Source organism: Flavobacterium sp. TAB 87, assembly GCF_001529295.1.
Classification (GTDB): domain Bacteria; phylum Bacteroidota; class Bacteroidia; order Flavobacteriales; family Flavobacteriaceae; genus Flavobacterium.
Window position 1 is genome coordinate 173014 of sequence record NZ_LLWK01000035.1, and the last position, 57671, is coordinate 230684.

Genomic DNA, 57671 nt, shown 5'->3' on the forward strand with positions numbered 1-57671 from the left:
AGTCACATTTGGAGAAATATTACTCCGCCTTTCGACAGAAAGACATTTGCGATTTTCTCAGGCAGACTCCTTCAAGGCAACTTATGGTGGTGGCGAATTTAACGTGGCAGTTTCTTTGGCAAATTATGGAATGAACACCGAATATGTGACGCGAATTCCGGATAATGAAATTGGAAATTGTGCGATAAAAGAAATGCGAAAATTAAATGTGAGCCATAACAATGTATTATTAGAAGGGGATCGAATGGGAATTTATTTTCTCGAAACAGGAACGAGTACGCGTGCAAGTAATATCGTTTACGACCGTGCCAATAGTTCCATGGCCACGTTGCAAAAAGGAATGTTCGATTGGAAAACAATCTTAAAAGACGCCTATTGGTTTCATTGGAGCGGCATCACTCCCGCCCTATCTGAATCTACAGCAGAAGCCTGTTTGGAAGCAATTGAGATAGCACATGAGATGGGAATTACCATTTCAACCGACTTAAATTACCGCTCTAAATTATGGAAATACGGTAAAAATCCCAATGAAATAATGCCGAAAATGCTACAATATAGTACTGTAATTCTCGGTGATCTTACTACCGCTAATTTTATGTTAGGTTTGCCCGATGTAAATCCAGATTATACAAATTTAGACTCTTTACCTCAATTATATCAAGCTCTTTTTGTGCATTGTCCTAACTTAAAATACGCAGCGACTACATTGCGTTATTCCTTGAGCGCTTCGCACCAGCGCATTGGTGGTATTTTATACGATGGAAAAAAACTATACAATGCCGAGGCCCAAGAGGTAACTCCGGTAGTTGATCGCGTAGGCAGCGGCGATGCTTTTATGGGTGGATTAATTTATGGATTGAATGAAAAACCACTAAACGAGCAACGCGCACTAAATTTTGCGGTGGCAGCTTGTTGCTTGAAACATACTATTTCGGGAGATTATAATTTAGTGACCAAGGAGGAAATTGAAAAATTAATTGGAGGTGATTTTTCAGGAAAAGTATCACGTTAAAAAATAAAAAATGGCACAATTTACACGAATAGAAGTAGCGCAAACAATGAAAGATAGCGGAATGATTCCGTTGTTTTACAGCAATGATATTGAATTAAGTAAAAACATTTTAAAAGCGTGTTACGATGGTGGCTCACGTTTAATGGAATTTACCTCGCGCGGTGATTTTGCGCACGAAATATTTGGCGAATTAACGAAATATGCTATCAAAGAATTACCCGGAATGATTATGGGAGTTGGTTCTGTAACCGATGCTGCTGCGGCTTCTTTATATATGCAATTAGGTGCTAACTTTATCGTGACACCTGTTTTAAGAGAAGACATTGCTATTGTATGCAATCGAAGAAAAGTATTGTGGTCGCCAGGATGCGGAACCTTAACTGAAATTGCAAAAGCTGAGGAACTGGGTTGTGAAATTGTTAAACTTTTTCCGGGCGATTTATATGGTCCAGATTTTGTAAAAGGCATTAAAGGTCCACAACCATGGACATCAATTATGCCGACAGGCGGCGTAAATCCGACTGAAGAAAATTTGAAAGAGTGGTTCACTGCTGGTGTTACTTGCGTAGGTATGGGTTCGCAATTGATTACTAAAGAAATTATCGCTCAAAAAAATTACAGTGCATTGACTCAAAAAGTGAAAGAAGTTTATGATATTATTGCCAAGTTTAAATAATTTATTAGTGAATTTGTAGTTAAAAATCCTCTTTATGAGGATTTTTTTTTGTCTAAAAGCAGTGCAGTTAATACGCTGGAATAGAAAATCAATTAAAACAAATAACCACAGATTAAAATGATTCTCACAGCTTATATTTTTTAAAAAATCTATTTATTCTTTTTAAATCAGCGGCGAAAGGTTTCTTTGCGCAACGATTTAGTAAACTATAACAACAATCTACAAAGAAATTTACGCATCATTTTGTCATTCTAAATAAATTGCTGACATTTGCGTCTGACATTAACGTCAGACGTTTATGAAAACAAATACAAAATCGATTGAAGAGCAAATAAGTACAGCCGCGTTTTCTGTTTTTATAGAAAAAGGATACGAGCGCGCTAAAATGCAAGAGATTGCAGATGCCGCAGGAATTAGCAGAACGGTTTTGAATTATTATTTTCGAAGCAAACATATACTGTATCAAAAAATAGCCAAATCTATTATCAAACAAGCATTGCCAAATATGCTTAGTATTTTAAATAGCGATTTGAGCTTTAATGAAAAGATAAAAAGTTTCGTTGCTACTTACATCGATCTTGGTATAGAAAATCCTTTTATTCCGCAGTTCGCTATTTCTGAAATGAACAATTTGGGTCCTGCTTTTTTTACCGAATTATTAGAAGGAAATGTGCCCAATATCGATCCATTTTTAAATCACGTTAGAGCAGAGATAAAGGCTGGAAATATTGTAGACATTGACCCGATGCAGATCTACATACACACAATTTCTCTTTGTGCCTTTCCTTTTTTGGCCAAGCCTTTACTAATCTTTATTTCGCATGTCGAAGAACAAGAATTCCTAAGACTAATTGAAGAACGAAAAACAGAGGTTGTACGACTTTTATTAAACGGTTTAAAAAGATAATATTTATTATTGAAGCACTTTCAATTATGAGAAAAATAATAACAATTGTATTCCTTTTCAACCTTGCTTTTAACGCTACTGCACAGCAACTTGATTTACAAACCTGTCTGGCAAACGTCAATAAAAATTATCCTTTATTGAAACAAAAAGACATTGAAAAAGAAATTAATTCGATTGCCATAACCCGCAACAATGCACAATGGTTGCCGCAAATTTCGGTAAAAGGGCAGGCTTCTTACCAATCTGATGTAACTTCTTTTAATTCGGGCGTAGCTGGTTGCGGAATGAATCCCATTAGCAAAGACCAATACAAAGCATATCTTGACATAAATCAGACGTTGTACGATGGCGGAATGACCAATATTAAAAACGACTTGCAAGAGTTGTCAATGCAGGTAAATACAAATGCAGTTGAAATTGAAATCAGGAAGATTCGACTTCAAACCCAAAAATTTTTCTTTACTGCATTGTTAGCACAAGAGAATGCAACTGTTTTAGAAACCAGTAAAGTAGAAATTAGCGAACGCATTAAAGTACAAGAAGCGGGACTGAAATTTGGCACAGTAAGGCAAAGTCAAATCGATATTTTGAAAGTGGAACTGCTAAAACTAGATCAAAATTTAATTCAGAATCACTACAATAAAAAAGCGGCTTTAGCAGTAATTTCATTATTTTCTGGACTTGAAATTAATGACAGTACCAACTTAGAAACGCCTGCTGCAATAAATGCAATCGAAAACGATTTTTCAAAAAGATTAGAATTTAAAAATTATGAAATTCAGAAAAACAGTTTAAATAAAAAAGAACAGTTATCCGCAAATGGTACTTTACCAAAGCTCAGTTTATTTGGTCAAGGCGGTTACGGAAGACCAGGACTCAATATGCTCAATGACGACTTTGACACTTTTTATATTGTGGGAGCGCGCGTCAATTGGGATATTTCTAGTTTTTATACCTTAAATAAAGATAAAAAAACAACTGAGTATGCGACAGAAAGCATTGAAGTGCAAAAAAAAGTATTGACGACAAACCTGCAAGCGCAAAAACTAAGTTTGGATGCGACTGTATCTCAATTAACTGAAATGATTGAAAAAGACAAGCAAATTGTTCTTTTAAGAAACAGCATTTCAAAAGTAGCTGCGGTAGAATTAGACAACGGAATTGCAACTGCTACAACTTATCTGATTGAGAAAAACGCAGAAACACAAGCCAAGCAAGCGCTTAAAATACATGAAGTTCAGCTGATTGCTAATCAATATGAAATTCAAAATTTAACTGGAAACTAAATCCAAATGCAATGAAAAAGTTATTTTCTCTTATTATACTTTTTGTTCTTGTAACGAGTTGCAAAAACAACGCGCCAGAATTTGACGCTTCGGGAACATTTGAGGCCGAAGAAACTATAATATCAGCGCAAGCGACTGGCGTTATCAAAGAATTACAGTTGGAAGAAGGACAAGAATTAAAAGTAAACCAATATATTGGGTTTATTGACAGCACACAATTGTACCTGAAAAAAGTACAACTTCAAAAGCAGATTTCCGCCTTATTAGAAAAAAAACCAAATATTAATGCGCAATTGGCAGCTTATAACGAGCAGCTGAGAACTGCGGTATACGAAAAAAACAGGGTTGCCAATTTGTATGAAGCTGGCGCAGCAACTGCCAAGCAAGTAGATGACAGCAAGGCAATAATTTCAGTTATTAACAAGCAAATTGAAGCCCAAAAATCGACTTTGAACATAACAAGAAGCGGTATGGATCAAGATGCAAACCCGCTGCGCATACAGATTGATCAACTGAATGACCAACTGGAAAAGTGCCAAATTATTAATGAAGTAAATGGTACCGTTTTGAGCAAATATACCGAGGTAAATGAAATGGCCACTCCTGGAAAACCGTTGTACAAAATAGCCGATCTATCCACCATTATCTTGCGCGTTTACATAACTGGCAACCAACTTCCTATCGTAAAATTGAATCAAGTAGTAACGGTAAGCACGGACGATGGAAATGGTGGGTTTCATCAAACCGAAGGCAAAATTATTTGGATAAATGACAAGGCAGAGTTTACGCCAAAAACCATTCAGACCAAAAATGAAAGGGCGAATTTAGTTTATGCCATTAAGGTCAAAGTAAAAAATGACGGGCGCTATAAAATTGGTATGTACGGCGAAATTAAATTTTAATCCCATGGATGATGTAATTGTAAATGGCATTACAAAAACGTACAACAAGCAAACGGTTCTAGCGGTTGATTCGGTTTCTTTTTCTGTAAAAAAGGGAGAGCTTTTTGGACTCATTGGTCCAGATGGTGCTGGCAAAACAAGCATTTTTAGAATCTTAACAACTTTATTACTTCCAGATCAAGGATCAGCAACGATCAATGGATTAGATACTACTGCAGATTACAAAGAAGTTAGAAAAAGAGTCGGTTACATGCCAGGGAAATTCTCCTTGTATCAAGATCTCACCGTCGAGGAGAATTTAAAATTTTTTGCTACTATTTTCAATACTTCAATTGAAGAAAATTATGATCTAATTGAAGAAATATACGGTCAAATAGCACCTTTCAAACACCGACGGGCCGGCAATTTATCAGGCGGAATGAAGCAAAAATTAGCCTTGTGTTGCGCTTTAATTCATAAGCCAACTGTTTTATTTCTGGATGAACCAACCACCGGTGTTGATGCAGTTTCAAGGAAGGAATTCTGGGAAATGTTGCAACGTTTGAAGCAGCAAGGAATTACCATATTGGTGTCGACGCCTTACATGGACGAAGCGACATTATGCGACCGAATTGCATTGCTACAATCTGGAAAAATAATGTCGATTGACACGCCCAATACTATTATTAAACAATTTTATGAAAAAATATTTGCCGTAAAAGGTTCTCAAATGAGTGCTTTGTTAAAAGAGTTAAAGGCACACGAAATAGTTCTAAGTTGCTATTCGTTTGGTGAATTTCATCATGTTATTTTTAAGAATGAAGCGCTAAATAATGTTGAAATATTAAGGCAGCATTTAGAAAGAAGTGATTACAATTCAATTGAAATAAAACAAATTGAACCAACTATCGAAGATTGTTTCATCAAACTAATGCAAGCGTAAAATGACAAACGAAGTAGTATTACATACTGAAAAACTGACCAAGCGTTTTGGTGATTTTATTGCTACAAATGAAATTAGTTTTGATGTTTACAAAGGCGAAATATTTGGGTTCTTGGGCGCAAATGGTGCGGGAAAAACAACGGCGATTAGAATGCTTTGTGGCCTATCTAAACCTTCGTCTGGTCAAGCTACTATTGCAGGATTTGATATTTATAAAGAAACCGAATCAATTAAAAAAAACATTGGCTACATGAGTCAGAAATTTTCGCTTTATGAAGATTTGACCGTGATAGAAAATATTCGATTTTTTGGTGGAATATATGGTCTGTCGTTCAAACAAATCAGAGAAAAAAGTAAAGAATTAATTGCAAAATTAGGTCTAACCGCTGAATCTAGAAAGCTCGTACGCGAATTACCGTTGGGTTGGAAACAGAAATTGGCTTTTTCGGTAGCGATATTGCACGAGCCTCAAATTGTGTTTTTAGACGAACCCACTGGTGGCGTAGATCCAGTAACTAGACGGCAGTTTTGGGATTTAATTTATGAAGCGGCAGATCGTGGGATAACCGTTTTTGTAACCACGCACTATATGGATGAAGCTGAATATTGCAACCGGATTTCGATGATGGTAGATGGAGTAATTGTTGCGCTCGAAACGCCAGAAAATTTAAAAAAACAATATCATGCGGCGTCAATGGACGATGTTTTTTTTGAACTTGCCAGAGGCGCACAACGAAAAGCCGATTAAATAATAGCGATATGAAAGAGTTTATTATTTTTATAAAAAAAGAATTTTACCACGTTTTTCGGGACAGCAAAACATTGATCATGCTTTTTGGATTGCCAATCACCATGATTACACTGTTTGGATTTGCCTTAACCAACGAAATTAAAAATTCTAAAATTGTAGTTTGCGATTATGCAAATGATGTGGCTTCGCGTGCCATTACTAACAAACTCGCCGCCAATTCGAGCTTTATTGTGGAACAATCAATAATGTCGCACCGGGAGGTTGAAGGCGCTTTTAAAACCGGTGAGATTAAATTAGCCATTATTTTTCCAGCCAACTTCAACAGGGATTTATCGCATCTCAATAAAGCACAAATTCAGATCATTGCTGACGCTTCTGACCCAAATACAGCAACCGCTTTAACCAATTACGCTTCGCAAATAATTATCAATTATCAGCAAGAGATTAATTCGAATCAGAAAATACCGTTTCAAATCATTCCAGAAATGCGCATGTTATACAATCCGGAATTAAAAGGCGCTCCTAATTTTGTTCCTGGCGTAATGGCATTAGTATTGTTGTTGGTTTGCGTATTGATGACTTCTGTTTCTATAGTTCGCGAAAAAGAAATGGGTACTATGGAAGTTTTACTCGTTTCTCCCCTCAATCCATTTTTGATTATAATTTCAAAAGCGGTGCCTTACTTTCTGTTATCCGTTTTAAACTTGATCATCATTTTAATAATGAGCGTTTACTTGCTAGAAATGCCCATCAACGGCAGCATTATTTTATTGATCTTTGAAAGTAGCTTATTTATACTGTGCGCCTTGTCACTCGGATTGCTAATTTCGACTTTGACCAATTCGCAACAATCGGCGATGCTTATTTCGCTGATGGGCATGTTAATTCCGACGATGCTATTGACTGGTTTTATGTTTCCTATCGAGAATATGCCACTGCCTTTGCAGTTTATGACCAATATAATTCCGTCCAAATGGTATTACATCATCGTAAAATCGATTATGATTAAGGGATTGGGAATTACGGCGATATGGAAAGAAACATTGATCTTGATCGGCATGACGGTGTTTTTATTATTTGTGAGTTTTAAAAAATTTAAAATCAGATTAGAATGAGAGTATTGTTTTTTTTATTGCAAAAAGAATTCAAACAAATTTTTCGGGATAAAGCTTTATTACCGATGATTTTTTTGGCGCCTATCATTCAGCTTTTGGTCATGCCTTTGGCGGCAGATTACGAAATTAAGAACATCAATATTGCTATTGTTGATCACGAGCATTCGACTTATTCTCAAAAACTAATAAATAAAATAACGGCTTCAGGCTATTTTGTATTGTCTGATTACGACAATTCATTCAACGGTGCCTTTGAGCAAATTGAAAGTGACAAAGCCGATTTAATTTTAGAAATACCAAAAAATTTCGAAAAAGACTTGAGTCGAGAAGGCAGTCAAAAATTATTCATTGCGGTCAATGCGATAAACGGCACCAAAGCCAATTTGGGCGGTGCCTATTTGGCCCGAATTATTGCAGACTTTAATGCTGAAATTCGTTTGGACTGGAGACAACAATCGATAGCTTCAAACACGCAAATTATAGAAATTGTGCCGTCCAATTGGTACAATCCATTATTGAACTACAGTTATTTTATGGTTCCGGGAATCCTCGCGACCTTGGTAACGATGATTGCGGTTTATATGTGTGCGCTAAACATTGTAAAAGAAAAAGAGATTGGCACCATTGAGCAAATAAACGTTACACCAATCAAGAAAATCTACTTTATTCTAGGAAAATTAATTCCGTTTTGGATCATTGGAAACGTGGTTTTTACCGTTGGCTTATTTATTGTCGCACATCTCATTTACGGCATTGTTCCGCTGGGCAGCGTGTTGTTACTATACGGATATTTGGCGGTATTTTTAGTCGTTATTTTAGGAATTGGTCTTTTAATCTCAACCTATTCTGAAACGCAGCAACAAGCCATGTCGCTCGCTTTTTTTTGTATGATGGTATTTATGTTAATGGGTGGCTTGTTTACGCCTATCGAAAGTATGCCTGAATGGGCTAAGATAATTGCCAATTTAAATCCAGTAACTTACTTTATCGAAGTAATGCGAATGGTTGTTCTTAAAGGAAGTCAATTTGCTGACTTAAAGAAGCACTTTTTAATTATGTTTGGTTTTGCACTCTTTTTTAATACTTGGGCCGTTTTAAATTACAAAAAGACCAATTAAAAAAAACGCATGTAATTACCAAACATATTAGTATAAGATGGTTTCACGCGTAAACGGTCTTAAAATAAAATAATTGCCAGAAAATTCACTTATACAAAATACTGACTTTCAAATCGATATAAAAAAAGCGTAACTTTTTTGATAATAATTCAAATTTATTCTTTGAAATCACATAATTATCCCTATATTTGCACCCGCATTAAGGCCTTGTGGCGCAACTGAATAGCGCACTTGATTACGGCTCAAGAGGTTACTGGTTTGAATCCAGTCAAGGTCACTACTCGGGACAAAAGAAAAATATCTTCTTTTGTCCCGTTTTTTTTTGCCCGTAATCTATTGTTTACCAGATAGATACAGTTGATAATTTCATTGACTCGGACGGTTTGGAATTTACTTTCTAGAAATGTGAAATTTTCAGGAAAAATTAAACCAATCATTTCCCTAGAATCGGCTAAAGCGCCATTTTCAAAGGCTTCACCGAGCTTTAAGAGGTTTTCCAGTCCTGAGTTCGTTAAGCACTCAATGTTCGATCTGTCGTCATCTGTATTTACAATTTGTTTTTCTATTTGATTGATAATAGCATTGTATTCGACTTTCATAAGATTATAATCTTCAGCATCTATTTTCTCAGTAACTAATAAATTTCTTGCAACCGATAATTTCTTTTCATACACTACAATTTGTTCTAGTGACTTCTTTTTTTCACTAGCGACTACACCAGTATGCTCTCTGTGGCCTTCAAGCAGAACTGCCATGTATAGTTTTTTAACAGCCTCTAAAGGTTTAAATTTATTTAGATGTTCTTTAAATATTTTATTAGCTATCTCTGCGTTTACTCTCCATTTGCAATCTTTATTACAATGATAATAGTAATAATATTTACTCCGTCCTTTGCACTTGCTTCCTGTTAACTTCTGACCGCACTGCGGACATAGAAAAAAACCTCTTAAAGGAAAATTTTCAATAGTTTTAATTTTTGGCCTGTATGTTCTTGCTTTACTATCAAGAACGTCTTGTACTCGATAAAATAAGCCTTCACTGATAATTGCTTCGTGTTGTCCATTAACCCATTTTGCTTCTTCATCTCTATACTGAGGAACCACTATTTTTCCGCAGTATAATGGGTTTCTAAGAATTATCCACAGATTACTTTTAGAAATAAGAAGTCCTTTAACTTTTGCCATTTGATAAATCGATTCCGTACTAAAAACATTTCTAGCAATCTGTTCAAATATCCAGATTAGTTTTGTAGCCTTATCGGGTACAATGGCAATATATTTTTTTCCATCCTCAGTTATTTTATTGGCATACCCGTAAGGAGCCATTCCCATGTGTCTGCCTTCTTTCTTGCCACGTCTCAGCCCTTGAAAGGTATTTAATGCTCTACGATCGTTTTCAACTTCGGGTGCAGCCAGATAAAAAGCAAGCATCATCTTATTTTCCGGCACGCTAAGATCAAGAGGTTGTTCTATAGCCTGCGGTTCAACACCCAGTTTTCTTAACAGATTGATCATTTGATAAGCATCCCCTGCATTACGGCTGAACCTGTCCCATTTCATAAAAAGAACTAGGTTAATTTTATTTTTGTATTTCTTTACGTCAACTAGAAATTTTTTCCATTGAGGCCTGTTAAAAGTCTTTGCAGAATGATCTTCATAAATTACATTACGTATTTGTATTTGGTTTATACTGCAATATTTTCGTAGCATTTCTTCCTGATTTCGTTGCGAAAACCCTTTCTCTGCCTGCTCATCGGTACTCACTCTTATATATAAATCTGCTATCTTATTCATTTTCTTTTATTTAAGCGTTTCAACACAGCGATATTAGCAATTATTCTCAAGAAATACAAAATTTCCTCTGCTTGTTCCAATGTCACCTCTAAACCCTCAGAATTAAGCATTTGTAATGCTTTTTCCGTGGTTAACTTTGAATTGCTATAGTCAATATCATTTTCCATAATTTTCATGTTTAAAAATTTAGTAAGGAAAATTATTATTAAAAGGGAAGTAAAAAACTTATTGAGGATATTTGGCATTCATTGGAAGCTTATTACCAACTTGACTTGATATTCGTGTAAACCTTCGTTAAAAATGGTTGTTTAACCTAAAATGAATTATTTATAAAATAATGCTATTTAACCTTTTTAGCCAAGATTATTCAAGCTGCAAATCTTGACAAAAACAAATAGAAAAATACTTGTATTTACAGCCTAAACTTGTATTTTTGCAAGCTAACTTTAACACTAAAAAACGATGAAGGATCTAGTAGCAAAAATAAATGCAGAAATTGAAGTATTCAAAACTGAATCGGATTCACTTATTGAAAAAGGTGTTAAAGCTGCTGGAGCAAGAGCTCGTAAATCGACTTTGGAACTTGAAAAATTTTTAAAAGAGTTTAGAAAAGTATCTATTGAAGAAGCAAAAAAATAATTCAATTTCCTTTACTTTATTTAAGCCTTCCAGAATTCTGGAAGGCTTTTTTATATTTTATTTTTCCTCATCAAAGTTATCTAAATAGGTGAAATCTTTTATTATCATACCATTTTCGATTGTCAAAATTGTGCAAATTGGCAACTCAAATTTTGAATTATCAGGAGCTGTTTCAGTCGATCTACATTCTACAACAATATGATTTTCACCCGATAAATAGGTTTGAATAACTTGGTCATGCAAATCTGGAAATATTTTGTTTAGTTCAGAATATTTTTTAAATATTTCTTTTCTGGTTTGTTTTACTATTTCTTTTGCCAAACTTGGGTCTTTAAATTCTGAATTTTCAAGGTCTTCTGTTTTATCCATTGAACGGAAATATCAAAAGGTGCTGTGTCATTTTCAGAAACAGTATTGTGTCCTAATTTAGGAAACAAAGTATATTCGAAAGGTTTGCCTTGCACTTTCAATGTATTTAATTGCTCTATACACAACTTTACGGGAATTTGTATATCCTTCTCTCCAAAGAGCCAAAGTCCAGGAATTGAAAGAGTATTCAGAGAAATTTTTGGGTCAGTTGCAACAAACTGATACTTATCTGGGTCATTTTTAGTATGTTCACGAGCATCTGCTTCTGTATGGTTTTCCCAAAAACTATTATTTCCATTTGTATAAAACTGAAATCGGAGTTGTTCTAAAGTTGTAATTGTAGGGCAACTAAATAAAACCATAAATTCTATTTGTGGATTTTTGCTTGCAGCAATTGGAATTATCCATCCTGCTTGACTGAAGCCAATTAACCCAATTGGTGTTTTTTTATCTTTTAAATAGGTTCGAAATGTTTTTACTGCTTCATTTGCATCGTGAGATAATAAATTAAGATTAGTAGTGTCTATATTATTGGTACCAACAGATGGCCCCACATAAACACCACCAGATTTTCCAACTCCACGTTTATCATAGGTTAATACAGCAATACCTTCTTTTGCAAGACGTTTTGCGAACTCCATTTCTCTTTTTACGGGGTCAGATCCGTGTACAATTACTACTGCTGCAACTATTTTTTTCGGAGTTAAAATTGAGCCTGCAAGAGTGATGCCCTCACTTTTAAACTTTACATCTTGGATAGTAAAGTCGATCGATTGTGAAAATATTATCTCTGGTAAAGAGATTAACAATAACCAAAGAAATAAGTTAGGAAAAAAGTTAATGTTCATTTTTTTGAATAAAAAATCGGGTTATTTTTCTGATTCTGAGGTAGCATTGCCTACAACTTTTATATATATGCTATACTGTGGCCTTATCCATCTACATATGATTAGACTGGCGAAATTTAATGACATATTATATTTTTGTGAAAATACTAAAAATAGTTTTACATCACCCTGTGTTTATACGAAAGCTAATTAATATTTACAAATAACTTTTTCTGATATCATTACTACTTAATAAACTCGTAGAGAGAACTTTTAGATTAATTATTCAGATTAGCAAATTGATATACATAAAATGTTTATTTTACGGAAAACCGTAATTTATTAACAAGAATTTGGATAACTTCGACATTAATTTAAAGAATTGCATTTAGGTGCACGCTTTCATAAAAAAAAACATGAGAATAGCAATATTAATAATGTGGATTTCATTTGTATCCTTTTCTAAGGCGGAGACAAATGTTTACATCTGCGGAAATAAAGGGGCTAAAAAGTACCATTATAAGGAAAACTGTCGTGGCCTTTCAGCTTGTACACAGGGAGTTAAAAAAACTGGCTTGACTCAAGCAAAAGGATTTGGACTAACAATTTGCGGCTGGGAGAATTAATTTATGCAGCTACCTTTCTCTCTTAACCTCTCCACTCCCCAACTCGCTGCAGCTTTTGGAAGTACTTCAGCGACCTATAAATTCTATTGGCTAATTGCTGTCTTAGAATCAGTAGAGAATGGAAATAATAGTATTAAAAAAAGAGCACTTTTCTCAAGAATGATCGCCAATGCTTGGTATACTGTGAATTATTTCAAAGTGTCCTTTGGAAAGCAAGATCTAATTCAAAATGCAGTACAGCAGCTACTACACTTAGAAAATCTCACAATAGACATCGGCAAAGACAAGCTGTTGGCTATTTTAGAAAATTCCAACAATCTTAAAACAGCACTGATATTAAATCATTTCAATAAGAATGTGCCACATTGGTTCTTGTCTCCTTGGTTTCCAAAAACAAAAAATGAAAATGACAGTGAGTACAAAAAAAGAATCTATGGATCCTCACAAAATTTTGACAACAACTGTTTGTATGCATTGCATGATGATCTAATTACAATCAACTCCGACTGGATTCCGTATTTGCAATCCAATGCAAGAATTTTAAAAGATTTCTGCTATTGGAATTTGGCATTGTTTCTACAATCTCGAAATCCAAACGTTCCAGACATTCCAAATAAGCTGATAAAACCAGCGATCAGAGGAACACTTTCAAATCAAAGGAAAAAGTATTGGGATATTGTATTCAAAGAATTGGGAACAGTAAACTGTATATTTACAGATACTAAATTGACAATAGAAAACTTTGCAATTGATCATTTTGTACCCCATGCTTTTGTATCTCATGATTTGATTTGGAATTTAATTCCTATCGACAAAAAATTCAACTCCTCTAAAAGTGATAAGTTACCTTCTATTGAAATGCACTTCGATGCGTTTTTTGAAGTACAAAAATCTGCTTATGAAATAGTTAGTTACCATAATCCCAAAAGTAAATTATTGGAGGATTTCTTAACTATTTATCCTGTTATAAAAGATGCTAATGATTTTGAATATACGAGATACAAAGACTGTATGCAACCATTAATCACTATTGCACACAATAACGGCTTTGGGTATCTTTAGGCAGCTTAGCATTTCATATTCATTGATTTTTTTTATTTATTTTCACATTATTATCGCTAAAAAACGTGATAATTTAAAGCAACTTAAATATCTTGCAGCAAATTGAATTATCGAAAAGAATTAAAATAGATTTTTTATCTTTCCCCCTATTTTAGGGCAAGAAAATTTGACGTGTTTTAAAAGCTATGAAGTAATACTGTTGAAAGAGATGCCAAAAAAGTAAGAGTATTATTTATGATGAGTATAAAAGCACCAAATGGTTTTCCTAAAATTGCATTATGCCGTATAGTTCATGCAAAAAGTGGTTTGTTTTTTAATGGTTATGATAAATATTATAATTCTTCAAAAGGAAAAAACACTCTATCCGTAACAAATTATGAAAGTATTTTTTGTGCAAATAAAGAAGAAAAAGAAATCTTAGTAGAAGTTTTTGAAGGAAATATTGTTGTTAAAAATGATAAAGAATATATTAGGAATGTAATTGTATATGCAGGTAGCGAAATACACAAAATACTTGCTGAATATTATACAGAATATGAGTATTTACCAATAGAAGATTTTAAGATTAAACGTGTAATAAATATGTAATTTATGGATATAGTTAAATTTAAAGTCAGTTCTAAAACCATTAAAATTGAAGTGCGTAATACCAATAATTATGTGTTTGATTTTAATAAAGCTGTAGAAATGGAGAAAGATGATCGAGAAGTGTATTGAAATTATAAACTGCTTTAGATTTACTATTTAGAAAAGAAAATGTGATTGGAATAAAAAATCAAATTTCGCCAAATCAAACCAATATACTCGACCAAATAAATGAGGTACGAGAGTTAGAATAAATTGTGGAATATTTTTCCAATAAAACATTATATACTATGTAAAGTATCCAAAAATAGACGAATTTTTACATATCATTTTACCTAATATTTATTACTAAAATTTAGTCATTAATTAAAAAGACATGAGAAGAAAATAATTTAAACCCTAAGCTACTATTAATATAAAAATTCCTAAGTTGTGAATCTTTGTAAATCAAAAAGTTCTTTACATTTTGCAAGCTTAATTTCTCAAGATTTTCTGTACTTTTTGCAGTAACCTTTTTATATATTTACATTTTAACAACATTTATTTAAATTTAAAAATCAATTATTTCAGGTTATGTTAAATACTTCAAAATTATGATGAAGAAAATTCCATAAATATTAAAAAACATGCAAAAAAGATCAAACTTAATTTATGCCAATTTAGAAGATTTAGAATTAGATATTAATAATCCTCGCTTTGGTGAATTGTACAATGGTAGTAAAAATGAAGAGGATTTAATTGAATATCTACTTTTTGAAGAAGCTGCAGAAGAAATTGCTAAATCAATTGCTCATAGAAATGAATTTTATGAAGATAAAGCTCTATGGGTCATAAAAAATTCTGCGGGGAAATTTACAGTTCGGGACGGAAACAGAAGATGTGCAGCTGTCAAAGCACTTCAAATGCCTGGAAGATTCAAACTTTCAGAATCAAAAACACCTTTTGCACAATTACCAGTTTATGAATATACAGATGAAGACGAACTAAAATCAAGAATTGGTGAGGAACATGCTGCATCACTTTTTCGTAGTTGGGAACGTATTGCAAAAGCTCTACAAATACTTGATTTAGCAAATACTGGAAAACAGGATGAAATGAATACTTTAGACTCTCGACCTGGAGATTTTATAAAACTAGGCTCTTTTTATAAAGAAGCCGTTAAATATGGGGGAGATGAATTTCGAAAACAAATAAGACGAGGTCGTGGAAAAACGGGAGGTAAAACTATTATTTATGAGCGTTTATTTCGGGATGCTAAAGTGTGTGGATATAAATTTAAAAACTCGCCAACTTTTAAGATAGAAATTACCGATACTACAAAATTTAAGTCTTACATTAGAGCCTTAGTGAAATATATAGAAACTTTTCCTGAAACAAAAACCTCAGATATTGATGGTGATAAAAGCTTTATAAAAAGACTTAAAGATTACGGGTTTGATATTAATCAAAAGAATGCTCCTGACCCTACACGTTCAGCGACAATACCTTCAGCGACAATTACAACTCAAGGAATTAGAGCACCAACAGGAGCAACTATCTCAAGCGCAGCTATCTCACCGGTATCAAATAGCACAAAAGGCAGTGGTGGTACCCCCGCATCGAGCATTACCTCTCCAATCTCTGCTTCCGTAACAGCTACGACACCTATTGCTTCAAAGCGAGGTACAGTAAAACAATATCCTGATATTAAAAGAAAGCAATTTCCTCTGGGTCTTAAATCAAGAATAGACGAATATTTTGAAATAGATAGTTCTGAGATGCCTAATGCAAAAGTAGCAATGGCTCGGGTAACGTATGAGTGTGTTCTAAAGTATGTCGTGGAGAAGACAAAATCTGGAGCAATAATCTTTAGTAATAGCGGACATTTTGGCTCGGCATACTCACGAAGACCGCATACAAATTTCGATGAAATGAATAAAAAATTCATAGAATTGATAATAAACACTGGTATAGCCCAAGCATTTAGAAATTTTGAATTTGATAAAATGCACCAGACAATTCATAACTATCACGTTTCTTCTAAATCGATTGATGCTGATCAAATTAAAATGAACTTAATTATATTATTAGAATTTATGTTGCAAGATGTGGATGATTTATTAATTTCGCTTGATATTTCAAAAATTCGATAATATGTTTTACTCACCATTAAGATATCCTGGAGGTAAAAATAGACTCTCCGCTTTTCTTGCGAAGATTTGTATGGATAATAACATTCATTCGCATTATGTTGAACCATATGCAGGTGGAGCTTCTGTTGCATTATTCTTACTAATAGAAGGATACGTGAGTCGGATTACGATAAATGATAAAGATCGATCAATATTTGCTTTTTGGTATTCAGTAAAAAACAATACCGATGAACTTTGCAGTCTCATTGATGAAACTGACGTAACAATTGAAAATTGGCTTATTCAGAAAGATGTACAAAAAGAAAAAGAAACGTCTGATTTATTAAGACTTGGCTTCTCTACTTTATTCTTAAACCGTACCAACCGATCAGGAATTATTAAAGGCGGGGTAATTGGGGGACTTAAGCAAGAAGGTAATTATAAAATTGACTGTAGATTTAATAAAGAAGAGATTAAAAAACGTATAAAACTTATAGCGAAATTTGCGGAAAGCATTCAACTTTTTAATGATGATGCAATTGATTTAATAGATAAGATTCAACTACAAGCTGAAGTTTATGGTACGATTTTTTATTTCGATCCACCATATTATTTGAAAGCTGATAAATTATATATGAATCACTATATGGATGAACATCATAAGAACGTTAGTGATAAAATTAAGGCTATTAAAAATATCCATTGGATAGTATCTTATGATGACAATATAAATATTGAAAAATTGTATTTAGAATTGTCCACAAAAAAATATTCGTTTAATCATTCAGCTGGAATTTCAAAATCTGGTAAAGAAATAATGTTTTTTAGTGATGGGCTAATACAGCCAGAGGTAGAGAATTATAATCCAATAAAATTTAAGGTAATCACAAAAAAAAATAAAAAAGAAATAATCTACAAATAAAACTGTAATCACAAAATAGAATTGAGTTTATCAGCCAAATTTCATTATTTAGAATAATATTTATGACTACATTACAAACAGAATAGCCGTTTAAAATATCTTTATCGATTTTTAAATCACAAAACATCTATAGCTTTTTAATCTTTCTTATAATTTGCAACTACTTTTTCATATTCTTGAATAAATATGTCAACTTCAGTTTTATTTTCAGAAATCCACGGATTAATTACCTTTGAACATAGCTTTCCCCAATAGATTTTTTGCTCATTAAACCAAGCTTTTGCTTTTACTCTATCATTAGTGATTTCAGTAATAGTAAATTCTTTAAATACGAATTGCTTATTATAATCTTCGCGTATCTCATCCCAAAGTGAAGAACCTTCAGCAAGATCAAAAAGAAATTTTGCTATTAGTCTTTCAGGAGAAGCAGTACCTGGCAAAATAATAAAGCTTTTTTTCACGCTTTCTAATTTTCGCATCTTTGCACTATCAATTTTAACATCACCATCTAAAACCACAAATGATTCTGAATAACCAAATCCAGGAATTTTTTTCCTTACGAGTTCTATAAGACTATCACAACCCAATGTACAGTCATAAAAGTGAAGCTCCGAGCTTTTCCGTTTTAAAATGGCTCTAAAAAAAATTTCACATTCTTTATCTTCTGTAAAAACAGCTACCTTGGAAGCAACCGGCTTTATAGCCATCGATATATTTAATTTATCCCTAATTCTTTCAAAGGTAATACCAGTTATAAGTTTGACATTATCATCTATTTTTTGTAAATATAAAACCTTAATTTGATTCGGAATCTTTATATCTGCTTGCCATTCACAAGTCCTTTCCAATATGTTTAGTGAATGCGTTGTAAATATGATCTGTATTTTAAGCTGAGATGAAAACTTTCTTAATGCTTCAATAAGTTTAATTTGTGAAGCTGGATATAACGTAGTGTCAAGTTCATCAATCGCCAAAATACCACCTTTATAATCGGATCCATATTTTGTTTTAAGTCTTTGAAAAGACATTATCGATAATAATATTTTGCCTATATTGTCTTGGCCTGCCGAATTCATTTTCCAATCATAATTGGCGGTATTTACTCCTAAAGTATTTTTTTGTTTACTAGACAAGTATTCAATACTAGTCAAAGCACTAGCTGGAGTAAGTAAAATTTTGTTATGCCATTCCTTAAAAAAATTTAATTCATCTATTGATAAGACAATATCATTATTAGATCTTATATCATTATCTTCGCCAATGGGAAATAGCCGAGAAAGACTTAAATAAATTACTGGCATTTGAATGTAACCCGAACCTTTTGCTCTTGTACCTTTTTGCCAAAATCTAATATTTGCGTCAGTTTTAGATCTAACAATACTTTCAACAGTAAAGTTTGGATCAGCCATTCCATTTACATTTAATGTCCATTCATGGCTGCGCGCAGTGTCAAAAACTTCAGAAAGTTTAAATTTTTCAGCAAAAGACGATCGGTAGTTTCCCCCACTAAGAGGTTTTTCTCCATACATTGGGTGTGTTTTGTCACTTATTGAAAAAGGTTGACTTAGCATCCCTAATAATGTAGTTTTTTGAGTTCCATTTTGACCAGCAATTACGGTCAACGCTGTTCCAAGTTGGAAAGAAATATTTTCAAACCCGCGAAATTTTTTTACATCTACATTATTAATAATCATATGCTAATAAATTGGTTAAGATAAGTAAAAAGTTATCAATCATTAATTATAGTTTTGGTTTAGAAAACAGGAATTTAATAAAAACTTTACATTTTAATGAAAACATTAAAATTCCAATAATGTGATATATAAAAGTAAAATAATTTGTAATTTAACTTCAAAAAAGTAATAAATTTTTATTTTTTCATAATGATTTCTCTGGCCAGAAATCTTTAGGAGAACATTTTAAAATTTTGGATATTTCATTCAAATGCTTGATATTATATTTTGCCTTTTTTGAAGGAGACTCTATGTCACCAATAAAACCAACACCTTTATCTAATTTTAAAGATAATTGTTCTTGGGTAAGTCCTTTTTCTTTTCGGATCTCTTTAACCCTTTGAATAATGTAGATCTCTATTTCTGTCAAACAATTTTCCATATTTTACAAATAGGCAATTTTTTTAAAACTTTTTCAATGGACTATAGTCCATATTTTAATTATTTTATTATATTTGTGTATTATTACAATATGTAATGTATTTTTGCGATTCTTCATATAAAATATTTGAAGCATTCGCTTAGAATCTCGTTTTCAAAAACTGGTAATTTTAAACACACGAGGTAATAAGTAAGATGCTCACGCTTTCTAGGCGTGGGCTCACTTATTCGTGTGTTGGGTATACCAGTACCTTGAAAACGTTTAAGCTGAGTTCCATGCCTTTTTTTATGCACAAAACTCTCTTATCATTCTTAGTGTATCCTTCCATATTTTTAAAGTTTCGCATTCAAAAAAAAAAGAACCTTTTAAAATGTTGCCTATGCTTTAAATAAAATCTTCCTTATGTCTATTAAGCCGTTTACTTAATGCATAAAAAATGGCCCTCTACCCTGTCGCTAAACTGTTATAGAGGGCCGTAGCTAAAAAACTAACGTTTAACTTAACCAATCCCAATATTATGAATAATTTTTCATTTTACAAGGGTAGTAAAGCGCTTTATTGCCTAATTTTTCTAGGAATTTTGTTGTCTTTCTCCTCCTTATCGTCCAAAAATATAGCGTCACCTACACCTCTATTTTTGCAACAACATCAAATTCAAGGCACTATCACCGATGGTACCAACCCACTGCCTGGGGTTACGATCACTATTAAAAACAAAACTAATAGTACTGCCATAACCGATTTTACTGGTCAATACACCTTTTTTGCCTCCCCTACTGATACGTTACTGGTTTCTTTTATCGGTTTTAAAACAGCACTTGTTCCAATTAAAGGAAGGAGTGTCGTAAATGTGAAATTGCTTTATGATACTACTACTTTACAGGAAGTTCGTGTGAATGCAGGGTATTATTCCGTAAAGGAAAGCGAACGTACTGGAAGTATTGCCCGGGTTACTGCTAAAGACATTGAAAACCAACCCGTAACCAACGTGTTGGCGACTATCCAAGGTCGTATGGCAGGAGTTAGTATTACACAAACCACTGGAGTTCCGGGCGGAGGATTTGATATTAAAATACGTGGACAGAACAGTTTCAGGTCAGGTGCTAACAATCCCTTGTATATTATAGATGGGCTTCCCTATACTGCAGATGCTATTGGCTCAGGCACAGGTTCCGCAGTGCTACCCAGCCAGCCTAGTCCATTAAACAGCATCAATCCCGACCAGATAGAAAGCATTGAAGTACTTAAAGATGCAGATGCAACGGCCATCTATGGCTCACGAGGTGCAAACGGGGTCGTTTTGGTAACCACAAAAAAAGGAAGACAAGGCAAAACAACTTTCAACGCCAAAATTAGCACCGGTGGAGCAACAGTGACACGATTCATGAACCTTCTGAATACGCAGCAATATATTCAGATGCGGAAACAGGCATACACCAATGACGGAATAATTGTAATTCCTGCCACTGCTTATGATGTTAACGGCACCTGGGACCATAGCAGGTATACCAATTGGCAGAAAGAACTTTTGGGAGGAACTGCAGAAATATCTATTCTGCAGGCTTCCGTCACTGGCGGTTCGGAGCATACTCAGTTTTTACTTAGCGGGAATTTCAGTAGTCAAGGGAGCGTTTATATTGGTGATTTTCGCTATAAAAAAGGCAGCTTTCGCTTAAATGTCAATCATCAATCGGAGGATAACAAATTCAAAGCCAATACTAATGTAGGCTATACATTGCAAGACAATACCCAGCCTCAGGTAGACCTTATGAGAGAAACCTACAGCATTGCGCCCAATGCCCCTGCATTGTATGGTCCAGACGGTTCGCTGAACTGGGAAAACAACACTTTTAACAATCCACTTCGGAATCTGACAGGAAAATACAAAGCGCTTACAAACGATTTAATTGCCAGCAGTCTTTTATCATATGCCGTGACTAAGAGCTTAAAGGTGCAAGCAAATATTGGATATACCAGTTTAATCAATAATGAGAATACTACCAATCCGTCGACAAGATTTAATCCTGCATTTGGATATGGCCCAGAAAACTCTACCCTTACAACTGCTGGCATGGAACGAAACTCTTGGATAATAGAACCTCAGCTGAACTGGATAAAATCTTTTGGCTTAAACAAAATAAATACTATTGTAGGAGCTACTTTCCAGTCCCAGAAAGCCGTTCAGATAGTTCAATATGGTTCTGGTTTTGCCAACAACGGTCTGATTTCAAATATTGCTTCCGCTTCTACTGTAAACACACTGCTAAGCAGTGAGACATTATATAAATATCAGGCCTTCTTTGCACGGATTAATTATAATTATAATGAGAAATATATTATCAACCTAACTGGAAGAAGGGATGGCTCCAGCCGTTTTGGACCTGGCAGGCAGTTTTCCAATTTTGGAGCTGCGGGGGCCGCATGGTTGTTCTCTAAAGAAAATATTTTTAAAAACAACACACTGATGAGTTTCGGTAAACTAAGAGCAAGCTATGGAACAACAGGTAGTGACCAGATCGGTGATTACCAGTTCCTAAACACGTATACTGTTGCGGGAACTAGATACTCAAATGTACCCGGTCTTCAGCCGAGCCGTCTATTTAATCCAGATTTCGCATGGGAAACGAATAAAAAATTTGAAACTGCTCTTGAAATAGGCCTCTTTGCGGACCGTCTGTTTTTAACCGGAGCTTATTATAATAATAGATCAGCCAACCAGCTTGCAGGAATACCGCTTGCCGGTACAACAGGTTTTACATCGGTTCAAGCAAATCTGAATGCTTTAGTTCAGAATAATGGATTTGAATTTACCATTAGAACTGTCAATCTACAGCATAAAAACTGGAACTGGACTAGTAACTTCAATTTGACATTCAGCCGTACCCGTCTGCTTGAGTTTCCAAATCTGCAAGGTTCAACCTATGCAAACACACTGGTTATCGGAGAGCCCTTAAACATAAAAAAGGTATATCATTATACTGGAATAGACCGTCAGTCCGGTATTTATACATTCGAGGATGTAAACGGTGATGGTCTGCTTACTGCCGTTGAAGATAAAAAGACAATATCAGACCTTAGCCCTGAATATTTTGGAGGTCTTCAGAATAGTCTAAAATATAAGAATTGGCAGCTGGATTTTCTTTTCCAGTTTGCAAAACAGAAAAATTATAACGGATCATCTTACTTCGGCCTTCCTGGAGCTGAAGGTAATCAGCCTACATCTGCTTTAAATAGCTGGCTCCAGTCAGGAGATAATGCGAACTTTCAGGTGTATACTACAGGAATAAACAGTACCGCATCTGCAGCATACTACAGGTATTTTGAAAGTGATGGTGCAATAAGTGACGCCTCCTACTTACGATTGAAAAATATTTCTCTTTCCTACGATATCCCTTTAAAAGATTTCAAATGTAGGATATTCTTTGAAGGGCAGAACCTTCTGACATTCACGCATTATGATGGTGCCGATCCTGAATTTACTTCATTAGGATACCTGCCTCCTTTAAAAGTTTTTTCGGCTGGACTTCAATTTAATTTTTAAAAAAAATAATTATGAAAAATTATAATTCTTATTCGAATTTTTATAGTGTTTTTTTTGATGTATGGAAAAAACTACAGTTATCATTTACATTACTATTCTCTGTACTTACAATCTTGTCATGTGACAATTTTGTTGAAGTAGATCTTCCTAATTCCCAATTAACTGCATCGACAGTATTTGAAGAAAAAACAACTGCAAATGCAGCTATGACCCATGTTTATGCCAAAATGAGAGATGCAGGGCTTTTTACGGGTTACAGTACCGGTATTTCTAATTTACTTGGAAATTACACAGACGAACTTATGTTTTACGGAAGCGGACAGGAAGGCACGATTAATTTTTATAATAATATAATTCTGCCTTCAAATGCAAATATTAAGTCCTTATGGAACAACAGCTATAATCAAATTTACGGGGCTAATGCAGTTTTAGAAGGTGTTTCAGCCTCTACTGGTCTTTTAGAAACTGACAGAAGTCAATTAAAAGGGGAAGCCCTTTTTACAAGGGCGTTTATTCATTTCTGTCTGACCGGTCTTTATGGAAGCATACCTTATGTTAAAAGCACGAATTATCAGCTGAATAAATCTATTGCTAAAGAAAGTTCCGAATCAGTTTATCTTCATTGCATTGAAGATTTAAATCTTGCTGCTGACTATCTGCCTGCTTCTTATTTAACATCTGATCGTACAAGGCCAAATAAATTCGCCGCAAAAGCTCTACTTGCAAGGATATATCTTTACACTAAACAGTGGAATGAAGCTTCATTTGAAGCTACTGCAATATTGAACAATAAGACACTGTATCCATTTGAGAGCAATTTGTCTAAAATCTTTCTAAAAGGAAGCACTTCAACGATCTGGCAATTTGCATCTAATACAGCTATAGGAAATACATTAGAAGCGCAGACTTTTATTTTTACTTCAGGTCCTCCGCCCCTAACAGCATTAAGCGCAACGTTAATAAATTCATTCCAGCCTGAGGATCAGAGAAAGACCGCGTGGACCACTGCTGTCTCCAATGGGACCTCAACCTGGTATTATCCATCTAAATACAAGAACAAGGGAAATGGAACTTCTACAGAATTATCCATTCTTCTGCGATTAAGTGAAATTTATCTGATACGTTCTGAGGCACGTGCGCACAACGGTGATCTAACTGGCAGCAAAGAAGATCTAAATAAGATAAGAAATACAGCCGGATTAGGCAACACCGCAGCTGTAAGTCAACAGCAAATTCTGCACGCAATTTTAAAAGAACGTCAATTGGAATTCTTCACTGAATTTGGACATCGCTTTTTCGATCTTAAACGTTCTGATGCAATTGACAGCATGCTCTCTGGCATCAAACCACAATGGGCCACATACAAGTCAATACTGCCAATTCCTGAATCTGAATTAATTTTAAATACAAACTTAAAACCCCAAAATACTAGCTATTAATGAAAATTTTGCTAAACATCAGAAGATCATTTTGGATTAGTACTAATTTGCTTTTGATAATCTGCCCTTTAATGGGGCAGATTAAAAAAGCAGGTTTCGTGCCCCAAGAAGATTATAAAAAATGGAGTAATCTCAGAATTACTGATTTATCCAATAATGCCAAATGGGCAGCATACTCACTATCCTATGAAACCGGAGAAGATACAACCTTCCTAAAAACTACTGCAGGCCAAACGACTACTGTTATACCTGACGCTAAAAACGGAATCTTTTTAAAAAATAATTCATTTGCCTGCCTTGTTCCCAACAATCAATTTTTAATTTATGATGTAGAAGATAATAACCGAAGGTATTTTGACAGTATCACTTCTTTCCAAACTGCCAGCAGACATATCCTTTTAAGAAAAAAAAATGCTGACAGCAGCATCTCTATCTTGATCAACGATCTAAAAGGAAATTTATTAAAAGAGATCACAAATGTTGATCTATACAGTCTCAGTCCCGATGGAAATAAATTGGCATTTTGTCAAAATAAGGAGCGTTCTTATCTCAAAATTTTGGATCTCGGCAAGAAAATTACATCAACAAAATTATCTGTCAGTCCGCAGATTCATTACAAAATAATTAAGTGGCACCATAGTGGTAAAAGCTTTGTAATGGCAGGATATCCTGAGAAATTAAAAAATAATAATTTTACTGAACTTCTATTATACAAAACTGCGCAAAATGAAATATATCACTACAATATAACATTGGATAAAAACTTTGCATCTGGAGTTTTCATTGAGGGACGCTACCTTAACTCTTTAGCTGTATCAGAGGATCAATCAAATGTTTTTTTTATTGCAAAGGATATGAGAGTTTCCCCTGCTGACAATAATACTGATGTTGTCGAGATTTGGAACAGTGATGATAAGGATTTATTTCCCCGCAGAAAAGAATACGGTTATAATAATGAAGATTTTTATTTGATACAATGGACACCTGAAACCGGCAGAACAAAACGAATAGGGAATACGGAAAATCCAAGAGTTATTTTAAATGGAAACCAAAGGTTTGCATTGGCATATGATCCCGAAAAAAACAAACCTTCTTTTAAACAAAAACCTGATTTGGACTTTTCTATAATAGACTTACATTCAGGTGAAGTTTCTCCATTTTTAAGTGGACAGCCAAGCATCGGTCTTACTAAGACGATGTCATTTTCACCAAATGGCAAGTTCCTAGTTTATTTTAAGGATGAAAAGTGGCAGCTCTATTCATTCGATAATAAAAATACCGTCAGCTTAAATGAAAGTATTAAAAGTTCGTTTGCAAATACAACAACACAATATGGTGTTTCTACATTCCCATTTGGCTTTGCGGGCTGGACAAAAAATGATAAGTCTTTAATAGTCTACGATGAGTTTGATCTCTGGGAATTCAATACTGAAAGTTTTTCTGCCACGAGACTTACCCGAGGCATAGAAGAAAATAAAATTTACCGTTTAGCCTTTTATAAATCGGAAGACTTTGGAATCTTAGACTTCAAAGCCCACACATTAGTTCCAGGCGAGAATATTGTTTTAAATGTTAAAGCCGTCGATCATTCAAGGTCAGGTATTTCATTTATAAATAAAAACAGAAAAGTAGAATCCGTTGTTTACAATTCTACATATGTTTCTGTCGTAAAAAAAAGTGGCAGTGGAAATAATTTCATCTATCTACAGGAAAAATTTAATGTTCCTCCTGAATTGATTTCAAAAAATGAAAATGAAAATCCAAATACAGTATTTGCCAGCAATCCACATCATAAAAATTATGCCTGGGGTCGTTCCTTGCTAATTCGCTATAAAAATTCAAAAGGGATACTCCTCAATGGGTCACTTTTCTTTCCTGCTGGATTCGATAATACCAAGACTTATCCAATGATTGTGAATATTTACGAAAAACAAACGTATAGACTGCACAAATATATGAATCCGACACTTCTAAATGGATCATCATTCAACACAACAAATTATACAAACAATGGCTATTTTGTCTTGCTGCCAGATATCTCATACGAATTAGGAAACCCTGGATATTCTGCGCTTGACTGCGTTACTTCAGCTGTAAAGAAGGTACTCGAAGAATACCCTGTAAATCAAAAAGCAATAGGATTGATCGGACATTCCTTTGGCGGCTATGAAACTAATTTTATAATTACACAAAGCAGTTTATTCAGTGCGGCAATTTCAGGGGCTGGGCTAAGTGATCTTAGCAGTGGATATTTGGCCTTTAATCAAAATGATTACCTTCCTGAAATGTGGCGTTATGAAAGTTTTCAGATGAGAATGGGCACCACATTATTTGAAAATTATGCTGGCTTTCAAAAAAACAGTCCAATAACTCATGCAGCAGATGTATTAACACCTTTATTATCATATACTGGTGACACCGACACATCAGTAGATCCTTTGCAAAGCAGAGAGTTTCATATGGCTTTAAGAAGACTAAAAAAGAAGCATATACTATTAATTTACCCCAAGGAAGATCATGTTTTTACCAACAAAAAAAATCAGATGGATCTAACACTTAAAAGTTTAGAATGGTTTGAATATTATCTTAAAGACGGACCTAAATCAAAATGGATGGAAGCACAATAAAAGAACAATGCTGTTCTCTTTCGAGAACAGCATTGTCATACAAACTAGAACGATATTCTAATTTGGAACTTTATACATTGGAAGAGTACAGTTATTGTTTGGACTTTCTTCATTAACTTTTCCAAACAACTGTGCCGATCCATAGGAACAGATTTCATCAGCTAGTTCAGTCTGACATCTTACCTCTTCTTGATGACAAGGATCTTGTTGCGAAATGTATCGATAGACCGGACGCTCCTCAACAGCTTTAACACTACCCATTGAAGCAGTAAAGAATGCTCCTGCTCCTCCTAAGATTACAACTGCTAATGGAGCTGAAAATCTTTTTAAATTATTTGATTTCATAATATTAAAATTTATATGGTTATGATCTACTCTTTTACAGGTTTTCGATCTAATCCCTGATATCGGCCGATATATCTTTACTGGTTTTATTTATCTTTGGATGGTTCTGTGTCACATGAGATCTTAGTTTGTAACACACTAATTTCTGATCAATAAGAGCATATAGATGATTCCCATAAACATACATACTTCTCATTTTTTTTCTGTTTATGTTATAAATAGGAAAACTTGAACGATAACTTTTATCTGTAAAATCATAAACATCTACAATAGCTGCTATTTTCCATAAATCTTCCGATTCGTATTGACCGGGTAAAGAAGAATTAACAAAGAGTAGATTTCCATAAGAAGCACTAAGTCTATTGACCCTTAAAGGCGGTTTAGAAAAAGTAGTCCTACCGCTTTTTTTGTTTTGGACTAATTCAATCTGAGCCCTGCTTATTGTATCAATAGTATTCCCTTTTACATCTAAATTTAATTGATTATTAATAAGCAGATACTCATTTCTGTAGTAATAAACATAGATAATCTTATTTATTGATCGATTATATAATAAAGAACCATCAGTATCGATAATCCCATCAAATTGTTTTTCAAGAAGACTTCTATTAATTTTGCTTTTTAAAGTATCTTTCAAATCCACAGTTCCAATAACACTTTCGTTCGATTCAGCTATCGAATATCGAACTGCTAAACTTGTCGAATCAATAGGAACCGCATTGGAAAAATAAGGACCACTGTTAAGTTTTAAATCAGCATGCCAATTAGCAGTGCTTCCGCTAAAGATATAAGGAACAGTCCCTTCAAAAACAAAAAAACAACCACTTCCCACTCTTATTACTGGAATCGAGAAAGGCATTTTTATTCTTTCTAGAGTAATGTTATATTGTGCTATTTCTTTTGTCAAAGTATCCAATACGGAAACCTTAAGTGACGAAGTAGAATTTCCAAGATATAAATTGCCATTATCACTCCCTGCAAAATAATAAGAATTGTATTTTAAATCTATCTGATAAATCTGCTGCGCTGTATGCTGAGCAAAACGACGTATAAATTTGTTTTTATAATGAATTACGTTGTCAGAAAAATGAAACATTAAAATAAGTGCTAAGCCTCCCAACAATAAAGATGAAGCTAAAAGAGTAATTTTAAATTTGAAAACTTGCCAGAATCCATTATTTATTATATTTCTATAAGGAATTAATAAAAGAGCAACTGCCGCCAATACTGTAAAAATAATATTAAAGACCAAATGCTGTTTCCATGTCATTTTTTCCAAAATGCCCCCACATGAACAAGGGATGTATGAACTATAGTATAGCATAATATAGATATAAAAAGAAAAAAGAAACATCAGCACAAATGAGAATAGCAAACCCCAGAATTTTAAGGCACGAAACATTAAAAGGAGTGAAATCCCAAATTCTAAAAAAGGAATAAAAATCGCCATCCATTCCGCAAAAGGACTCAATATTGGAGACTGTCCCAATTGTACCTGAAAATTTTCAAAATCCAAAAGTTTACTTACAGCAGCGTAAACAAAAAGCAGTATATACAGAAGACAGACAGTCTCAACAATTAAAATTTTAAATCCTATTTTAGGTATAAGTTTCATAACCAGTCTATTTGAATTCTACAACGTAAAATTCTGAATTACAAAGCAATAACTCTTACAATATTGGGAGCAAAAATTAATTAATAAGGATTAAAGTCATCCAGAGATAAAAGATTCCTAATTTTACCTCTACCGAGTTCTTTTGGCGAAAACCCAAACTGCTTTTTAAATGATTTAGAAAAATTAGGATAGCTGTTAAAACCGCTCATAAAAGAAATATTCTTTAGTGGAATATCGGTCTGCTCTATGATAAGGTAAGCCCTTTTAAGGCGCTCTTCTGTATAAAATTTGTAGATGCTTGTATGAAAAAAATACCTGAAACCGTCTTTGAGTTTAAAATCATTTGTACCGAACTTTCTTGCCAATTCCTTTACCGAAGGCAGTGGCTCTTCCAAATTAGCTAAAACATAATCATAAACCCTCTGCACTAGTCGCGCATCAGATTTGCGGAAATTTTGATGTCTTTTTAATTTTATCTCGAATGATTCTGGAGCAGTTTCATTAACTTGGAGAAAAGGGACTACGAAACTAAGGACGGTAAACATACCATCCGACAATCTTGATATGGAACACTCGGCCGTTACAATGAGCTTTTTAAATGTTATAAAACTTAGGGTAATAATTTCACCTGATAAAAGTTTATCTTCAAGTTCCTTTCTCTCAATATCCGATAAGTCTCTGAAGTCATCCTTTAAGAAATTCTGAATCGGCCTGCCCAGAATTTCTACAGAATTATAACCTAAAATTTCCAAAGCCCCATGATTCACATTTTTTATGCAATGATTTTCATCTAAGATAAAAGTAGCAGGCGTGATCATTCTATGCGTAAGATAAGGATTGACAAACCCCGAATGAAAAACCGATTCCTTAAGCTCTTCCGCTACCATATTAACTAGAACAACTAAATTTTCTATCTCATCGTCATAGCTACTCAGTGGAATATGACCATTGAAATTACCACGTGCCATTTCATATAACATCTTATGCATATATATAAGTCGCTGGCGATTATGAGGTCTCTTCATTACTCCTGATTTTATTTACATATCACAACCTAGTTCGATTTTTATCTAAAGAAATCCTTTGAGATAATGAATTGCCTCCTGCTCCACCGCAAAAACTTGGGTAGGAACAGATGGTTTATTGATTTCAAGATAAAAAGTACTTATAGTCTTTGAAATGTTTTCATTACCAAGCAATGCCACTGCTACTGCAAGTAAAGAACCCGCTTTAGCCAGATAATCCCTCCCTGCCTTATCTGTGGAAACTACCCCCCTTATATCACAAAAAACCGGAAGCAGTCTTTCATTCTGTAATGAAATTCTATCTGCTACGACTCGCATAGCTACTTCTAAATCAATTACCGTTTTGGATTTATATTCAAAAAAGAGAATTCCTTCATGAATCCAATACCTAGCATTTTGATTCTCATAAGATTTATATGTTGCAATCATTTCTTATCAATTTAAAATAAAGTATTGAAATTTAACAAAATTATAAAGATTAATAAACATTATTATTGTCAATTATGGATTATTTCTTGAAAAACACAGCAACATCTTGGTAAATCGGTAACATTTCTTGTCTTATTGGGAGTAAAACAACTAGAAATAAAAGCAGTTTCATTTTTTATAAGGAATTTTAAACAACTATTTTTCAGATAGTTAAAAAAACACAATTATAAAACCTTAAAATTTTATCCAAAATGGCAAAAATTAAACACAACAATTTTATCGATACTGTCGATGCTGTCTTTTCAAGTGCAAAAGAAGAGGGTATCCTGCATCTATATGCAGAAGGAGAACATCTTAATGGCCGAAAAATAAAAATTAATGGCAACGAAATGCTCCATTTTGGGACTACAGGTTATCTTGGATTAGAACAAGACAAAAGGTTAAAAGAAGCGGCTATAAGTGCTATAAACAATTATGGAACACAATTTCCACTTTCAAAATCTTATCTCTCACATCCTCTCTATGGGGAACTGGAAAGTAAAATAGAGCAAATGTACAACGTTCCCCCCATCATTACAAAAAACAGTACTTTGGGACATATGGCGATAATTCCAACACTCATAAGAGATGAAGATGCTGTAATTATGGACCACCAAGTACATTGGAGTGTACAAAGTGCCTGTCAGCTCCTTAAGCTTAGGGGAGTCCCATTGGAGATGATACGCCATAATAATCTCGAAATGCTTGAAGACAAAATACGGATGCTTATTAACAAATCTAGTAAAATATGGTACATGGCTGATGGAGTCTATTCTATGTATGGTGATTATGCTCCGGTAAAGGATCTTTTGCTTCTTTGTGAAAAATATCCCCAGCTTCATCTCTATTTTGATGATGTGCATGGTATGAGCTGGAAAGGAAAAAATGGAACGGGATTTATATTTGAAAGTATTGGAGCATTACAAGATAACATTGTAGTTGTAAGCACGCTCAGTAAGACATTTGGAGCCAGCGGTGCTACTTTCTTTTGCAGCGAAAAAAAAGTGCGTGAAAAGATAAAAAATTTTGGTGGTCCCCTTACCTTCTCTGCCCAACTTGAACCAGCTTCAGTAGCTGCGGCAATAGCATCGTGCGATATACATCTTTCTTCCGAAATTACAGTACGGCAGATGGAACTTAGCCAAAAGATATCGCATTTCAGTACACTGTTATCAAAAAGCAGCCTTCCAGTTGTTTGTAAAAACGATTCACCAGTTTTCTTTTTGGGAATGGCTACGCCTGCAACTGCTTTTAATTTTACAAAACGCCTTTTCTCAGAAGGCTTTTATCTCAACCTTGGCATCTATCCTGCAGTACCTATTAAAAACACAGGAATTAGGATCACGATCTCTGCCCATAATCAAGTATCAGACATCTCAGCACTTTTCGACGCAATGAATCATCATTTTCCTAAAGCACTCGAGGAAACCGACAGTAGTGAGGATAAAATAAGGAAAGCCTTTAGAATAGAACATGCCGTTAAAGCAACATCAGAACAAAAGCAGGATAGTGAATTACATATAGAAGCGCTTAGAACAATTGAGAAAATAGACAAACAAGAATGGAACAATTGTATTGGCGTGCAAAATATATTGGACTGGGATGGACTTCACTATCTTGAGAAAACATTCTCAGATCAAACTAATGCCACTAATAAATGGGAATTCTTCTACTTTATAATCCGTGATCAAAACAAGCGTGTACTACTGATGACCTTCTTTACTTACGGATTGTGGAAAGACGATATGCTCTCTACAGAATCAGTATCAAGGCATCTCGAAGCAATTCGCAAAAGTGATCCTCTGCACATGACTTCAAAAGTGCTGAGCATGGGCTGCTTGTTTACTGAGGGATCACACTGCTATATTGATGAGGACCATCCTTTGGCAGATAAAGCCATGCGGATGCTCCTAAATACAATCGAAAACACTTATGATTCCATAAAAGCCGACATGCTCATTTTACGTGATTTTGCTTGTCAATTTCGTTGGGATGCGCTCATAAGAGGTCAAGGATATTTCCGTGTGGATATGCCAGAATCATGTGTCATAGAAAATAAAAACTGGTCTGCACTGCAAGACTACGGTTTACTGCTTTCCTCACGCTCCCGCAAACATTTCAATAAGGAAATACTGCATTATGAAAAATGCTATACTGTGGAAATTAAGGAAAGTCTCAGCGCATTAGAATTGGAAAGGGCTTACCAGTTGTATTGCAACGTGAAAGATCGGAATCTTGCTATAAACACTTTTCTGTACAATAAAGAAGTATTTAAAAATATGTGTATCTATCCGAACTGGGAATTTATCCTATTATATATCAATGATATTACAGAAAAAAAATTCGTCGGCGTAATGTTTTGCTATAAAAACTCTTACCATACTTATGTGCCCGAATTGATCGGTATGGACTATGCGGCTGGCGAAGGATTTCAACTTTACAGACAGCTACTGTACCAAACCATAAAAAGAGCTGCTGATCTCAAAATTCCAAGAATTGATTTTGGTATATCGGCCACTTTTGAAAAAAAGAAGCTTGGAGCTTCCATAAGCCCGAAAATCGCTTATATACAGTCAAGAGATAACTATGCTATGGAGCTCATGCAAACACTTCAAAATGAAAATAAGCGCGGGTACTGAGAAAATACTACAATTTTAAATTTCCTTTGAGAATCGGCAAATAACTCTTTTGGGCTGAAAAGCCCACTCTTTCGCTTGTTTATAAAAATTTTAATCGCTTGCTATGATAAGATCTACATGTGAGAACGCACTTCAGGTTATTCGCAAAGCAGAAAAAGAATTCAGCTTAGACCCTGAACAAATAATTGAAAAATCATACCACATGACTACTGTACTTCGAAACTTACTTTCGACGGTAAAAAAAAATGTATTAGAGACTGGCTTCTCTGATGAAAATGAAGAGATTAATTTTTTTAAAACAGTCAAGCCGCAGATACTAGGAAAGCTGATATACTACAATAAGGTTTTTAGAATTGAAACATCTTGTCCAATAGTAAGAGGCAAAATGCACCATAAGCATTTCTCCAATGAACTCAACTTGCTAAAACAAGAATTCAAAGAGCAATTTTACAACACTGATTTTTACCGTTACTATCGTACTGGAAGGACGGAATGGGATCAACATTTTTTCTGTCTTGGAAAAATTGACATTCATGAGGGGGTCAATAGTTTTGTTTTCGAAATAGACACTCAATTTTCCACCTATTATGATTATAAGGTTTCGCGTATAATTGCCAATGAATTACTTTACAACTATCTGCTCTCCAAAATTGAGGATGAAAAAGAACAAACTATGATTTTTCCTGATGGTAATAGCAGTTCCAGAGACTTTTTTTGGACAGATTCCAAAAATGCATTGATCGAACTTATATATGCGCTGCATGCTTCAGGAAGCATTTCTAATGGAAAAGCTGGCATTCGAAAGATAAGTATGGCTTTCCAAATGCTTTTCAAGATCCAACTAGGTGATGTTCATCACGCATTCCACAGAATGAAGGATAGATCAGACAGTAAAAGTATTTTTCTAGACCAGCTAAGCTCATCACTTAAACAACACATGGACAAGGAAATGTAAAAGTTTTGAGAATTTTATTTATAGCCCATGCGGTGCACTTGGCAAATAGTAAATTATTTGCCTAAAATCTAAAAATTTTGTAGTCATCAGTCCACTAAAATCTATGATTCTAATTTTAATCAAATCTGTTAAAATACTAAAAAACTGCATTTTACATTGGCAGACATTGGCAGTAAAGAATTATCAAGCTTAGCAACTTTGCATTAGTATTCTGCTTCAAGCAGTAATTTTTATTAATGCAAAATAAATCATCATGAATATAGACAGAATCGAATTCCTATCATGGATGGAGCGACTTATAGAACGTTTCGATCTTATAAATGAGAATATCAGTGAACTTGAAAAAAAGCGTGGAAGTGTTGATGGAGAAGAGCTTCTGGATAATCAGGATATTTTACAAATGCTGAAGATAAGCTCAAGATCCCTTCAGCGCTACCGATCCTCCGGCAAGCTGCTTTACTATACAATCAGTGGCAAAATATATTATAAACTATCAGATATACATCAATTCATCAGAGAAAGTTTTACCGCCAGAATACCTAAAATATAGGCCATATAGCGAAAAACAATGCCTAAAAGTTCCAAGTGGCGCGATTCAGGTAAAGCCTTTTTAAATTTCGGGTATGAATTTGAAATATCACACTATGAGCGAGCTAACTGTAGATGAACTAAAATATCCCGAAGAAATATCGGATGTAATACTGGTTTTTGATAAAGAGAAAAAAAGAATTCAAGTTGTAAAAGGAATTGATGAAAAAGGCAATCTGGAAACCGTCGACCCTACTAAGAAAAACCAGAATCAGTTTATGCGGATAGATAAAAACGGAGACTTCTTTTCAAACTTCTTCTCCAATTTTATCAGTCAGATAAAAAACCCAACTCATTTTTCATTCTTCAAAGTTCCTGATCTTATCGCTGTTGATACAGCAAAGCAGATTCAAAAACAAATAGAAAATCCCACTAAGAAGAGTGAACAATTGATTAGGCAGTACGAAGTAAAAGAGGAATCACAACAAGATTATAAACAAGTAAATCAAGATAATATGTCAGCAACACAAACACCTTTGGAAACAAGCGAATACCGCTTTAAACCGGAACAGATAGATTGGGAAACAATGTCCAATCTCGGATTAAGCAAAGAGAAATTAGAAAAAATGAATTTGCTCGATCCCTTATTAAAAGGGTACAAAACCAATGAATTAGTACCAATAAGTCTTAATCTTGGCACAGCAATCACTCGTATGGATGCCCGCTTATCCCTTCAACAAGGTGACGATGGAAAGGTTGTAATGGCTATTCACGGTATTCGTAAAGAACCGAATCTGAACTTTGAATTCTTTGGGCACAAATTCACCCAGGAAGACAAAGCTAATTTGCTCTCTACAGGTAATATGGGAAGAGCTGTTGATTTGACTAATCCCAAAACAAAAGAAACTATTCCGTCTATTATAAGTGTGGATAGGCTAACAAATGAACTAGTTGCTTTGCGTACCGATAAAATTAAAATCCCTGATGAAATCAAAGGCATAAAATTGGATGACATACAAAAACAAACTTTAACTGAAGGTAAACCACTTTACCTAGAAGGGATGATTTCCAAAAAAGGAAGTCTATTTAATGCAGAGGTACAATTTAATGCAGACAAACGTTTTGTAGAATTTCTTTTTGATAGAAGTAACACTACTAAACAAACTCAAAATAATCAGCAAACCCAATTTCAGGAATTTCCAAAAGTCTTTAGAGGAAAAGAATTAGATTCTGAACAGCAACAAAAGTTAAAAGATGGATTGACTGTTTTTCTTAGTGGATTGGTTGATAAAAAGGGAAAAGAATATAACGGATACATCACCTTAAACAAGGATACCAACAAAACAGATTTCTCTTTTCAAAATCCCAATAAGCTCAAAGAGCAAGCAAAACCTACCGAAGCACACAAAACACAAACAGATGTCAATTCGGAAGGCAAAACTAATGAGGCAACTAAAAACACTAAACAGCCTTTAAAATCAGGTCAAGAATTACCTGATAGCAAAAAACAGAAAGTAGAACAAGAAAACCCGATAACTCCTGCAAAATCCAAAGGCAGAAAAATGTAGCAAATTATGAAATCGCCATGATTCCAAATCATAAACTGAAATGAAGAATGGCGATACCATATTCCTTTAAAAAACAAATATTATCTACATATGAAAACAATAATTGCAGAAAAACCGAGCGTAGCAAGGGAAATAGCCATTTTGTTGGGAGCATCAGAAAAAATGGATGGTTACTTTTCGGGAAACGGCTATTTTGTTACCTGGGCATTCGGTCACTTAATCGGACTGGGAATGCCAGAAGATTACGGAGTATCAGGTTTTCAGAAAGCCTCACTTCCGATACTTCCCAACCCTTTCTTATTAACTGTTCGCAAAGTAAAAAAGAACAAAGCCTATAAAGCAGATACAGGTGCAATAAAACAACTCAAAATAATCGACCAACTATTTAATCGGTGTGATAGCATTATTGTAGCAACTGATGCAGGACGTGAGGGCGAGTTGATATTCCGTTATATTTATGAATACCTAAAATGTACCAAACCCTTTGAACGGCTTTGGATCAGTTCGCTAACCGAAAAAGCCATAAAACAAGGCTTTGATAATTTAAAACCTAGTATCGATTTTGATGGACTGTATCAGTCAGCACAAGGAAGAAGCCGTGCAGATTGGTTAGTAGGTATCAATGCTTCACAGGCACTAAGCATTGTTGCAGGAAATGGTATTTATTCGCTTGGTAGAGTGCAGACACCTACGTTGGCTTTGATATGTAAGCGTTATCAGGAAAACAAAAACTTTGCAGTTAAAAAATATTGCCAAATAGAATTCGTACACAGCAAACATTTTATTGAGTTTAAAAGCCTTTCCAAAACAAAATGGGAAAACAAAAAACTGGTGGAGGACACACTTAAGGTAATTCAAAAAAATAATAATGCTACAATTATTTCCGTAGAGAAGAAAACGGTTACTGAGCAAGCACCTTTGTTATTTGATTTGACAGGATTACAAAAGGAAGCCAACAAAAAACTAAATCTTTCTGCTGTAGAAACGCTCAATATTGCCCAAAGTCTTTACGAAAAAAAGTTTATCACTTATCCTAGAACAGGAAGTAAATACATTCCAGAAGATATATGGACGGAAATTCCCAATCTCATCAGAGCTTTACAAGACAGAGATGCCTGTAAGCAAGCAGTAACAAAAATGAAATGGGGACAGTTTAACAAGCGGATAGTAAATGATCTTCGAATTACGGATCATCACGGTTTGTTAGTTACAGAAAAAATTCCTTCTGCATTGTCGGCTAAGGAAAATGCAGTTTACGATATGATTGCTTTTCGATTACTCGAAGCTATCTCTCACTCTTGCACCAAAGAGATAACTGATATAATCTTGCAAGCAGGGCATTCTGATTTTAGTTTGAAAGGTTGTTCAATACAGTCCCCAGGTTGGCGTTCCATTAAAGGTATCTTTTCAGATGAAGATACTGAACTTGTTCAAGAGTTACCTGAACTTAAAAAAGGGGATGAATTTAAAATAAAAGAGGCTTCCATTCTAGAAAAGAAAACTAAGCCTCCCGTACTTTATACTGAAGCGGGAGTGTTATCGGCTATGGAAAACGCAGGAAAAAAAATCGAGAATGAAGAGAAACGAAAAGCATTGCAAAACATAGGTATCGGCACGCCTGCTACAAGAGCTACTATTATCGAAACGCTTTTCAAGCGTGACTATATTCAAAGGGAAAATAAATCACTAATCCCAACGGAAAAGGGTTTGCAAGTATATGAAATGGTTAAGGATAAAAAGATTGCCGATGTTGCTATGACCGCCGAATGGGAATTGACTTTACAGAAAATTGAAAACAACGAAATTGATGCTGGAGCTTTTCAAAAAGAAATGGAAGGGTATGCAACAACAATCACTTATGAATTATTACAAAGCTCCATTGCAAAAGAGAATCTACCCAATCTTACCTGTCCCAATTGCAAACAAAAACAATTGCTTATCAGAGATAAAATCGTAAAATGTCCTGATGAAAACTGTAATTGGGTACAATTCAGAAACGTATGTGGGGTACAAATAAGTATTGTAGATATTAAAAAGTTACTAAACACAGGAAAAACAAATCTTATTGTAGGAATGAAAAGCAAATCGGGAAAGAACTTCAATGCGTATATAGTACTAGATAATGATTCTAAAACTTCTTTTGAGTTTGAAAAAAGGAAAAAATAATGGATAATAAAAATAGCATTACCCGACCGGAAATAGAAAATAAAATTTATTCAATGAGGGGACAAGATATTATACTTGCTTGTGAAATTGCTTTAGCCATCAACTAAAGTCAGAAATTATTTATATGGAAACACAACAAAAAGACTTATCGTATTTTAGATTACGACTGCAAGAATTATTAAACACAGGTTTCCCTGAGAAATCTTGGGATAAGCAATTTATTAACGAACGTTCCAGCTGGGTTGCAAAAGCATACGAAGGTGCGTTCCTATCAGGAAACACAATTGAGCAATGCAATGAAATAGCTAGTTATATCTTGTTTGAAGGTTTACACTTCTCCAAATTTGATACCGTATTTCAGGTAGTTTGTAACGAGTGTGATACAATAATGGCAGACGAAGAATTACGTCCGTTTGCATTAAAGATGTTTCCTGTATGTGAATCTGTTTTTGTAGGTTATCAATTAGAAGACGATTTCGCTTATACCACAGATTTTGAAATTCTCTATACTGAACTAACTGGAACTATTGCCATTTGGATTGAAGAAAATGGGCTTCAGTAAAAAGCAACATCTCCAGCAAAACATTGATGCCATACGAATTGCTTTTAAATTAGAAAAGGAGAACCGAAAAGCCACCGTAGGCGAAAGACTGCTAATGATGCAATTCAGCGGATTTGGAGGTCTTAAATTTGTATTGAACCCAGTGGAGAAAGAAATAGACATCAACCATTGGCGAAAAACGGATCTTAATTTTTTTCTAGCAACACAAGTACTGCATCAATTATTAAAAGATAACTCGACTGATGATAAGCAATACCGAAGGTATATTGATAGTATGCGAAGTTCCGTACTGACGGCTTTTCATACACCACCACAAGTCATAAATGCAATTTCTGAAACCTCGCGTGAAAGCGGTCTGAACATTAATAAATTCCTTGAACCTTCCGCAGGTATCGGTTCATTTATTGAATCTTTTTCAAAGAATCAATTCGTAGCTACTACTGCTTATGAAAAGGATTTACTTACAGGCAAAATATTAAAACAGCTTTATCCAAATAACAATATCCGTGTCAGCGGTTTTGAAGAAATTCCAGAAAAAGAACAAAAAACTTATGATCTAATTGCAAGTAATATCCCTTTTGGCGATACTTCAGTTTTTGATCTTTCCTATTCTCGAAGTAAGGACGCTACGAAGGTTCAGGCTACCCGAAGCATACACAATTACTTCTTTTTAAAAGGAACCGATATGCTCCGTGACGGAGGTATATTGGCTTTTATTACTTCACAAGGCGTACTTAATAGTCCTAAAAATGAACCGATACGCAGGGGATTGATGCAGAATAATAATTTGATTTCTGCAATTCGCTTGCCTAATAATCTCTTTACAGAATATGCTGGTACAGAAGTGGGAAGTGATTTAATCATCCTGCAAAAGAATACAACGAAGCAAGATTTGAGTGAAACTGAAGAATTGTTTTGCCAAAGCCGGCTAACGGAATTCAATACACCCAGTAATGCTTTATTTCTAAATACTACAAAAATTATTCATACTGATGAAAAATTAGGCACCGACCCTTACGGGCAACCTGCTTTAGTTTATTCACATAAAGGAGGAGTTGAAGGGATTGCAAAGGATTTTAAACAAATACTATCAGCGGATTTTGATAAATATCTGAATATAGAATTGTATAAAGGTGAACAAAATAATGACCATGCTATACAAATTACTGTACCACCTGCGGTTAAACCTTCCATAACTCAACCTGTAATAGAGACATTTTCTTCTCCAATTCAAAATAAAAATAGTGTAAAAGAAGAAAGACAGCTCAATATTTTTGATCTTTTTGATAACACACAACAAGAATTAGTAGCTGTGGATACAATTGCCAAAACATCCCAAACTAAAAAGAGATCAATTACAGGAAAAAGAACTGCAAACGGAATACAGACAAATTTATTTAGTAATTTTAATCAGCATCCTTTCGCATCTTCTGTTCAATCTAACAGAAATAAAGAGACTAGTAAAACTAAACAGATTTTTATTGGTGATTTGTTTTCACAGATCAGTGGTATTAGTTCGCCTGAAATTCAACCAATAGTAGCTACCATTCCAGAACCAGCTATCTATAAAGGAGCGATAAAATCATTTCACCGTAATGAATGCCTTATAATAGATAACGGTTGGGTTGGTTATCTCAAAGATTTTGATAAAGATAGCAGAAAAGCAATATTCCATCCTTTGCAGTTATCAGCATCCCAAAAAGGAAGAACACAAGCCTATATTGAAGTTAGAGATATTTATCTCGACCTATATCAGAACGAAACCGAAAAGCATACGGAACATAAGCCAGAACGAGAAACACTCAATAATCTTTACGATGCTTTTGTCAAAAAGTACGGTAACCTCAACAGTGCCGATAATATCAAACTCATCAAAACAGACAGTGCAGGAAAAGAGATTCCGTATCTGGAGCGTGTGGTCGGTGGCGTGGTACACAAAGCCGATATTTCCCATCGTCCTGTAAGTTTTTCGACTGCAACATTAGCCACAGAAAATCCCGATGAAGCATTGTCTGCATCACTGAATAAATACGGTAATGTACACTTGGATTATATGTCAGAAATCAGCGGAATTACGTCTGATACTTTGAAAGAATCTTTACAAGATCGTATTTATTATAACCCATTGAAAAAGTAATTTGAAATAACCGAACGCTGGATAGCTGGTAATGTTGTAGAGAAAGTAGAAGAGATAAATACTTATCTCAAAAATAATCCAAATGATAGAGAAGCAAAAACAAGTCTGACTGCTTTGGAAGAAGCTCGACCAAGACGTATTGAGTTTGAAGAACTAGATTTTAATCTTGGAGAACGTTGGATACCAACAGGAATTTATGCCCGTTTTGCTTCATCACTTTTCGATACCGATATCAATATTCACTATTCAGAAAGTACCGATGACCTTTCTATTTCTTGCAAACAAAAGAACGTACACATCTGGGATAAATATGCCGTAAAATCAGAGAGCAGAACCTTTGATGGAATTGCTTTACTCAAAAATGCTTTAGTAAATACTACACCCGACATCACAAAAAAAATAACGATCGATGACAAGGAAGTAAAAGTTCGGGATATTGAAGCCATACAGATGGCGAATACCAAAATTGATGAAATCAGAATAGCTTTTAATGATTGGCTACACGCGCAAAATGATGAATTCAAAAAACGATTGACCGACCAATACAATGATACTTTCAACTGTTTTGTACGTCCGCAATACAATGGAAGCCATCAGGAGTTTCCAGGTCTGGATAGCAAAGCACTAGGAATCGAAGATCTTTATGGGAGTCAGAAAGATGCCGTTTGGATGATAAAACTTAATGGTGGCGCTATTTGTGATCACGAAGTGGGAGCTGGAAAAACATTGATTATGTGTACTGCAGCACAAGAAATGAAACGATTGGGAATGATACATAAGCCAATGATTATGGGCTTGAAAGCTAATGTTCACGAGATAGCAGAAACTTATAGAAAGGCTTATCCACACGCCAAAATATTATATCCCGGGAAAGAAGATTTCACACCACAGAAACGACAAAGAATTTTCGGAGATATTAAAAACAACGATTGGGACTGTGTGATCTTAACCCACGATCAATTTGGAATGATTCCGCAATCTCCCGAAATGCAGAAAGAAATTCTCCAAGCAGAACTAGATACTGTGCAACAAAACCTTACTGCTTTGGAAGCACAAGGAAAAGAGATTTCAAGAGGAATGCTCAAAGGTGTTATTGTTCGAAAACAAAATCTTGAAGTAAAACTCAAAACTTTGGAACACGATATTACCAATCGCAAAGATGATATGGTTGATTTCAAAATGATGGGCATCGACCATTTATTGGTGGATGAAAGCCACCGTTTTAAAAATCTGATGTTCAATACCCGCCACGAACGGGTTGCTGGATTGGGAAATCAACAGGGTAGCCAAAAGGCAATGAATTTGCTTTTTGCTATTCGCACCATTCAAGAACGTACAGGAAAAGATATGGGAGCTACTTTTCTTTCGGGAACTACAATAAGCAATTCACTTACGGAATTATATCTTTTATTCAAATACCTGCGTCCACAAGCATTAGAAAAACAAGGTATAAACTGCTTTGATGCTTGGTCAGCAATTTATGCAAGAAAGACGACCGATTATGAATTTTCGGTAGCCAACAACATTGTACAGAAAGAACGTTTTCGATTTTTTATCAAAGTACCAGAACTAGCACAATTCTATTCGGAAATCACCGATTATAGAACGGCAAAAGATATTGGTATCGACAGACCTAATAAAACGGAAATACTACATAATATTCCACCAACACCTGAGCAGGAAGTTTTTATTAAAAACCTTATGGAATTTGCGAAATCTGGGAATGCAACTTTATTAGGAAGAGCCCCTTTGTCACAAAGTGAAGAAAAAGCGAAGATGTTAATAGCAACAGATTACGCCCGTAAAATGTCACTCGATATGCGAATGATTAGTCAAAAGTATAAAGACCATCCCGATAGTAAAGCTTCGCATTGCGCTGCAAAATTAGCTCAATACTATAAACGCTTTAATGCGCAAAAAGGAACGCAGTTCGTATTCTCAGATTTAGGAACTTACAAACCAAATCAATGGAATGTATATTCCGAAATCAAGCGTAAAATGGTCGAAGATCACAGTATTCCTGCTCACGAAATTCGTTTCATTCAGGAAGCTAAAAATGACAAGCAACGTAAAGAGTTTATCAATGCAATGAATGAAGGAAAAATTCGTGTCTTATTTGGCTCTACCGATATGCTCGGTATAGGTGTGAATGCACAGAAACGAACCGTTGCTGTTCATCATCTTGATACGCCTTGGAGACCAAGTGATTTGGCACAGCGTGATGGCAGGGCTATTCGTAAGGGAAATGAAATAGCAAAACATTTTGCCGATAACAATGTTGATGTGATTATTTATGCTGTAGAAAAATCATTAGACGGTTATAAATTCAATCTATTGTACAATAAACAGCTTTTTATAGATCAGTTGAAAAATAATAATCTCGGTAAGCGTACCATCGATGAGGGGGGTATGGATGAAAAATCAGGTATGAATTTTTCGGAATACGTGGCTATTCTTTCAGGAAATACCGATCTTTTAGATAAAGCAAAATTAGAAAAACAAGTTGGAGGATTGGAAAGTGAAAAACAGTCGTTTACTCGTTCTAAGTACAGTTCAAAATATAAGCTTGACGATTCAACTTCAATGTTAGAAAACGCTCAATCCCGATTGGAAAGAATGAATTTAGATTGGACTAATTTACAGGAGCGTATCCAAAAAAGTTCGGATGGGACAATTGCTAATTCAGTACAATTGGATGGTTTAGCTCCTAATGCAGATGTAAAACAGATTGGAGTAAAACTCAACGAACTTTCTGAAAAAGCTAGAACTGGAGGTCAGTATGAAGAAATTGGTAAACTGTATGGTTTTACACTTTTAGTAAAAACAGAAATGTCCGAAAAAGAAGGTATGGATATTAGAATCAATCGCTTCTTAGTTCAAGGAGAAGGAAATATCAAGTACACCTATAACAATGGTATCATTGCCAAAGATCCTCAAACGGCTACTATGAATTTCTTAAATGCGCTAGAAAAACTTTCTGGTTATATAGAACAAGAGCAAAAGAAAATTATAGAACTAAAGAAAGACCTTCCAGTGCTTCAGGAAATAGTGAATGGAGTTTGGGGTAAGGAAGATAGGTTGAGTGAACTTAAAACCGAATTGGCAGCTGTGGAAAGAAAAATACAGTTGTCGATTGCTCAAGAAAAAGATAATAAAATTCAGATGAACAATTCAGAACTTAGCAATATTGAAAAAAATAAAGTACGATCGCCTATAAGATTGAGAGTAATTTAAAGAGCTTTTGCAAGAAGAGGTATCTATTATTCGTCCAGTTTATCCATTTTTTTATTTACTATTAAAAGCTATTGCCATATGGTAAAAAAGAAGCAAAAATCATAGAATCTTAAAATAAGGGAATCAGTTTAATTTTGCATCAATAGTTGAATCCATCAATTAGAATATCCTTGCAAAAATTTGTAATAAGAAAGGCTTTGAATAAGTCACTAATTTCATCGTTATAACCTACAAATTTATTATTAGAAATAAATTAATATTTGTTTTTAGAGTGAAGTAATAATGCCTAGTTTAAAGCTGTATATTGTGTTTTTAGCACCATTGAATTGAGTTGAAATGTCTTTTCCCGTAATTAAATAGGAAGTATCTATACCTTCAGAAATATTTGTTAAATCGAAGCTACCAGTGGTTGTTACAGAAAATGTTTTATTTAGTTTATATCCAAATACTATATCAATATTATATCCAGATCCTTTTGAAGTTTGAGAAAAACTTACAGGGTGTTTAAAAACTTCAATTAAATTCCAGTCGGCCTCAGCATTATAATTTACTTTATGATAGCTTAAAGTTAAAGAGGTATGTATAAATTTATTTAATGAGATGTTAGTTTTTATAGAAATTTCAATTCCGCTCATATCGGTTTGATATGTGCTTTGTAAGTCTTGCATCTCATTGTTTAATATATAAAACTTCTGTTTTGTTAAGTAATAAAGTATTGATGGTGTTAATATACTTTTACTGGAAAATCGAATTGGAAAACTAAAACCCGTTTTTAATGCTGTAAAATAACCTTTATTACTTATGAATTTTTTTTCAAAAAATGGATTATTACGATTGTCTGCCTTATAATCTGTATCTGTGCCTTCACCATTAATAACTTCATTTTTATTTAATAATGCAGATATTAGAATTGAGTTTGTTAGCTTATATTCTCCTTTAATATAAGCACCTAAAGATTTTATATTATTAAATTTTAATTCAGAAAGTATATTAGGGGACTTGCCTTGTGCATTTCCTGCAATAGACCAATTGAGACTGCTAGAATTGTAAAGACTTCCTATCTCTAAGTGGAGTCCCTTTTGTGTGGACTGAGAATGAACATCTAAATATTTGATGAATAAAAAATATATAAGAAATAAAGTAAAGATTTTCATTAGTTTTTAAATAAAAACAAGGTTTAAGGTCATACAATAATACCCTAAACCTTGTTTGAAATTAATTATAAAATATTTTTAGAAAACATTTGGCAATAGACAACAATTTGGTGGGGTTGGATTGCCATTGTTTAATTGTGCTTGAAAAGAAATTCTTTCGGAAGCATTCATAATAGTATTATCTGACTTATATACAATTGGCGCTAATTCTGCATATACATCCGAACGAGCTATATATGGTATATAATAACTATTAGCCCATCTTCTATCAGCATCTGAAAGTACTGTTCCTCCAGTCCATGTAGAACCATCTGATTTTTTTGTCATTACAGGTACAGATGGGTTTATTGCAAATCCGTAAGAATCATACATCATTATAGAGTTATAATCTATTGAGCCAATTGCAGAATAATTAGTTGTAATTTTTGTAAAATTATGCTGATTTGCAGTTGGTACGTTTGATAAGTTGATATTAATTGAATTATCTCTGTCAAATCTAGTTTGTTCATGTCTTAAACCTATAGCATGTCCAATTTCATGAATGGCTACTTGTGTTGCTTGATAAGAAGCAAGATTAATTACTTGCCTTCCCCCAACTCTTCCTACAGATGAATTATTTACAGTAGAGTTGACAAATTCTATATATGGATAAGCAAAACCATAGGTAGGATCTACTGTTGGTTGACCTGTTGCATTATAAAACCTTATATTAGTATTTGCCTCCCAATGTTGAAGAGCCTGTTGAACTATATATTTACGATCTGGAGTTAAATCTGATGCATAGACAAATCTTACCATTGCCCACATATTGTAAGATGTAGGATATTGACCGAACGCTCTTGGTACTGCAAGGCCATCATTACCAGCTTCAAAAGGAATATTGTAAACAGGATGTGCTTTTGATAGTTTATTAGCTTCTTGGAATCCCATAGTAATAAAATCCCCCTCTTCATTTAATGTTTTTAATTGTGTCAAGGATAATAGCATATCACCCTCAAAGTAAAAGTCTTCTCCCTTTTTTTCGACAACAGCTCCGGATTTTAAAGTGATGAGCCCATCTTTCATTGAAGAAAAATCAGTTGTATTGATTGCATTTGTATTTTCGGAAGGTTCATCATTGCTGTCACAAGAAACTAGTACAAGCAGAATAAAGACAGAGGTTCTTAAAAGTTTTTTCATAAAATTAAAAATTAAAAGTTAAGAAATATTAAATACGTTATTTTTTATAAGACCATAATGAATCGATTTACTAGTTCATAGTATCATTTTCATTATAAATATGTTGTATTTTAGATAGTTTGTCATTCTTGAAGAATAAATAAACTGATGAAGATCCACTTCTTGAGGTACTTATGTCAGTATCGAATGTAAAGTTCCATTCATTGTAATTTGCCATATCGGTATCAAAAGGTTTTTCTAACCATTTATTAGACAAAATTATTTTATAATCTTTATATGTGGGATCTTGATAAATAGACAGCAATTTTTGTTTAATTCCATCAATAGGGTCATTTAATAGGATCGTAGCTTCATCAGACATGTTTTCTGGCCATTTAGCAATTGGATTTAAAAGCGCCCCCCCTTTCTCTATCTCTTTCACTTTGTTTTGATCAAATTGAATAAGAACACGTTCAATGACTTCAGACGGGGATTGCAAAGTGATTGCTCTATATAAACTGAGATCACTTTTTAATTCATTAGGATTTAAAAAAGGTTTTCTGTTTGATATACCAAGATCATTAAAGTTTTTTTGAGTGCCTAACTCTTGAAGTTGTTTGTACACTTCTGTAGGAGTGCTTCCTATTTGGAGTGTCCATTTTGAGCCACTTGTTATATTTTCAGTTTTAGGAAAGGATTCATCATTTGTACAAGAAATATATAATAAAATAGGTAGGATTAATAATGCAATTTTTTTCATAATTATTTTTTTAATTTATATTAAATATCTTTTAGCAAGACAAATATAATAAATTATCCCGTATGTGGGAATTTTATAAAATAAATTTTAATTTTTCTGAATATAATTATTTTAAGATTTGAGATTTATTTTTAAATGATTCATATTGAATTATCCCGTGTTCGGGAATAATTCATATATTTAGACAATTAAATCTTATAAAATATGTCAGTACCCCATAACATAGACTTTACTAAAGCTAGTTTTAAAAATTTTGAAAATATTCCAAATCTAAATGCATTTGAAAAAGCAGAAGCTTTTAAAGATTTTACCAATTACATGGAAATAGAGGGGCACATGAATTATCGTTTTGTAACACATAATGGCTGTGGTCCCGAAATTTTAATAAGTTCTCCTTTTCAAGACGGACCAAAGTCCTGTGTTAGCCTTGTATCTAATGATTATTTAAACTTTACACAGCATCCAAAAATTAAGGCAGCTGCAATTGCCGGTATTAATCAGTATGGAACAGGAGCAGGAGCATCACCTTTAATTGGTGGTCATCACGAATATCACGTGAAGTTAGAAAATAAACTATCAACTTTTTTTAATAGACCCAAAGACTCTTCCTTGATTTACACTACTGGATATACAGCGAATAGTTCAACATTACTAGCATTGCTTAAAAGTAATGATTGTGCAATTGTGGATATGGCAGTTCATGCCAGTGTGTACGAAGGTTTATTAGAAACGAATGTTAAAACTTTTCCTCATAATAACCTTGATTATTTAGAGAGAGCTTTGTCTGCTACGAAATCAAAATTTCTTACGCGATTAGTTATAATAGATGGTGTTTATTCACAAGATGGAGATCTTGCTAAAATCGATAAAATTTATGAGCTTACTAAACAATATGGAGCTTATCTTATGGTTGATGATGCTCATGGTATTGGAGTTTTGGGAAAAAATGGTAGAGGAGCAATCGAAATGTTTAACCTATTAGATAAAGTTGATATTATTTCAGGTACTTTAAGCAAAGCTTTTGGACACATAGGGGGATTTATAATTTCAAAGCCAGAAGTAGCTAATTATCTTAAATTTCAAGCCCGTCAACAAGTTTTTTCTTCAACTTCTACTCCAGCAACTAATGGCTTGTTAGTCGCACTTGATTTGATTGATGAAGAACCAGAATGGCGAGTTAGACTTGCTGAAAATGTAGCCTATTTTAAAAAGGGACTACTAGATATGAATCTTAATATAGGAACAACGGAATCACCTATAATACCTGTGAAGATCGGAGATGCCCATAAAACTGGTGACGCTGCTAGATTATTGCTTAAAGCAGGTGTCTATGCTAATGCTATAGTTTATCCAGGAGTTTCACGTAAAGATTCCAGAATCCGAACAAGTTTAATGGCTACTCATACTAAGGAACATTTAGATATGGCTTTAAATGCATTTGAGCATGTTAATCAGAAGTTAGGTATTTCTATAAAGCAATAATTTTTAAGTAATTAAATATTACTTTTTTTTGATTATTCATTAATGTTAATTAAATACATAATTTTGTATATTAAATCTAACATTAAATATTATGGCAAAAAAGATATACCAAGGAGAAATCAACGATAAAGAGCGATCAAAACGTAAACTCATAAATTCAGTAGGAAAGGTTTTGAAAATCAAAGGGTATTCAGGATTGACAGCAACAAATATTGCAAAAGCTGCAGGTTTAAGCCGTCGTCTCATTACAACTTATTTTGATTCTGTAGATCATTTGGTAGAAACGTATGTTAGACATAAGGATTATTGGACTGAAGCATCAGGAAATATTGGAGAAATAATTGAACAAAATCAAGGGAATAATACTAAGGAAGTAATTAATTATCTATTGCAAAATCAATTAGATTATTTTTATAATAGTACGGAAATGCAAAAGCTTATTTTATGGGAGATTAGCGAAAAAACAAAAATTATGTATGAAGTTTGCGATGACAGAGAACGTTTAGGTTCAAAGATTTTTGAGCTAGCTGACGAAGAATTTAAAGCTGATATAATTGACATTAGAGCAATATCAGCACTATTAGTTGCGGGTATTTATTATACGGTACTTCATGCGAAATCTACAAATACACTGTTTTGTGGAATTGATATTAATGAACCTGAGGGGATGAAAAGAATTAAAAATGCAATTAGTTTAATAATTGAAAACGCATAGGATATAGTAGGTAATATTTTTTCTAAGTATGTAGTTTAATATAAACAAAAAGGTAAATATTTTGATATTTAATAATATATCCTAATTAAAAAGAAATAGTAAAACTATTTTAAAATCTAAAATTAAAGTGATGTTAATTTAATCTTTTTATTTATCCTTTCTTTACCAAATGCTGTAAATCTGGGTCATTTGTAATCCGCTCTATCTCATTTTCAATAATAGCAACAATGTCCAGTTTTATTTGGCGGTAGTTAGTCTCAATTTCCTGTTTCATATTATTTTTACCCTGTTCATTTGTAAAATTTAAGATTTGCGGTATCTTCTGATACGCTTTGGTTTCGGCCGTTACGGTATCATTATCAACTACAATTTCAGCGTGAAATATTTTTTGCTCAATTCTTTCATCAAAGTTATCGGAAACCGCCCCAACAAAAATACCCTGTGTCAAAGTGGAAATTTTTGATGCTGGTATCAGACTGTCTAACTGTGTAGAAATAGAAGTTGATTTGTCGTTACGATTAATGGTAAGACTTTGACGTTTTTGTAAAACCTTCCCGAAGCGTTCTGATAGATTCTTAGCGGTTTCACCAACCACTTGACCACTAAATATGTTTCCAACTGTGTTCTGTATTACTTTACTTTCCTTATCACCATAGTCACGTATCAATTGAGAGAAATCCTGAAATCCTAAACAAATCGCCACTTTGTTACTACGGGCAGTAGCAATGAGATTATCCAACCCTCTGAAATAAATAGTTGGTAACTCATCAATGATAACTGAACTTTTTAATTTCTCTTTCTTGTTGATTAATTTCACAATCCTTGAATTGTACAATCCCAATGCAGCCGAATAAATATTCTGACGGTCGGGATTGTTTCCAACACAAAGAATTTTGGGTTCTTTAGGATTATTAATGTCTAATGAAAAATCATCTCCTGTCATTACCCAATAGAGCTGAGGTGAAATCATTCTTGACAAAGGAATTTTAGCGGAAGCAATCTGTCCCTGCAACTGATCTTGAGCACCACCTTGCCAGGCATCCATAAACGGAGAAAGATAATTTTCTAAATCAGGGTAAGTAGTTAATATGGTAAAGACATCAGCATATTTTTTATTTAACAGTTCAATAGCGTGTGGAAAAGTGCAATATTTACCATTATCATATATTTTCAGAAACCAAATAATGGCAGCTAATAAAATAATCGGACTTTCTACAAAAAAATCACCTTGTTTCTGTATCCAACTACGATTCAAATTGAGCATAATAGTATAAGCGGCTTCATAAGCATCTGATATATCCGTCATAAAATCAGGATTAAGCGGATTGCAACGATGGCTTCTGCTAGGATCGTCAAAGTTGATAACATAAAATTTAGGTTTTACTTTATACTTGTCAGTGTGTTTCAGTAAATGGTTATAAGCAATGGTAGAAAGATCATCAAATTTAAAATCGTAGATGTACATTGAAAAGCCTTTTTCAATATGTTGCTTGATATAACTGTTTATAATAGCATACGATTTACCCGATCCTGGTGTGCCTAACACAATTGTAGCTCTAAAAGGATTTACGATATTAATCCAACCGTTATGTTCTTTTTTATTGTACCAAAATTTGGTGGGCAGGTTGACGGAATATTCGTTTTCCATCAATTTGGTTTCCTGCATAAAACTTTCATTCTCGTTATTGAAAACATCGTCCATTAGATTGGTGCGAAGTAAACGGCTCATCCAAACTCCTGCTACCATCAATGCTATGTAACCTAAACTAGCAGTAAGGATATATAAGAATGTGGCGGTATTTAATGACAGCTTTAATAAAGGTGTGTTCAGAAAAAACAAGACGAAACCAATTACCAAAGCAATATAAATTTTAGCCCACGTTATTTTTTCGTCTTTAACTCCCTTTGAACCCAAACAACTTAATGCCAATAATACCAACGCGAATACTTTTGTATAAAGGGTATGAGAAAACAAACCAGCCGTCCGTTGGAAATTGCCTAAAATTTTGTTTATGATTTCCAATGTCCAGCCACGTTCTAAAAAAAATCCGTAACAAAACCAATAAAAATGCATCAGTACCAACAAGATACTTATTGCACGCATAAAAGCCATTATCTTGGCAAGCCCTCTTAAATCATCTTCTCCTTGCATTATTTGAATTTTTAATGTTCGGGCGTGAATGTAAAGAGTATGAAGGTTGTGTAGGTGAAAGTGGCAGATGATGGCTGTGAAAGGCAATGTTTGGCTATTGACCTTTTTTCCACTTTTTCTTCTTCATCTTATTGACAAAATCAAGTTCTTCATAATCTTCGGCTTGTGCTTCTGGAAGCAAGCCGCCAAACGCCTCAATCAAACCGTCTTCGTGTTTTTCAGAAGTATTCAGGAAATCGAACAAATGATGTGGTTGTTCCGAAGAAAGATCTACATTATTTGGTTTTGATAATTTCGGTTGTTGTAAGACAGGTTCTTTAATTTCTGGTTTGATATTATTGTTCCAATAATCATTAAAGGTATTGGCAGAAAGTGTTGTTGCTAAACGGGAACCGTTCCAAATCGTTTTAGAGTTGTGGTCGATAAATGTAATTCCATAAATCCGTCCTGTTTCATTTCTGCGCACTACTACGTTGATGCCTTGACTGGCTAAATGCTTTTTAAAATTCAATTCATCAGATGTTGATTGCAGGGCAATAGTTACTGCTGATTTTAGAGTCTGTTTTGTCGGGTGGTCTTTTAGTGTTGCCTTGGAATTTTCAAAATGCAGTTCTAAAGCAGGAAGTCCTGCATTTTTTCCAAACAAAGAAGCCTTAAAAGGATGGCTTGTTTTTTCTCCCTTTTCATTCATAGCAAAATACAATAATCCTCGTTGGGGTTTACCGCGTAGTTCTCCTTCAACTTTTTCTGTAGTAATATTGAATAGGGAAAGTAAAGCGTTGTATTCTCCCAAAGTCTGAAATCGATAATAGTTTGGCAAATGACGAATAACAGAAGCTATCTGACTTTTTACATCTCCCGTTTTGTAATCTATAGGACGGAAAATTTTATCGTTTTGTTTATGTTCTTTATCTGTTGCGGAAATTAGCTTGTGCTTCCTTTCGAGTTCACGACATACATTCATAGACTTCCTTTTCTCAAATTTATCTGAAATCTTTTTACCTTCTTCATCCACGCAAACCGATACAATATGGATATGAGTACGGTTAATATCCGTGTGCTTGAAAACCACATAAGGTTGTTCTTTATACCCCATTTCCTGCATATATTCCTGTGCCAGCTGTCTGAATTTTTCATCACTAACATTATCCCTTGGGTCGGGATTGAGTGAAATATGCAACGTATGTTTTTCAGTATTGCGGTTGGCTATCAGATAAGGTTCAAAAGATTGGGTTAATTGTGCCACAGAATATTGCCCGCTAAGTGTTTCAATCATCTTATTGGTAAATAGAATTTGCCCATTTTCTTTCTCTACTTTGAGATGATTATAGGCTAATGCTCCGTACAAACTGCTTCCTCTTCCGATTTTCGCTATCATTTTATCATTGTTTTTTCAAATGTTTTTGTTCAAATTCCTCGGTAAGTTGAATGATTTTTTGACACAATACTGCCATTTCAGCCGTTTGTTTTTCTAGTTTATAAAGAAACGCTGCTGCCTTTTTCTCTGAGAAATGACGGTACAACAGCTTCACAATTTGGTTGTAATTTACTCCTATAGACCGAAATTGGCAATGAAAAGTAGTCAATCGCATATAATAATCCATTGTTACCTTATCGATTTTAACTGTTTTAATCTCTTTTCCAAAGACTACTGAAATGATGAATTTTGCCTTATTGGTCATTCCAGATGCTTCAAAAAGTGTTAATAATTGTGCGTTTTCATCATCCGTTAGACGAAAAACGTGTCGGTGGATACTAGGATCACTTTTAGGGTTTCGTCCACCTTTATGCTGTTTTTTGTTACTGTTTTCATTCATCACTAATCCAATTTTAATATTCATATAAAACCTGACTTCGGAAGGTTTTTCAGCCCCCAGCAGGGCAAGTTGTTTTGAGGCACGAACTCGGTTTCGAGTGCCTCAAAACACAACTTGCCGTGTTCTGATGAACACAAGAATCCGTCCGCCTGTCGGCGGAACTGGATTAAATGTAACAGGGAAAAACGGCTTGATGCCGTTCTGTTTAGTGTCCATTTTGTCAAGATGCTTTTTCATAAAACAATTAATAAAAATTATTTCACAAAGTAAACAACTGTTATTAAGAGTATTGTAATATAACCACTGGACAAACTCTGCCTCTGAGAGCCAAACACTGCCACACATAAACCAGGAGACAATTCAATCGCTTTATTTGCTTTATAGTTTTAGTGCAGGTGGTAAAAAATGTATTCGGGCAAATAAGAAAAGAGTATTTGAATACAGATAATTTGGAATAAAAGCATAAGGTCTTAAAAGCATAAAACTTTAAAAATGTAAAGGCATAAAAGCGGTAAAGCAATTTACCCGTTACAAGGTTTACAATTTGATAAAAAGTATTACAGACAAAGTGGTAAGGCAGACATACAACAAAAAAGGAAAATGCCCAAAAAGTAAAGAAGGTATTTGGAAAAAAGGCAATATTATGATATGCTAATAATCAAACCTGTCAAACAAATAAAATGTGTAACAATAAAATTTTAAATAATGGAAACAAAAAAGGAAACCTTAAAAATCAGTTTTTCAACGCCCAAAGGTGGAGTTGGAAAATCTACTATGACTGCACTACTTTCAAGTGTATTGCATTATCGTTTAGGATTTAATGTGCTTGTGATGGATTGTGATTTTCCACAACACAGCTTAGCCAATATGAGAGAAAGGGATTTGAAGACGATTATGCAGAATGATTATCATAAAAGAGCTGCAATGAAGTTGTATCAAAGCATCAATAAAAAGGCGTATCCGATTATAAGTTGCAAAGCAGAGGATGCCTTGTCAAAAGCTTTGGAATACGTAAATCAATCTGCAGTAAAACCCGATATAACTTTTTTTGACCTTCCGGGTACAGCTAACACAAAAGGTGTGCTTACTACTTTAAGAACAATGGATTTTATTTTTTCGCCAATCAGTGCTGACCGTTTGGTTATGGAAAGTACATTGAGTTTTACCAAAGCATTTCTTGGTTTACCCGAAACGGATCAGAGTAATACAGATCAAAAAATGTGGATGTTTTGGAATCAGGTAGATGGCCGAGAAAAGACAGGAATATACGAGGCGTATCAAAGTGTTATTAATGAGCTTGATTTATCTGTAATGAACTCACGAATAATGGACAGTAAACGCTTCAGAAAAGAAACAGATGACACACCGAACAGTGTATTTCGGTCAAGTCTGCTACCTGCCGAACCTCAATTAATGAAAGCGACAAAAATGGATTTGTTTGTTGACGAGTTTTTTAAAATTGTTAATCTCTAAAATAGTTAAGGATGACCATAAATAAAGAAAAAAAAATAGCAGATAAGCCTGTTCTTGATGAAGAATTAATCATGAATATCATGAGTGGAAATCAGTCTTCTACTGTAACACAAGCTAATCAACAACAGGAAATACAGAAGGAAACAAAACCAAAAGAAAAAGCCCGCAATAGTTCCTCAAAGAAAGTGGATTATGAAGAGGTATTTCTGGTCAATCGGTTTCCTTCAGGTCGTAACGGAAAGGTCGTTTACATACGAGCCGAATACCACGAAAGGTTGATCCGCATTGTGCAATTAACGAGGGAGGAAAAGACAACACTTTACTCCTATATTGACAACATCCTTGAGCATCACTTTAGGGAGTTTGGGGATGATATTACTGATTATTTTAACGAACGTTTTAAACCTATTTTATAAGCTATGGAATTTGTAATTTTGATATGCCTGTTGATAGTGATTGCATTGCTTTTACAGGAAAAGATTGTTATCAAGAAGAAGTTGAAGCAAAAGTCGATACAGGAAAAAGCCAATCCGAAACTACCCGATATTATGGGTCAGCCCAAGCCAGTAAGAAGCATTTCTGTGGCAAAGGCTACTACTGAACACCAAATTGAAGAGAATGAAATAAACCCTGATGATTTAGACATCGAATACGACGAAAATGAAAATGTAGGTGCTCAAATTCCTCAGGAAGAACTGGATGAAGTTTTCAGTAATATGCCTGAATTTGAAGAAGAGGAAGAAGAATGGAACAGATACGGAATATCTGGTGAGGATAACCGTTTTGCCCAAGGAGTTACCTTTGAAGAACTAAGTTCCGTGGGGATGTTACTCCAAAAAGAAAAATTGGAGCAATCTCAAAAGGAAACAGCGATAGCTATAGTTCAGAAAATACAGGGAACCGAATTATTTAGCCTTTTGGAAAATTCTATGGAAAGTGCTTCACGAAAAATAGCCGAGCTATTGGACAGTAGCCTTTCTTATGAAGCAGATGCTGGTTCTTCCGCTTTGTGGAATGATGATTTGGAGAGGTTTGATATTGGGGAGTTTGTTTAGACTCCCCAATATCTTTTAAAATATTATTAAATTGTTATTTTACAATTTCAACAATTTTTGGATTGATATAATGTATTATCCAATATATCCTCTTTTGCATTGACGTTCTGTATAGTCCTCCATTTTTAAAACATCTATCTAAATATTTTGCAATATAATTTTCTTTCTAGACTTATTAATTTCTCCTTTTGGAAAGAGAAAAATAAAGATATTATGACCATTATTGAAATAATGAAAATTTGAATTTAATTCTTCATTATTTTTTGTCTTTAAAGTAATATTTCCTTTATCATTAAACCTTATTTTAAATTGATAACATTTCATAAATTCCCAATGAAAACCAAAGTTTTCTGGAAAATCCAATTCACCTATTTCATTTAGAAAAGAATTTGAATAAAATAAATCACGTTTTTCACATAGCGCACCATTTCCTTTAGCACCTTTAATCGGAGTTAGTACTAATAGAGCACATTTATTTCTTGATTGAATAACAAAATTTCTTAATGCTGAGTGAACAGATGATCCAAATTTTTTAGACATACTCATAGCAGAACTAATACTAAGAGGCAAAGAATTCATTTCTGTAATGAATCTATCATGTTGAAACAATGTTATTGATGCAAAATAATTTGCTTCAGCTTCAAACCCATCATCAAATGATTCAATCAAAGTTGAATCATTATCTGCTGCTAAAATAACTTCACTTTGCCATGTTAGAACTCCATGTCCAATTTCATGAAGCTTTACAAAATTTTTCCTTCCATCGCTTTGACTAAGATCAACGTATATTTTTTTCTCCCTTCTGTCAAAAAAACCTTTAACTTTTGTTAATCCAGATTGTAAAAATTTTAATTTTTCAAAAGACTCCTCTTTCAACTTTTCAAAAAAAGATTTATCAATTTTGCTTAAATCAATACTTGTATCGATTACTAATTCACTATGATTGAGAATCTTTTCGATTGGGGTTGGAAAAACATCAAGAGCTTTGCTTTGTTTTAAAATTTCATAAGATATTTTTTCAATATCTCTTTTCGTTGATTCATCTATCATTTATTTCTTTGCTTAATATATTCTAAATATTTTAAAACCTCTTCTCTTTCATTTTTATCCATTCCTTCGGAAGAAAAAGCTATAGTTTCAACAAATTTAGAATGTTCATTTGTATCCTCTTTTTCTTTGTGCTCAATAATCCCAGCATTATTTAATAAAACTTTTAAGGGCACATTATATAGAGATGATAATTTATAAAGAATATTTGCTGAAGGACTTTTTATCTTTTCGTTTTCTAACTGACTTAAATAAGCATTAGATATTCCCG

The 57671-nt window shown here is 34.0% G+C and carries 48 protein-coding genes, 1 tRNA gene and 1 pseudogene (2 of these 50 only partly in view); 32 read left to right on the forward strand and 18 right to left on the reverse strand.

Annotation, left to right across the window (positions count from 1 at the left end):
- The 10 genes from AP058_RS07550 to AP058_RS07595 form a co-directional block, all read left to right on the forward strand.
- A protein-coding gene (locus AP058_RS07550; protein WP_066308711.1) for a sugar kinase crosses the window boundary here: on the forward strand, nt 1-1012 show its 3' portion. Its footprint begins 11 nt before the window's first position; 1012 of the gene's 1023 nt are visible here — the last part of the coding sequence; the start codon falls outside the window, past its left edge; the stop codon is at nt 1010-1012.
- Between the two features lie 10 nt (nt 1013-1022).
- Complete coding sequence (locus tag AP058_RS07555) at nt 1023-1688, forward strand: bifunctional 4-hydroxy-2-oxoglutarate aldolase/2-dehydro-3-deoxy-phosphogluconate aldolase (protein WP_066308713.1); 666 nt, start codon at nt 1023-1025, stop codon at nt 1686-1688.
- A gap of 298 nt (nt 1689-1986) precedes the next feature.
- On the forward strand, nt 1987-2595 hold the full coding sequence (locus AP058_RS07560) for a TetR/AcrR family transcriptional regulator (protein WP_066308715.1): 609 nt from the start codon (nt 1987-1989) through the stop codon (nt 2593-2595).
- A gap of 26 nt (nt 2596-2621) precedes the next feature.
- Nucleotides 2622-3881, forward strand: a complete 1260-nt coding sequence (locus tag AP058_RS07565; protein ID WP_066308718.1) for a TolC family protein — start codon at nt 2622-2624, stop codon at nt 3879-3881.
- 11 nt (nt 3882-3892) lie between these two features.
- Nucleotides 3893-4783, forward strand: coding sequence for an HlyD family secretion protein (locus AP058_RS07570; protein ID WP_066308719.1), 891 nt, complete (start codon nt 3893-3895; stop codon nt 4781-4783).
- Between the two features lie 4 nt (nt 4784-4787).
- Complete coding sequence (locus AP058_RS07575; protein WP_066308918.1) at nt 4788-5705, forward strand: ABC transporter ATP-binding protein; 918 nt, start codon at nt 4788-4790, stop codon at nt 5703-5705.
- Between the two features lies 1 nt (nt 5706).
- Nucleotides 5707-6453, forward strand: coding sequence for an ABC transporter ATP-binding protein (locus AP058_RS07580; RefSeq protein WP_082706604.1), 747 nt, complete (start codon nt 5707-5709; stop codon nt 6451-6453).
- Between the two features lie 11 nt (nt 6454-6464).
- On the forward strand, nt 6465-7571 hold the full coding sequence (locus AP058_RS07585) for an ABC transporter permease (RefSeq protein WP_066308721.1): 1107 nt from the start codon (nt 6465-6467) through the stop codon (nt 7569-7571).
- Nucleotides 7568-8689 (forward strand): ABC transporter permease, encoded by a 1122-nt coding sequence (locus tag AP058_RS07590; RefSeq protein ID WP_066308722.1) that lies wholly within the window; start codon nt 7568-7570, stop codon nt 8687-8689. The genes AP058_RS07585 and AP058_RS07590 overlap by 4 nt, the downstream gene beginning before the upstream one ends.
- A 203-nt stretch (nt 8690-8892) precedes the next feature.
- A tRNA-Arg gene (locus AP058_RS07595) sits at nt 8893-8966 on the forward strand.
- Here the strand turns inward: AP058_RS07595 and AP058_RS16650 are convergent.
- Together AP058_RS16650 and AP058_RS07600 are read right to left on the reverse strand one after the other, a co-directional pair.
- Complete coding sequence (locus AP058_RS16650) at nt 8932-10482, reverse strand: recombinase family protein (RefSeq protein WP_082706605.1); 1551 nt, start codon at nt 10480-10482, stop codon at nt 8932-8934. The genes AP058_RS07595 and AP058_RS16650 overlap by 35 nt on opposite strands.
- Nucleotides 10479-10649, reverse strand: coding sequence for a hypothetical protein (locus AP058_RS07600; RefSeq protein ID WP_197413389.1), 171 nt, complete (start codon nt 10647-10649; stop codon nt 10479-10481). The genes AP058_RS16650 and AP058_RS07600 overlap by 4 nt, the downstream gene beginning before the upstream one ends.
- 295 nt (nt 10650-10944) lie before the next feature.
- Here AP058_RS07600 and AP058_RS07605 point away from each other — a divergent pair, with 295 nt between their 5' ends.
- Nucleotides 10945-11121 carry a histone H1 gene (locus tag AP058_RS07605; protein ID WP_066308726.1) on the forward strand — a complete coding sequence of 59 codons (177 nt, stop codon included), beginning with the start codon at nt 10945-10947 and terminating at the stop codon, nt 11119-11121.
- Nucleotides 11122-11178: 57 nt separating this feature from the next.
- Here AP058_RS07605 and AP058_RS07610 read toward each other — a convergent pair whose 3' ends face one another.
- Both AP058_RS07610 and AP058_RS07615 read right to left on the reverse strand, forming a co-directional pair.
- A complete protein-coding gene (locus AP058_RS07610) occupies nt 11179-11442 on the reverse strand; it encodes a nuclear transport factor 2 family protein (protein WP_197413390.1) in 264 nt (87 codons plus the stop codon).
- Complete coding sequence (locus AP058_RS07615) at nt 11427-12338, reverse strand: S9 family peptidase (protein ID WP_066308734.1); 912 nt, start codon at nt 12336-12338, stop codon at nt 11427-11429. The genes AP058_RS07610 and AP058_RS07615 overlap by 16 nt, the downstream gene beginning before the upstream one ends.
- 395 nt (nt 12339-12733) lie before the next feature.
- Here AP058_RS07615 and AP058_RS07620 point away from each other — a divergent pair, with 395 nt between their 5' ends.
- The 6 genes from AP058_RS07620 (at nt 12734) to AP058_RS07645 (ending at nt 17623) form a co-directional block, all read left to right on the forward strand.
- Nucleotides 12734-12943 (forward strand): hypothetical protein, encoded by a 210-nt coding sequence (locus AP058_RS07620; RefSeq protein WP_066308735.1) that lies wholly within the window; start codon nt 12734-12736, stop codon nt 12941-12943.
- 3 nt (nt 12944-12946) lie between these two features.
- Nucleotides 12947-14005 carry an HNH endonuclease domain-containing protein gene (locus AP058_RS07625; RefSeq protein WP_066308736.1) on the forward strand — a complete coding sequence of 353 codons (1059 nt, stop codon included), beginning with the start codon at nt 12947-12949 and terminating at the stop codon, nt 14003-14005.
- A 234-nt stretch (nt 14006-14239) separates the two neighbouring features.
- Nucleotides 14240-14593 carry a hypothetical protein gene (locus tag AP058_RS07630; protein ID WP_157492642.1) on the forward strand — a complete coding sequence of 118 codons (354 nt, stop codon included), beginning with the start codon at nt 14240-14242 and terminating at the stop codon, nt 14591-14593.
- A 3-nt stretch (nt 14594-14596) separates the two neighbouring features.
- Entirely contained in the window at nt 14597-14722 is a 126-nt protein-coding gene (locus tag AP058_RS17215; protein WP_255357083.1) for a hypothetical protein, read from the forward strand.
- A gap of 494 nt (nt 14723-15216) precedes the next feature.
- A complete protein-coding gene (locus AP058_RS07640; protein WP_066308741.1) occupies nt 15217-16722 on the forward strand; it encodes a hypothetical protein in 1506 nt (501 codons plus the stop codon).
- A gap of 1 nt (nt 16723) precedes the next feature.
- Entirely contained in the window at nt 16724-17623 is a 900-nt protein-coding gene (locus AP058_RS07645; protein WP_066308919.1) for a DNA adenine methylase, read from the forward strand.
- Between the two features lie 137 nt (nt 17624-17760).
- Here AP058_RS07645 and AP058_RS07650 read toward each other — a convergent pair whose 3' ends face one another.
- Nucleotides 17761-19317, reverse strand: a complete 1557-nt coding sequence (locus AP058_RS07650; protein ID WP_066308743.1) for an AAA family ATPase — start codon at nt 19315-19317, stop codon at nt 17761-17763.
- Between the two features lie 184 nt (nt 19318-19501).
- The gene (locus AP058_RS07655) at nt 19502-19726 is read right to left on the reverse strand and encodes a helix-turn-helix domain-containing protein (RefSeq protein WP_066308920.1); all 225 of its coding nucleotides are present in this window, start codon (nt 19724-19726) and stop codon (nt 19502-19504) included.
- Nucleotides 19727-20255: 529 nt separating this feature from the next.
- Here AP058_RS07655 and AP058_RS07660 point away from each other — a divergent pair.
- The 3 genes from AP058_RS07660 to AP058_RS07670 are packed head-to-tail and all read left to right on the forward strand — an operon-like array spanning nt 20256 to nt 27345.
- Complete coding sequence (locus tag AP058_RS07660; RefSeq protein WP_066308746.1) at nt 20256-23279, forward strand: SusC/RagA family TonB-linked outer membrane protein; 3024 nt, start codon at nt 20256-20258, stop codon at nt 23277-23279.
- 11 nt (nt 23280-23290) lie between these two features.
- On the forward strand, nt 23291-24718 hold the full coding sequence (locus tag AP058_RS07665; protein ID WP_066308748.1) for a RagB/SusD family nutrient uptake outer membrane protein: 1428 nt from the start codon (nt 23291-23293) through the stop codon (nt 24716-24718).
- On the forward strand, nt 24718-27345 hold the full coding sequence (locus AP058_RS07670; RefSeq protein ID WP_082706607.1) for a S9 family peptidase: 2628 nt from the start codon (nt 24718-24720) through the stop codon (nt 27343-27345). Before AP058_RS07665 ends, AP058_RS07670 begins: the two co-directional genes overlap by 1 nt.
- Nucleotides 27346-27402: 57 nt before the next feature.
- Here the strand turns inward: AP058_RS07670 and AP058_RS07675 are convergent, their stop codons facing one another.
- The 4 genes from AP058_RS07675 to AP058_RS07690 all read right to left on the reverse strand — a co-directional run bounded on the left by AP058_RS07675 (nt 27403) and on the right by AP058_RS07690 (nt 30759).
- Entirely contained in the window at nt 27403-27690 is a 288-nt protein-coding gene (locus AP058_RS07675) for a hypothetical protein (RefSeq protein WP_066308751.1), read from the reverse strand.
- A 49-nt stretch (nt 27691-27739) separates the two neighbouring features.
- Nucleotides 27740-29305 (reverse strand): DoxX family protein, encoded by a 1566-nt coding sequence (locus tag AP058_RS07680; RefSeq protein WP_066308752.1) that lies wholly within the window; start codon nt 29303-29305, stop codon nt 27740-27742.
- An 80-nt stretch (nt 29306-29385) separates the two neighbouring features.
- Entirely contained in the window at nt 29386-30330 is a 945-nt protein-coding gene (locus tag AP058_RS07685) for an AraC family transcriptional regulator (RefSeq protein ID WP_066308753.1), read from the reverse strand.
- Between the two features lie 45 nt (nt 30331-30375).
- Nucleotides 30376-30759, reverse strand: a complete 384-nt coding sequence (locus tag AP058_RS07690) for a hypothetical protein (RefSeq protein WP_066308755.1) — start codon at nt 30757-30759, stop codon at nt 30376-30378.
- Nucleotides 30760-31010: 251 nt separating this feature from the next.
- Between AP058_RS07690 and AP058_RS07695 the strand changes: the two genes are divergently transcribed.
- The 7 genes and pseudogenes from AP058_RS07695 (at nt 31011) to AP058_RS07725 (ending at nt 44587) form a co-directional block, all read left to right on the forward strand.
- Nucleotides 31011-33437: a bifunctional aminotransferase class I/II-fold pyridoxal phosphate-dependent enzyme/GNAT family N-acetyltransferase gene (locus tag AP058_RS07695; RefSeq protein ID WP_066308758.1), complete on the forward strand. Its 2427-nt coding sequence runs from the start codon at nt 31011-31013 to the stop codon at nt 33435-33437.
- A 103-nt stretch (nt 33438-33540) separates the two neighbouring features.
- A complete protein-coding gene (locus tag AP058_RS07700) occupies nt 33541-34392 on the forward strand; it encodes an RteC domain-containing protein (RefSeq protein WP_066308760.1) in 852 nt (283 codons plus the stop codon).
- 253 nt (nt 34393-34645) lie between these two features.
- Entirely contained in the window at nt 34646-34942 is a 297-nt protein-coding gene (locus AP058_RS07705) for a helix-turn-helix domain-containing protein (protein WP_066308762.1), read from the forward strand.
- A gap of 94 nt (nt 34943-35036) precedes the next feature.
- Nucleotides 35037-36488, forward strand: coding sequence for a DUF3945 domain-containing protein (locus AP058_RS07710; protein WP_066308766.1), 1452 nt, complete (start codon nt 35037-35039; stop codon nt 36486-36488).
- Nucleotides 36489-36578: 90 nt separating this feature from the next.
- Complete coding sequence (gene topB, locus AP058_RS07715; RefSeq protein ID WP_066308767.1) at nt 36579-38654, forward strand: type IA DNA topoisomerase; 2076 nt, start codon at nt 36579-36581, stop codon at nt 38652-38654.
- Between the two features lie 124 nt (nt 38655-38778).
- Nucleotides 38779-39216 (forward strand): DUF1896 domain-containing protein, encoded by a 438-nt coding sequence (locus AP058_RS07720; RefSeq protein WP_066308769.1) that lies wholly within the window; start codon nt 38779-38781, stop codon nt 39214-39216.
- Nucleotides 39203-44587, forward strand: a pseudogene (locus AP058_RS07725) (N-6 DNA methylase). Before AP058_RS07720 ends, AP058_RS07725 begins: the two are co-directional and overlap by 14 nt.
- A gap of 266 nt (nt 44588-44853) precedes the next feature.
- On the opposite strand, the gene AP058_RS07730 reads toward AP058_RS07725, so the two are convergent.
- From AP058_RS07730 to AP058_RS07740, 3 genes are all read right to left on the reverse strand, one after another.
- Entirely contained in the window at nt 44854-45741 is an 888-nt protein-coding gene (locus AP058_RS07730; protein WP_066308772.1) for a hypothetical protein, read from the reverse strand.
- Nucleotides 45742-45819: 78 nt separating this feature from the next.
- Complete coding sequence (locus AP058_RS07735) at nt 45820-46920, reverse strand: M12 family metallopeptidase (protein WP_066308774.1); 1101 nt, start codon at nt 46918-46920, stop codon at nt 45820-45822.
- 70 nt (nt 46921-46990) lie between these two features.
- Nucleotides 46991-47659, reverse strand: coding sequence for a hypothetical protein (locus tag AP058_RS07740; protein ID WP_066308776.1), 669 nt, complete (start codon nt 47657-47659; stop codon nt 46991-46993).
- A gap of 204 nt (nt 47660-47863) precedes the next feature.
- On the opposite strand from AP058_RS07740, the gene AP058_RS07745 reads away from it, so the two are divergent.
- Together AP058_RS07745 and AP058_RS07750 are read left to right on the forward strand one after the other, a co-directional pair.
- The gene (locus AP058_RS07745) at nt 47864-49141 is read left to right on the forward strand and encodes an aminotransferase class I/II-fold pyridoxal phosphate-dependent enzyme (RefSeq protein ID WP_066308778.1); all 1278 of its coding nucleotides are present in this window, start codon (nt 47864-47866) and stop codon (nt 49139-49141) included.
- Nucleotides 49142-49232: 91 nt separating this feature from the next.
- Nucleotides 49233-49856, forward strand: coding sequence for a TetR/AcrR family transcriptional regulator (locus tag AP058_RS07750; RefSeq protein WP_066308779.1), 624 nt, complete (start codon nt 49233-49235; stop codon nt 49854-49856).
- Between the two features lie 151 nt (nt 49857-50007).
- Here the strand turns inward: AP058_RS07750 and mobC are convergent, their stop codons facing one another.
- The 3 genes from mobC to mobA form a co-directional block, all read right to left on the reverse strand.
- Nucleotides 50008-52008, reverse strand: a complete 2001-nt coding sequence (mobC, locus tag AP058_RS07755) for a conjugal transfer protein MobC (RefSeq protein ID WP_066308780.1) — start codon at nt 52006-52008, stop codon at nt 50008-50010.
- Between the two features lie 94 nt (nt 52009-52102).
- Nucleotides 52103-53386: a conjugal transfer protein MobB gene (gene mobB / locus AP058_RS07760; RefSeq protein ID WP_066308781.1), complete on the reverse strand. Its 1284-nt coding sequence runs from the start codon at nt 53384-53386 to the stop codon at nt 52103-52105.
- Between the two features lie 4 nt (nt 53387-53390).
- Nucleotides 53391-53825 (reverse strand): conjugal transfer protein MobA, encoded by a 435-nt coding sequence (gene mobA / locus AP058_RS07765; protein WP_066308786.1) that lies wholly within the window; start codon nt 53823-53825, stop codon nt 53391-53393.
- Between the two features lie 705 nt (nt 53826-54530).
- Here mobA and AP058_RS07770 point away from each other — a divergent pair.
- Genes AP058_RS07770 through AP058_RS07780 form a run of 3 tightly spaced genes read left to right on the forward strand, consistent with a single transcriptional unit; the run spans nt 54531 to nt 56353 of the window.
- Entirely contained in the window at nt 54531-55298 is a 768-nt protein-coding gene (locus AP058_RS07770; protein WP_066308787.1) for a ParA family protein, read from the forward strand.
- Between the two features lie 11 nt (nt 55299-55309).
- Nucleotides 55310-55714 (forward strand): DUF3408 domain-containing protein, encoded by a 405-nt coding sequence (locus AP058_RS07775; RefSeq protein WP_066308788.1) that lies wholly within the window; start codon nt 55310-55312, stop codon nt 55712-55714.
- A gap of 3 nt (nt 55715-55717) precedes the next feature.
- Nucleotides 55718-56353 (forward strand): conjugal transfer protein TraD, encoded by a 636-nt coding sequence (locus AP058_RS07780; RefSeq protein ID WP_066308791.1) that lies wholly within the window; start codon nt 55718-55720, stop codon nt 56351-56353.
- 138 nt (nt 56354-56491) lie between these two features.
- On the opposite strand, the gene AP058_RS07785 is transcribed toward AP058_RS07780, so the two are convergent.
- Together AP058_RS07785 and AP058_RS07790 are read right to left on the reverse strand one after the other, a co-directional pair.
- Nucleotides 56492-57403: an ImmA/IrrE family metallo-endopeptidase gene (locus AP058_RS07785; RefSeq protein ID WP_066308796.1), complete on the reverse strand. Its 912-nt coding sequence runs from the start codon at nt 57401-57403 to the stop codon at nt 56492-56494.
- Nucleotides 57400-57671, reverse strand: the 3' portion of a protein-coding gene (locus AP058_RS07790; protein WP_066308799.1) for a helix-turn-helix domain-containing protein. The gene runs 76 nt beyond the window's last position; 272 of the gene's 348 nt are visible here — the last part of the coding sequence; the start codon falls outside the window, past its right edge; the stop codon is at nt 57400-57402. The genes AP058_RS07785 and AP058_RS07790 overlap by 4 nt, the downstream gene beginning before the upstream one ends.

Excerpts from the sequence above, each read along its gene's own strand:
- AP058_RS07555 (WP_066308713.1), top strand. The coding sequence starts at position 1,023 with ATGGCACAATTTACACGAATAGAAGTAGCGCAAACAATGAAAGATAGC.
- AP058_RS07560 (WP_066308715.1), top strand. The coding sequence starts at position 1,987 with ATGAAAACAAATACAAAATCGATTGAAGAGCAAATAAGTACAGCCGCG.
- AP058_RS07565 (WP_066308718.1), top strand. The coding sequence starts at position 2,622 with ATGAGAAAAATAATAACAATTGTATTCCTTTTCAACCTTGCTTTTAAC.
- AP058_RS07570 (WP_066308719.1), top strand. The coding sequence starts at position 3,893 with ATGAAAAAGTTATTTTCTCTTATTATACTTTTTGTTCTTGTAACGAGT.
- AP058_RS07575 (WP_066308918.1), top strand. The coding sequence starts at position 4,788 with ATGGATGATGTAATTGTAAATGGCATTACAAAAACGTACAACAAGCAA.
- AP058_RS07580 (WP_082706604.1), top strand. The coding sequence starts at position 5,707 with ATGACAAACGAAGTAGTATTACATACTGAAAAACTGACCAAGCGTTTT.
- AP058_RS07585 (WP_066308721.1), top strand. The coding sequence starts at position 6,465 with ATGAAAGAGTTTATTATTTTTATAAAAAAAGAATTTTACCACGTTTTT.
- AP058_RS07590 (WP_066308722.1), top strand. The coding sequence starts at position 7,568 with ATGAGAGTATTGTTTTTTTTATTGCAAAAAGAATTCAAACAAATTTTT.
- AP058_RS16650 (WP_082706605.1), bottom strand. The coding sequence starts at position 10,482 with ATGAATAAGATAGCAGATTTATATATAAGAGTGAGTACCGATGAGCAG.
- AP058_RS07600 (WP_197413389.1), bottom strand. The coding sequence starts at position 10,649 with ATGGAAAATGATATTGACTATAGCAATTCAAAGTTAACCACGGAAAAA.
- AP058_RS07605 (WP_066308726.1), top strand. The coding sequence starts at position 10,945 with ATGAAGGATCTAGTAGCAAAAATAAATGCAGAAATTGAAGTATTCAAA.
- AP058_RS07615 (WP_066308734.1), bottom strand. The coding sequence starts at position 12,338 with ATGAACATTAACTTTTTTCCTAACTTATTTCTTTGGTTATTGTTAATC.
- AP058_RS07620 (WP_066308735.1), top strand. The coding sequence starts at position 12,734 with ATGAGAATAGCAATATTAATAATGTGGATTTCATTTGTATCCTTTTCT.
- AP058_RS07625 (WP_066308736.1), top strand. The coding sequence starts at position 12,947 with ATGCAGCTACCTTTCTCTCTTAACCTCTCCACTCCCCAACTCGCTGCA.
- AP058_RS07630 (WP_157492642.1), top strand. The coding sequence starts at position 14,240 with ATGATGAGTATAAAAGCACCAAATGGTTTTCCTAAAATTGCATTATGC.
- AP058_RS17215 (WP_255357083.1), top strand. The coding sequence starts at position 14,597 with ATGGATATAGTTAAATTTAAAGTCAGTTCTAAAACCATTAAAATTGAA.
- AP058_RS07640 (WP_066308741.1), top strand. The coding sequence starts at position 15,217 with ATGCAAAAAAGATCAAACTTAATTTATGCCAATTTAGAAGATTTAGAA.
- AP058_RS07645 (WP_066308919.1), top strand. The coding sequence starts at position 16,724 with ATGTTTTACTCACCATTAAGATATCCTGGAGGTAAAAATAGACTCTCC.
- AP058_RS07650 (WP_066308743.1), bottom strand. The coding sequence starts at position 19,317 with ATGATTATTAATAATGTAGATGTAAAAAAATTTCGCGGGTTTGAAAAT.
- AP058_RS07660 (WP_066308746.1), top strand. The coding sequence starts at position 20,256 with ATGAATAATTTTTCATTTTACAAGGGTAGTAAAGCGCTTTATTGCCTA.
- AP058_RS07665 (WP_066308748.1), top strand. The coding sequence starts at position 23,291 with ATGAAAAATTATAATTCTTATTCGAATTTTTATAGTGTTTTTTTTGAT.
- AP058_RS07670 (WP_082706607.1), top strand. The coding sequence starts at position 24,718 with ATGAAAATTTTGCTAAACATCAGAAGATCATTTTGGATTAGTACTAAT.
- AP058_RS07675 (WP_066308751.1), bottom strand. The coding sequence starts at position 27,690 with ATGAAATCAAATAATTTAAAAAGATTTTCAGCTCCATTAGCAGTTGTA.
- AP058_RS07680 (WP_066308752.1), bottom strand. The coding sequence starts at position 29,305 with ATGAAACTTATACCTAAAATAGGATTTAAAATTTTAATTGTTGAGACT.
- AP058_RS07685 (WP_066308753.1), bottom strand. The coding sequence starts at position 30,330 with ATGAAGAGACCTCATAATCGCCAGCGACTTATATATATGCATAAGATG.
- AP058_RS07690 (WP_066308755.1), bottom strand. The coding sequence starts at position 30,759 with ATGATTGCAACATATAAATCTTATGAGAATCAAAATGCTAGGTATTGG.
- AP058_RS07695 (WP_066308758.1), top strand. The coding sequence starts at position 31,011 with ATGGCAAAAATTAAACACAACAATTTTATCGATACTGTCGATGCTGTC.
- AP058_RS07700 (WP_066308760.1), top strand. The coding sequence starts at position 33,541 with ATGATAAGATCTACATGTGAGAACGCACTTCAGGTTATTCGCAAAGCA.
- AP058_RS07705 (WP_066308762.1), top strand. The coding sequence starts at position 34,646 with ATGAATATAGACAGAATCGAATTCCTATCATGGATGGAGCGACTTATA.
- AP058_RS07710 (WP_066308766.1), top strand. The coding sequence starts at position 35,037 with ATGAGCGAGCTAACTGTAGATGAACTAAAATATCCCGAAGAAATATCG.
- topB (WP_066308767.1), top strand. The coding sequence starts at position 36,579 with ATGAAAACAATAATTGCAGAAAAACCGAGCGTAGCAAGGGAAATAGCC.
- AP058_RS07720 (WP_066308769.1), top strand. The coding sequence starts at position 38,779 with ATGGAAACACAACAAAAAGACTTATCGTATTTTAGATTACGACTGCAA.
- AP058_RS07730 (WP_066308772.1), bottom strand. The coding sequence starts at position 45,741 with ATGAAAATCTTTACTTTATTTCTTATATATTTTTTATTCATCAAATAT.
- AP058_RS07735 (WP_066308774.1), bottom strand. The coding sequence starts at position 46,920 with ATGAAAAAACTTTTAAGAACCTCTGTCTTTATTCTGCTTGTACTAGTT.
- AP058_RS07740 (WP_066308776.1), bottom strand. The coding sequence starts at position 47,659 with ATGAAAAAAATTGCATTATTAATCCTACCTATTTTATTATATATTTCT.
- AP058_RS07745 (WP_066308778.1), top strand. The coding sequence starts at position 47,864 with ATGTCAGTACCCCATAACATAGACTTTACTAAAGCTAGTTTTAAAAAT.
- AP058_RS07750 (WP_066308779.1), top strand. The coding sequence starts at position 49,233 with ATGGCAAAAAAGATATACCAAGGAGAAATCAACGATAAAGAGCGATCA.
- mobC (WP_066308780.1), bottom strand. The coding sequence starts at position 52,008 with ATGCAAGGAGAAGATGATTTAAGAGGGCTTGCCAAGATAATGGCTTTT.
- mobB (WP_066308781.1), bottom strand. The coding sequence starts at position 53,386 with ATGATAGCGAAAATCGGAAGAGGAAGCAGTTTGTACGGAGCATTAGCC.
- mobA (WP_066308786.1), bottom strand. The coding sequence starts at position 53,825 with ATGAATGAAAACAGTAACAAAAAACAGCATAAAGGTGGACGAAACCCT.
- AP058_RS07770 (WP_066308787.1), top strand. The coding sequence starts at position 54,531 with ATGGAAACAAAAAAGGAAACCTTAAAAATCAGTTTTTCAACGCCCAAA.
- AP058_RS07775 (WP_066308788.1), top strand. The coding sequence starts at position 55,310 with ATGACCATAAATAAAGAAAAAAAAATAGCAGATAAGCCTGTTCTTGAT.
- AP058_RS07780 (WP_066308791.1), top strand. The coding sequence starts at position 55,718 with ATGGAATTTGTAATTTTGATATGCCTGTTGATAGTGATTGCATTGCTT.
- AP058_RS07785 (WP_066308796.1), bottom strand. The coding sequence starts at position 57,403 with ATGATAGATGAATCAACGAAAAGAGATATTGAAAAAATATCTTATGAA.